Annotated in this window: 39 protein-coding genes; 28 read left to right on the plus strand and 11 right to left on the minus strand. The window is 40.1% G+C overall.

Translation table 11 applies throughout. The features are described from left to right. Positions 1-466: 466 nt before the first annotated feature. Together ACTXGH_RS13135 and ACTXGH_RS13140 are read left to right on the plus strand one after the other, a co-directional pair. Positions 467-691, plus strand: coding sequence for a helix-turn-helix domain-containing protein (locus ACTXGH_RS13135; protein WP_025652654.1), 225 nt, complete (start codon positions 467-469; stop codon positions 689-691). A gap of 156 nt (positions 692-847) precedes the next feature. Continuing rightward, on the plus strand, positions 848-1123 hold the full coding sequence (locus ACTXGH_RS13140; protein ID WP_439297166.1) for a hypothetical protein: 276 nt from the start codon (positions 848-850) through the stop codon (positions 1121-1123). 320 nt (positions 1124-1443) lie between these two features. Here ACTXGH_RS13140 and ACTXGH_RS13145 read toward each other — a convergent pair whose 3' ends face one another. After that, complete coding sequence (locus ACTXGH_RS13145) at positions 1444-2400, minus strand: hypothetical protein (RefSeq protein ID WP_439297165.1); 957 nt, start codon at positions 2398-2400, stop codon at positions 1444-1446. A 25-nt stretch (positions 2401-2425) separates the two neighbouring features. Continuing rightward, the gene (locus tag ACTXGH_RS13150) at positions 2426-5077 is read right to left on the minus strand and encodes a MobA/MobL family protein (protein ID WP_439297164.1); all 2652 of its coding nucleotides are present in this window, start codon (positions 5075-5077) and stop codon (positions 2426-2428) included. A gap of 262 nt (positions 5078-5339) precedes the next feature. Between ACTXGH_RS13150 and ACTXGH_RS13155 the strand changes: the two genes are divergently transcribed. From ACTXGH_RS13155 to ACTXGH_RS13195, 9 genes are all read left to right on the plus strand, one after another. Continuing rightward, a complete protein-coding gene (locus tag ACTXGH_RS13155) occupies positions 5340-5681 on the plus strand; it encodes a hypothetical protein (RefSeq protein WP_218690611.1) in 342 nt (113 codons plus the stop codon). Between the two features lie 198 nt (positions 5682-5879). Beyond that, on the plus strand, positions 5880-6050 hold the full coding sequence (locus ACTXGH_RS13160; RefSeq protein ID WP_157292455.1) for a hypothetical protein: 171 nt from the start codon (positions 5880-5882) through the stop codon (positions 6048-6050). A gap of 329 nt (positions 6051-6379) precedes the next feature. Further along, positions 6380-7333 carry a replication initiation protein gene (locus ACTXGH_RS13165; RefSeq protein WP_045448300.1) on the plus strand — a complete coding sequence of 318 codons (954 nt, stop codon included), beginning with the start codon at positions 6380-6382 and terminating at the stop codon, positions 7331-7333. An 80-nt stretch (positions 7334-7413) separates the two neighbouring features. Next, positions 7414-7647 (plus strand): type II toxin-antitoxin system RelB/DinJ family antitoxin, encoded by a 234-nt coding sequence (locus tag ACTXGH_RS13170; RefSeq protein WP_025652648.1) that lies wholly within the window; start codon positions 7414-7416, stop codon positions 7645-7647. 93 nt (positions 7648-7740) lie between these two features. Continuing rightward, positions 7741-8031: a type II toxin-antitoxin system Phd/YefM family antitoxin gene (locus tag ACTXGH_RS13175; protein ID WP_025652647.1), complete on the plus strand. Its 291-nt coding sequence runs from the start codon at positions 7741-7743 to the stop codon at positions 8029-8031. After that, positions 8028-8282 carry a Txe/YoeB family addiction module toxin gene (locus tag ACTXGH_RS13180; RefSeq protein WP_025652646.1) on the plus strand — a complete coding sequence of 85 codons (255 nt, stop codon included), beginning with the start codon at positions 8028-8030 and terminating at the stop codon, positions 8280-8282. The genes ACTXGH_RS13175 and ACTXGH_RS13180 overlap by 4 nt, the downstream gene beginning before the upstream one ends. Before the next feature lie 536 nt (positions 8283-8818). Next, entirely contained in the window at positions 8819-10069 is a 1251-nt protein-coding gene (locus ACTXGH_RS13185; RefSeq protein WP_218690612.1) for a replication initiation protein, read from the plus strand. Positions 10070-10343: 274 nt separating this feature from the next. Beyond that, complete coding sequence (locus ACTXGH_RS13190) at positions 10344-10472, plus strand: BrnA antitoxin family protein (RefSeq protein ID WP_143007432.1); 129 nt, start codon at positions 10344-10346, stop codon at positions 10470-10472. 128 nt (positions 10473-10600) lie between these two features. Continuing rightward, the gene (locus ACTXGH_RS13195; RefSeq protein WP_025652670.1) at positions 10601-11569 is read left to right on the plus strand and encodes a DNA-binding protein; all 969 of its coding nucleotides are present in this window, start codon (positions 10601-10603) and stop codon (positions 11567-11569) included. Between the two features lie 1151 nt (positions 11570-12720). Here the strand turns inward: ACTXGH_RS13195 and ACTXGH_RS13200 are convergent. Next, the gene (locus ACTXGH_RS13200) at positions 12721-13110 is read right to left on the minus strand and encodes a DUF6122 family protein (RefSeq protein ID WP_025652669.1); all 390 of its coding nucleotides are present in this window, start codon (positions 13108-13110) and stop codon (positions 12721-12723) included. Between the two features lie 240 nt (positions 13111-13350). Here ACTXGH_RS13200 and ACTXGH_RS13205 point away from each other — a divergent pair, with 240 nt between their 5' ends. Beyond that, the gene (locus ACTXGH_RS13205) at positions 13351-14277 is read left to right on the plus strand and encodes a cation diffusion facilitator family transporter (protein WP_181718484.1); all 927 of its coding nucleotides are present in this window, start codon (positions 13351-13353) and stop codon (positions 14275-14277) included. A 186-nt stretch (positions 14278-14463) separates the two neighbouring features. On the opposite strand, the gene lnt is transcribed toward ACTXGH_RS13205, so the two are convergent. After that, positions 14464-16032: an apolipoprotein N-acyltransferase gene (gene lnt / locus ACTXGH_RS13210; protein WP_181718485.1), complete on the minus strand. Its 1569-nt coding sequence runs from the start codon at positions 16030-16032 to the stop codon at positions 14464-14466. A 239-nt stretch (positions 16033-16271) separates the two neighbouring features. Between lnt and ACTXGH_RS13215 the strand changes: the two genes are divergently transcribed. Together ACTXGH_RS13215 and ACTXGH_RS13220 are read left to right on the plus strand one after the other, a co-directional pair. Further along, positions 16272-16922 (plus strand): DUF411 domain-containing protein, encoded by a 651-nt coding sequence (locus ACTXGH_RS13215; protein ID WP_102092551.1) that lies wholly within the window; start codon positions 16272-16274, stop codon positions 16920-16922. Between the two features lie 799 nt (positions 16923-17721). Next, entirely contained in the window at positions 17722-18444 is a 723-nt protein-coding gene (locus tag ACTXGH_RS13220) for a CHAP domain-containing protein (protein ID WP_011513678.1), read from the plus strand. A gap of 148 nt (positions 18445-18592) precedes the next feature. Here ACTXGH_RS13220 and cadR read toward each other — a convergent pair whose 3' ends face one another. Next, positions 18593-19003 carry a Cd(II)/Pb(II)-responsive transcriptional regulator gene (cadR, locus tag ACTXGH_RS13225; RefSeq protein ID WP_011513679.1) on the minus strand — a complete coding sequence of 137 codons (411 nt, stop codon included), beginning with the start codon at positions 19001-19003 and terminating at the stop codon, positions 18593-18595. Between the two features lie 142 nt (positions 19004-19145). Here cadR and ACTXGH_RS13230 point away from each other — a divergent pair, with 142 nt between their 5' ends. The 7 genes from ACTXGH_RS13230 (at position 19146) to ACTXGH_RS13260 (ending at position 27583) form a co-directional block, all read left to right on the plus strand. After that, positions 19146-21362 (plus strand): heavy metal translocating P-type ATPase, encoded by a 2217-nt coding sequence (locus ACTXGH_RS13230; RefSeq protein ID WP_439297131.1) that lies wholly within the window; start codon positions 19146-19148, stop codon positions 21360-21362. A gap of 121 nt (positions 21363-21483) precedes the next feature. Beyond that, a complete protein-coding gene (locus ACTXGH_RS13235; RefSeq protein ID WP_439297130.1) occupies positions 21484-23532 on the plus strand; it encodes a heme lyase CcmF/NrfE family subunit in 2049 nt (682 codons plus the stop codon). Beyond that, positions 23533-24195 carry a DsbE family thiol:disulfide interchange protein gene (locus ACTXGH_RS13240; RefSeq protein ID WP_011513682.1) on the plus strand — a complete coding sequence of 221 codons (663 nt, stop codon included), beginning with the start codon at positions 23533-23535 and terminating at the stop codon, positions 24193-24195. An 83-nt stretch (positions 24196-24278) separates the two neighbouring features. Further along, complete coding sequence (locus ACTXGH_RS13245) at positions 24279-24761, plus strand: cytochrome c-type biogenesis protein (protein ID WP_020443538.1); 483 nt, start codon at positions 24279-24281, stop codon at positions 24759-24761. Then, positions 24758-26038 carry a c-type cytochrome biogenesis protein CcmI gene (ccmI, locus tag ACTXGH_RS13250; RefSeq protein ID WP_101211261.1) on the plus strand — a complete coding sequence of 427 codons (1281 nt, stop codon included), beginning with the start codon at positions 24758-24760 and terminating at the stop codon, positions 26036-26038. The genes ACTXGH_RS13245 and ccmI overlap by 4 nt, the downstream gene beginning before the upstream one ends. A 141-nt stretch (positions 26039-26179) precedes the next feature. Next, entirely contained in the window at positions 26180-26887 is a 708-nt protein-coding gene (lspA, locus tag ACTXGH_RS13255; RefSeq protein ID WP_037026031.1) for a signal peptidase II, read from the plus strand. A gap of 333 nt (positions 26888-27220) precedes the next feature. Then, entirely contained in the window at positions 27221-27583 is a 363-nt protein-coding gene (locus ACTXGH_RS13260) for a DUF3817 domain-containing protein (protein WP_439297129.1), read from the plus strand. Between the two features lie 660 nt (positions 27584-28243). Here ACTXGH_RS13260 and ACTXGH_RS13265 read toward each other — a convergent pair. Beyond that, a complete protein-coding gene (locus tag ACTXGH_RS13265; RefSeq protein ID WP_025643766.1) occupies positions 28244-28834 on the minus strand; it encodes a recombinase family protein in 591 nt (196 codons plus the stop codon). A 378-nt stretch (positions 28835-29212) separates the two neighbouring features. Here ACTXGH_RS13265 and ACTXGH_RS13270 point away from each other — a divergent pair, with 378 nt between their 5' ends. The 7 genes from ACTXGH_RS13270 to ACTXGH_RS13300 all read left to right on the plus strand — a co-directional run bounded on the left by ACTXGH_RS13270 (position 29213) and on the right by ACTXGH_RS13300 (position 33018). Beyond that, a complete protein-coding gene (locus ACTXGH_RS13270) occupies positions 29213-29467 on the plus strand; it encodes a hypothetical protein (RefSeq protein ID WP_439297128.1) in 255 nt (84 codons plus the stop codon). Between the two features lie 55 nt (positions 29468-29522). Next, positions 29523-29708: a hypothetical protein gene (locus tag ACTXGH_RS13275; protein ID WP_413521114.1), complete on the plus strand. Its 186-nt coding sequence runs from the start codon at positions 29523-29525 to the stop codon at positions 29706-29708. 88 nt (positions 29709-29796) lie between these two features. Continuing rightward, on the plus strand, positions 29797-30258 hold the full coding sequence (locus tag ACTXGH_RS13280; RefSeq protein ID WP_439297127.1) for a hypothetical protein: 462 nt from the start codon (positions 29797-29799) through the stop codon (positions 30256-30258). 55 nt (positions 30259-30313) lie between these two features. Continuing rightward, entirely contained in the window at positions 30314-30691 is a 378-nt protein-coding gene (locus ACTXGH_RS13285) for a hypothetical protein (protein WP_413521112.1), read from the plus strand. Positions 30692-30764: 73 nt separating this feature from the next. After that, positions 30765-31295 carry an HAD hydrolase-like protein gene (locus ACTXGH_RS13290; protein ID WP_439297126.1) on the plus strand — a complete coding sequence of 177 codons (531 nt, stop codon included), beginning with the start codon at positions 30765-30767 and terminating at the stop codon, positions 31293-31295. A 14-nt stretch (positions 31296-31309) separates the two neighbouring features. After that, complete coding sequence (locus ACTXGH_RS13295) at positions 31310-31954, plus strand: amidophosphoribosyltransferase (RefSeq protein ID WP_413521110.1); 645 nt, start codon at positions 31310-31312, stop codon at positions 31952-31954. A 71-nt stretch (positions 31955-32025) separates the two neighbouring features. Further along, positions 32026-33018, plus strand: coding sequence for a DNA-processing protein DprA (locus tag ACTXGH_RS13300; RefSeq protein WP_439297125.1), 993 nt, complete (start codon positions 32026-32028; stop codon positions 33016-33018). A gap of 156 nt (positions 33019-33174) precedes the next feature. Here the strand turns inward: ACTXGH_RS13300 and ACTXGH_RS13305 are convergent, their stop codons facing one another. The 5 genes from ACTXGH_RS13305 to parA all read right to left on the minus strand — a co-directional run bounded on the left by ACTXGH_RS13305 (position 33175) and on the right by parA (position 41642). Next, positions 33175-35859, minus strand: coding sequence for a DEAD/DEAH box helicase (locus ACTXGH_RS13305; protein ID WP_439297124.1), 2685 nt, complete (start codon positions 35857-35859; stop codon positions 33175-33177). Next, positions 35852-37639, minus strand: coding sequence for a site-specific DNA-methyltransferase (locus tag ACTXGH_RS13310; protein ID WP_439297123.1), 1788 nt, complete (start codon positions 37637-37639; stop codon positions 35852-35854). Before ACTXGH_RS13310 ends, ACTXGH_RS13305 begins: the two co-directional genes overlap by 8 nt. Positions 37640-37676: 37 nt before the next feature. After that, positions 37677-40547 (minus strand): ATP-dependent helicase, encoded by a 2871-nt coding sequence (locus ACTXGH_RS13315; RefSeq protein ID WP_439297122.1) that lies wholly within the window; start codon positions 40545-40547, stop codon positions 37677-37679. A 243-nt stretch (positions 40548-40790) separates the two neighbouring features. Beyond that, positions 40791-41000, minus strand: coding sequence for a plasmid partition protein ParG (locus tag ACTXGH_RS13320; RefSeq protein ID WP_439297121.1), 210 nt, complete (start codon positions 40998-41000; stop codon positions 40791-40793). A 3-nt stretch (positions 41001-41003) separates the two neighbouring features. Continuing rightward, entirely contained in the window at positions 41004-41642 is a 639-nt protein-coding gene (gene parA, locus ACTXGH_RS13325; protein ID WP_439297120.1) for a ParA family partition ATPase, read from the minus strand. Positions 41643-41882 lie beyond the last annotated feature (240 nt).

Below are 41882 nucleotides of genomic sequence, written 5' to 3' on the forward strand. Positions count from 1 at the left end.
AGTATATAAGTATATAAGTATATAAGTATATAAGTATATAAGTATATAAGTATATAAGTATATAAGTATATAAGTATATAAGTATATAAGTATATAAGTATATAAGTATATAAGTATATAAGTATATAAGTATATAAGTATATAAGTATATAAGTATATAAGTATATAAGTATATAAGTATATAAGTATATAAGTATATAAGTATATAAGTATAACTAAAAATGTACGTCACATCATTACTAATAGCAATATGTCACAGCAAAAATAGCATCGCCTTTTTTAACTAGCGTATATCCATCATGATAGACGTCCTATATCAAAGACAGCATAATAAAATGCCTACTACTAGGTAAATTACCGCTATTGGATACCAATTTGAGCTACTAAAAGGAATACTTGAGCCGCTCATATTCGTTATAATCCGCTCACCAATCAAAAACCACTAATCGTTAATGAGGAAACCACTATGGTGAAGTGTCACTTATCAACCATCATGGGCGAAAGACGTCTTAAAATTGCCGATGTCGCAAGAGATACTGGTATCAATCGTGGCACCATTACTCGCATGTACCATGAAGAAGCCACCCGAGTTGATCTAGATGTCATCGAGTCTTTATGCACGTATCTTAGAATCAATGTTGGCGATTTATATGAAATCATAAATGAGGACAGCAGTGAGTCTCCTGAGTGAACACCCTCACTCATAAGATATTATTACCTTTAAACGTATAAAAAGACCTTCAGAAGGTCATTTTCTCTTGTAATAGATTAAAATATAGGTATAATTTGACCTGTAGTAAGTCATTTTATCCATTATTAACACACAATAATCTACAGGAGAATACCAATGAATAACAATCTATCGCGGCTCAACAGCTGCACATGGTTTAGTGAACAGGCTAAAGCCTTAGCTTCTCAGCTGTTATCAAGCTTACAAATACAGCAAGGTGTACAATTGGCATCATTACTGGGTGTTGACGCTATTCTTTATAATGATGAAGCGGTTTATGTCTGGGTACAACGACAGCTGGATGATGGTCTTATCGTTGACGACTACACTTTAAGCATCCTTGAAACCGCCTTTATGGAGTTGGTCACAGCTCATACTGACCAAGCAGCATAATTATTTTAGCTGATATTCGCAGATATCTTGTTCGACAAGAAACAATAATCTTTAAAGCCAGATAAAGTTTCATTATCTGGCTTTTTTCTAATATGGCCATAAAAATTTAACAGACGCCATACTAATGGCTTTTTAATATAGACAAAGATAACGGCAGTCAAACAAACCTTTTTTCATTGATATATGTTTTAGAAGACTCATTTTTGACCAAGGCTATCTGCTACCAGTATCTAGCCTAAAAATGCCCGTACAATTATCTACGCTACCCCAACCCTATAAAGGCCTCTTTGAGGAGTATGGTTCACTATTACCATAAACCTTTACTCAGTAGGTTTCGCGCGAGTCGACCCAGATATTTTATAATAAACAAAGCCTTTTTCATCTCTCAAAAAGCTTTTACTGTCTGCTCTGACACACCAGCTGATCACATCAGGCTGATCTTTATTAACATCACAAGCCAAAATAAACTGCGCACTTTGAGCATTATTAAAGGCCTGTTTCCAACCCGTTTCAAGCTCATCGATGCCGCGCTGTAGCTCTGCTTGCTGCTGTCTCATCTCTGCAATCTTATCAAAGCTTGGTACATACCAAAATATCAGGGCCATAAGGCTCATTACCACTGCTGCCGTACACGCAGCGGCTACTGCTGCTATCCTTTTAATACTCATGAACTCAATAGACTTGTAAATCTTACCCAAGTCTTCATCAGCATCCTCTTTTACTTCTCCAATCCGCTTTTTTGTAGCGGTCTCAAAATCCTTGATATCTTGAACAATCTGCTCATGACCGGCTTGATACTGACTGGTGAATAGCGCAAGACTGTCCGCACTAGCGCCAAGCTTATCAGCCACCGCTTGCATGGCATTCACTTTCGCCTCTATGCTGTCGTTTTTAGCAGTGATGACCGCCTGTACAGCCGTATCAATCTGCTGTTTCATATTGGTGATGATGTCCGCTATTTTGTCATCATAACGGCTCGGCATCTCAGTGTCAGTAAAGGTAGTCACTGCCGCTTGTAGCTGTTCTAACACCAGATTCTGATACTGACTCAATGCTTCTGAGGCACTGTTTGCGCTACCATCCAGCTTTTGAGTAACGGCAGTCATCTCCTCTATCTTGGCATCAATATGGCCAAGCGATTGATCAAGGCGCGTTGCCACCGCATCATCGGCTTGTCCAATCAATGCTCGCAGCGCTTCGATCACAGGTTTGAGTCTGGTCACGAGATTAATAAGCTCGTCGTGAATGTCGTACTCATTGCTATTGTCTTTATTCATGGGATGCTCATTATCATAATGCCGCCTAAAATGGACGTGGTGATGGGTAGCGGCGTGTTTGTGCTTGTTCATGCGCTTGGATAGCGCTCTTCGTTTTTTGCAAATGATCTGTCACGGTTTGCGTGAGCGTTGCCGCATCTATGGTGATAGCAGGAACGTGCTCAAAGCGCTCATTGATCTGGGTTAATACCTCGACCTTATCTTGATTGTCAGGCAAGCGCTCAAGCTGTTGCCACAGCGATGTTGCTGCCTTCTGCACCTGCGTTGCAATTTTTTTGGCATCGGTGTCTCGTAAACTCTTTTGTAGTGTCGTAAAGCTGTCAGCGCGTTTTAGAGTGGTGAATATAAATGCTTGTGCGGCAACCGCCTCAGCCGCGTTGATCACTTCGATCGGTGCATCAACGGCCTTAAAATCAAGGGTATCAACGCGGTCACGCACCCGTACCACTAAATTGTCAAATCGATCTCGATATGCTTTGGTCTCATTGATTCGCTGACGCTTAAGAGATGCCTGCTGCCGTCTCTGTTGTAAAGCTACTCGCCGCCTGGTTAAAGCCTCCTCTCGTGCGCGCTCAGCCTCTTCCTTAAGCTTTGCTTGCTCATGTGCTTTATTGAGCTGGTGGTGAAGCACCATCGTACGGTTGCGCCAGTCATCAAGCCGATCTGCGTTCAATTGAGTGGTCTTGGTACGGGTAATCTCATCGTATAGGTCATCATCTTGCACAATCACAGCTTCACTTTGATCCAGTAAGGCGATACGCTGCTCATAAAACGGCGACAGGCGCTGATAGGTTTTCTGACTGGTATTAATTTGCTGCTTTAACTGTTTGATGTCTTCATTATTTGTGGTCTTAAACGCTTTAACATCAGCGGTCAATGCCGTTAAACGAGTGTAAGCATCCGCGTCTACCTCTACTGCTTTTAACGTACTGAGCGCCTCACGCTCTTTTTCAAGGTATTTAAAGCGCTCAACATCCAGATCTGCAAATGCGGCAAACTTATGATAAGTGTCCATGTTATTGGTGACGTCTATATCTTGTAGATCAGCAAACGCTTGATCCCACTGTAAGGATAAGTCGGATTTTTCAATATCAATCTCATCAAGTGCTTTAAAGCCAGTCGCCAGTTTATTCAGCTTTGCGGCAAATGGTTTTAGGGTGGCCTTTAACCCTTTGTAGTCAGCAACGACTTCATTATTAAGCGGGATCAGCTTTTTTAGCACCGCTTTATTGTTCAGCACTATTTTATCAATCTGTGACAGTTGCTTCTCAAGACTGGTAACGGCACGGCCCGTTTGTAGGGTGTCGTCTTGTCTAAACTGCTCAACCAACGCTAAAGCCTCATTTAGAGCCTCGCTTTTCTCTTTTGTGTTTATTTGCTTGGTAAGCTCAATCATTTTTTGGCGGGACGTGCTGTAATCCTGTCCCACCTCTTCGGTGAACCTCGGTGTGCTTTTAATATTTTTGTCAATAGTGATGGTCTGTTTAGACTGGTGTGCTAACTCTTCATGCAGCCTATCAATGGTTGAGAATAAGGCGCTGCGTACCATCTTTTTTTGCTGCTCAAAATCGTCTGAGATCACTAAAAGCTCATCAAGTACGTCATCATTGGCCGCATCACTATGAGTCTGACTGTCCTTTTTAAGGGTAGCGGGTGTCAGTTCAGCGGCGGGATCCACCAAGCGAATGTTACTAAGCTCAAGTCGCGCAAAGGGTTTACGCTTTTTATAATGCACTGTAACGCCATTAACCTCTTGTGCGTTGCTCTCAAGATCAATGCGACCCTTGTCGTCATACTCAATTACCAGACCATTTTTTTCGATGTAGGCATTGATCTCATCAATTGTCTCGTTGTATTCATGAATCACTGAGCGCTTACCTTTTAAGACATCCTTATACAATGACTTGCCCAGTTTCATTTTTGGTAAACGATTAATGCCCTGCTCACGGTACGATTTCTCATTGATCGCTTTATTCTCAGGCAATAGCTCGTTAGCCATATCCGCCCAAAGGGTGCGTTGATATTTAAGCTCATCACCGCGCCCATTTAGTCCTTTGGATAGCCGCTCACCGGTTGACCACTGTGTCCAATTCTTACGCTTCGATAAGACATAACCTTTATCCGCATCCGCTAATACTTCACGGCTTGAGAGTAAAATATGGGCATGAAAGTTACTACTGGTCAGCTCAACCACTTCACCTTTCCCCACATGTTTCTCATGACTGTGGGGTCGATGGATGGCCACATCGACAAGCACATTATAGCGATCAGATAAGGTTTGAGCGTAGCGCTCGACCAGCACCATGCGCTGATCAGCCGTGATCCCCTCAGGAAACATCATGTCAATCTCAGTACCCAATTGCGCGTTTTTACGAGTCTCAATACGTTCGATATCATTCCAAAACCCCTCACGCGTTACCGCCAAATCCCCAGCAAGAGTTGGCGTTATCAACGCCGTATGCATCACATTTTTCTCAATAACTTGCGTGTATTTAGTACCATCACTGTCCACTAAATTTAAGATTTTGTCTTTAGCTTTACTGGTGTAATCGTGGACGACTCCTGACTGCTCATCAACCAGTTTTGAGCCAGAATTATAAGCCGACTTTGCCACCACGCTATGATTTTTCGCCTTACTAACGGCGCTAACCGACAGATGGAACCCTTTATTATTCATAGCAAAAAAACCCAATATTGAGAGATGATTTTTTGGGGGTTGTAGGGGGTTCGCCCCCTGCCGAACGACGGAGTTTATGTAAAAAAATAGCGCCCCTTGTGGGCCTTTTTTACATAAACTCCTAAGTTCGCTCTTAACAGAGTGTTAAAATACTACTGCGCCCACGAAACGATGTGGTCTTGTGTATTTTACTACCTTGCATACCTGTGTATGTACTGCTAGGATCAACTCTATCATAGTTGGCTAAAAAAAGGATGAGGTAATGTCAGTAATATCAGATGATTTATTTGCAAATAAGATTAAGCAATTACAGGCTCTTAAGAAAGAGATTGATCAGGACAGGCTTGAAGCACATAAAATATTGGGGGAGTGGTTGGCCAACGCATTAGACGATGATGACAATCATGAACTGCAAGCTATTTTTTTAGACGCACACGATAATGAAAAATATGTCCGTTTGAAAAAGCACCGTGAATTTTTAAAATCAATCGCTCATAAGATGCAAAGTGAAGCTAAGGAAACACCAAGCAGCTTTACACCACCTAAAAACAGTCAGGACAGTGACTACGGTTCATTGCTTGATATTTATTCATCATCACAGTAGCTACTCGAAATCGCCTAATTGAAGGTACAGCTGGATCGTCTACTAATTAGCGAAAGGTTAGGAGACGGTTATCGGCTGTTTTAAGCGTTTTAGAATAGCTTTAGCTACCATCGTATCGGACAGAGCGTAAAACGTATATAAGAGTGGTTTCTAGGCTTTTTAGCAACGGTTTGATAAGTGTTTACAGATGTGTCGATAATGGCTACTGAAAATGAAGACAAACTATCTACAAAAAATGAGACTGATATTGAGAATGTGAAAACAGGGTTGTCCAGAATGACAGACGAAGATATTCAAAATATCTTTGACCATGCTTTTGAAGATCTTCAAAGATCTAAGCTTGATCCGAACCATGCGAACGTGGAATAACATTAAGTAAATGGACAATTGCATTCTGAGCTACTGATCAGTTTTACAAGTGATTGGTCGATCAAATTATCATCTTAAATCCGTCGGTTTTTTGGTTTTTTCCTTATTATTTAAAATAAAAATATATTTTTTACTTTTAAAAACTTTTAAAGACTTTTAGACAGTCTGTAAGCTTTGCTATTAAAGGGTTACGCACTCTATTATGCTACTTTTATCCCGCATTATGCTACTTTTATCCCGCATTATGCTACTTTTATCCCGTTTAAATGCTACTTTTATCCCGCATTATGCTAGTATCTTAAAGTAACTAGCATAATGAGGTTGTCATAATGAATGATGTCGAGCTATACGAAAAAAAATATCCTGAAAAATGGATTGTTATGCAGAATAAAATTACTCAAGCTTTTAGAGAGATGTCTATTGATGAGAAGCGCATCATTATTCTAGCGAGCCCATTGGTTAGGGTTAATAATGCTACTGAAAAAACACCGATAGAGGTTGCGTCTTCTGAATTTGCTAAGCTTAGCGGAATAGATAGAAACTCGGCTTATAAGCAAATGAAATCAGCTAGCAAAAAATTAATGAAGCGTACATTCATTTATGAGGATAAGGATGGTGATGATACAGAGGTTCAATGGCTAATCAGGTCGAAATATGCAGATGGCTATATATCGATGCATTTTACAGATGAGGTAATATACTTACTTCAGGTTTTTGATAAGCTCAACCCTTACACTAAATATTTAAAAGAAGATATCTTAAACCTCAAATTGACTTACTCGTTAGACCTTTACCATCTAGCAAAAAAGTCTGAGGGGAAGGGTGGTTTTTCTATGACTTTAGATCAATATAGGCAAGAACTTGGCACGCCTAAGTCGTATGAGCGCATCAACAATTTGAAAGAGAATGCAGTTGATGGGCCCATAAAAGAAATTAATCAGAAAACCGACATCAAAATCACCTATGAAAACATCAAACGTGGACGCACAGTTACAGGTTTGACATTCACCGTCAAGGCCAAGCCAACTAAGAAAAAAGGACAGGAGGGCCTAAATCAGAATAATGAGGATAGAGATATCCCACCTCTAACCGTTAAGCAAATTGATCGTTTTGCCCCTTTGTTGGCTAACTACTCACCGTTTGGTAGTTACGCACCATCAGGTAAAAGCACTCAAGAAGTTATTAGTTGGTTACACACTCAATTAAGAGATGAGGCTTTTTTAAAGACCCACAAAAAGCACTTACTGGCGATAGGCTATACGTTCCCTAAGCAGAAATCATAATATGAAAAAAGCATGCTTAGTAGTTTTGGCATTACAAATGGTTTATATTGTACGTACATATATAAGCCATTTGTAATGCCATGACGACAACCAATTATAATATCAGGCTCGATCAAGAGCTCAAGGATAGCGCCTTTGCCGTGTTTGAAAGCTATGGATTAACGCCGTCTCAAGCAATCAAATTGTTCTTAACTCAAGTGGCGCAAACCAATACCGTGCCGTTATCCTTTGATTATCAAAAACCCTCTAATCTTAATACGCCGCCACAAACTTCTGCGGGTGATTACGGATTGAGCGGCCAGCGCCATAAATAAATCAGTGTAAAAATAACTGTACAGATATAAGTACAGATATGGTATATAATATCAGTCATACAAATAAAGATGACCAAACACGGAGTAATCGTTATGGATGTTGTGAACTACACTGATTTTAGAAAGGGCCTAGCCAAATATATCGATAAGGTAGATACCGACAAATCGCCGATCGTGATTACTAGACAAAACGCCAAACCTGCGGTACTCATGAGTTTAGAAGAGTTTAATTCATATGAGGAAACGCTTCATCTGCTAAAAAGCCCCACTAATGCCAAGCGCCTCAGACGCTCTATAGCCGATGCTAAGGCGGGTCGTTTAATCGAGCATGACATCAATACGGATGACGCATTATTGACTTGTGATGATGAGGTGGACGCTTGATCTTATCTTGGACACAGGATGCGTGGGAGGACTACGAATACTGGCAAAAAACCAGCAAAGAGAAGGTCAAGCAAATAAGTAAGCTGATTAAAGCCATCAAACGTGATCCATTTGAGGGTATTGGTAAACCTGAACCACTCAAACACGATCTGGCAGGCTATTGGTCGCGTCGCATTGATCAAGAGCATAGACTGGTTTATGAGGTTCAAGATGATGCCATTATCATCGTTCAGTGCCGATATCATTATTAAGTAAACAGTGTTAGTTCACAAAAGTGCTTGATCCTAAGAATCAGGCACTTTTTTATTTTCCATTCTGGCTATGTGTCCTAAAACGAACGAGAAAGCTCTGTAGAGACGTCTAAATATATTGGTTAGTACTTCGACCTAAACATTCGACAACAAACCTTATGTGGTCATACGACGCCATATAATTGCTAATGGTGACTATACCTCTGATCACGTTACCACAGAATAAAATAGTTGCTGTTTTATTCTTACCTAAAAATACACGTATATTATTTTGTATTTATATATACAGATTTAACAGATTTATACGTTTTTCGCCAATCCTCTGTAGCGCTTCATTTATAAGTATTACAGGGGATTTTTTTTATTTAAATGACGACGTTAACCTTGTTATAGGTAGACAAATACCTTGTTGTTTTAGTGTATAGGTAGACATTTAGCTTGTTTTAGGTAGACAAATACCTTGTATATGACGAAAAATTATAAAATTTTTCGTCATATATGTTATATTAGTTAAAACCAAACAAATAGGTCAGGATATGACACCTGAAGAAATGCAGGGTTTTCAAGACAAGCTTAGGCAAGACTTTGGCCATACAATCAGGGTACGCGTTGAAAAACCGCTGACACCAGAGGAGCGTGAGGCTTTAATCAATCATATTAGATACACAAGAAATGATTTCAACGCCTCTATTGAGATTATTGAGCCCATTCCTATTGACTTTGATTTTGAGGTATTGCCTTTTGAAGAAGAGATTCAAAAGCCTATACAAGCCCCTCAAAATGCAAGTTCAGATGCCAGTAGTACAGCATCCGATAAAAAAGACCATAGCAACTGGGTTTATGGGCCGAATTGGATTGTGCTACAAAACAGATTATTAAACGCGATTACAGATTTGACGCATAACGAGAGACGACTGATCATGCTTTTATCGCCAAAGGTTCGAGCTGCCGTTGATAAAAATGCTAATCAGCGGACGTTTATGTTGACAGCTTCAGAGTTTGCCAAAGAATATGGGCTCGAAAAAGATGGTACATACCAGCTGCTAAGTGAGTTATCGGATAGTTTGCTACAAAAAGCGTTTTGGTTTTATGATTTCAAAGCAGATGAGGTCGTCAATAGAAAAGGTAGCAGTTGGGTTGCTGAGTGTGAGTATCTAAAGGGTCAAGGGCGAATAGCGGTGACGTTGACAGATACAGTGACTGAGATGTTAACTGTATTTGATAAGTCAAACACGTTCACGAAGTACGAGAGGCACTATATCGTGGAGCTGGGCTCTTACGGTATTTTAATGTTCGAGCTTGTCAGTAGCTGTTTGCACTTGCAGAGTGGTAAAAAAGCGTACTCAGTTGCGTATCTGCGCCAAAAATTCAACTGCACAGACAAGTATGAGAAAATCACAGACTTTAAAACTAAGGTCTTAGGTAAAGCCATAGCAGAGGTTGAGAAGCACACACCGCTGAAGGTTAGCTATACAGAAAACAAAATCGGCCGAGAAATCAGTGAAATCGTGTTTTGTATTCGGGACACCAGCAGTACAAGCCTTGAAGATATTGTCAAAGTGTTTAGTCCAGCTGAGATTAAAAAATATGGTTGGAAACTTAAAGACAAGCATGAGGTAGTTAGTAATTTTCCTCAATCGATTAAAACGCCGGTTGAGACACAAAAAGAGATCGAGGCGCGTATGGCAAAACCTGAATACTACGCAGAGTATGTGCGCTACTTAAAAAAATTAACCGACTTTGATGAAAAGCTACATATAAAAAATATGCTCAAAAGAGCCAATTAACAGCGCTTTAACCTCACTTGTGACGCACACATCAAAGGGAGTCGATGATAGTGAACTCGTGCGGTCTCTTATGCAAGGCATATTATAGGATTTAGTAGGGAGTATTATGAGCAAGGTTAGCTATAAAATAGACGAATTACCGCCACTAACTGCTAAGTAGTAAGCAGATTCAGAGCATCTAGCCACGCTTAGCGATGACGACATTGATTTATCGGACATTCCAGAAGTCACCGACTGGTCAGGCGCGATCCGTGGCAGTATCAAATTTCAAGCGTTGTCTACGGAAACCAGTGTCATTAGCCCAAGTATCCTTGCCAAATTCAAGGACAGAGCTAAGCAAACAGGCGGTAACTATCAAGACATGATCAACGATGCCCTAGAAGAATACCTAACCGATCACTAGGCATTAAATAACAAGCACATGACCTCAAGATTACTTGGGGTTTTTTTACATTCTATATTGTAGTATGTTGTATATTGTAGTATATTATATACAACATACTACAATATACTATTAAGGGATACAAAATCATGGCACTCACGATACAAGATATTCATGCAGCAGCAGACCAATTACAAGAGCAAGGGGTTAAGCCGACACTGGCAGAGGTGCGTAAGGCGCTAGGCGGTGGATCATTCACGACTATCAGTGATGCGATGCAAAGCTGGAAGCGAGAACAGCAAGAAGAGCAAGAGCTACAGCAAGTAGACTTACCTAGTGGTATCACAGAACGCTTGCACACGCTTGGGGCTGATATGTGGCAGACGGCTATTGATATGGCTAATGATAGATTGTCTAAAGAGCGTGAAGCTTTAGAGGTGGTTAAGATCAAGGCACAAGCAGAGATGGACGAAGCGCAAGAAGCGGTTAAGACCTTGGAGGGGGAACAAGCGGATTTACTACAGCAACTGGACGAGGTGACCGGCACTGCGGAAACAGCAACTAAAAGCGCACAGCAAGCCACAGCTGACCATGACGCTACCAAACAGACGCTATTAGATACTAGGCATGAATTAGAGCTTGAACGCACTAAGGCTAAGACCGCGCAATCACAGCTTGCAGAGGTGAGTAATGCATTAGATAAGCAATCTATAGAGCTGACTAGCAGTCTTGGTGAGGTAGCCACGCTTAAAGCCACAGCTGATAGTGATAAGGCAGAGATTGCACGTTTAAAGATTGAACTTAAAAATACTAAGTCAGAGCTAAAGGCAGTCACCACTGAGCGGAATGATATACAAACGGCTACCGCAGAGATCAAAGGAGAGTTAAAGGCAGTCACCGCTGAACGTGACAAGCTATCAGGACTTAATAATCAGCTGACTCAAACTCAGGCTAAGCTTGAAGCCGAGCATAGCGTATTGAATAAACAATATAGCGAGCTATCAAGCCGTCATTTATCAAAGCAGGAACAAGTGACTCTGTTACAAGATCAACTTAAGAAAGCACAAGATGCTCTAATACTTATTCAAAACAAAGATAATACTTTGGATGCTGACTAAATAAAAGTATTCGAGGTTTCAGTTTAATTAGGATTTCAAGATAAAGAACAGTTATGAGTGTGAAAGATACTTTGCCCAAGACATAGATCTCGTTCTATTCACACTAAGCTTATGAATCAACCATGACAATATCGACTCACTGAATAAGTGATTGTTGTATATTAACTATTCTAAATTTTTCTCTGGACTCTTATAGTATATAGCCTAGTGGGCTATATACTACTTAAATTAGCCTAAGTGAGTTTATGCTGATTTTGGAGCCTTGAGCAGATTTCAAGGAACACTCACCCTAAAGCAGTTATGAGTATAATAAAAACACTCACAAACACTTTAGTGCATTCCTTGGATTTGATGTGATTAGTCATGCCGACTTCATCGCCCATCGCGTCATCAAGACCGTATCACTGTATCAAGCTACGGCTGTTATGATTACGGCTGATAGCACCGCCTAGACACGCTCATAACCGCTACTGTGCTGTCATACGCTAGCAAGGGCGTTCGCCCAATATACCGCTACGATATGCACAAGTAACCACTCATTGCGTTGCTCTGATCCTTTGTCTAGTCACCCCTGTAGGGAGCTCACCCTTATGTCAAACGCAGTCGTCACCGAGGCCTGCCACCCATTTGACGGGTAACAATTACAGAGAGAGCTGCACGAGGATGTAACGAGCGAATAAGTATACGGTAGGTATATTGATATTGAGCAGACTTTAAGATAAAATGCACTTATACGGGCATTTAATGCTGTTCAAATAACGCACTTCACATGCTTATTTGTTCGTTACAGCGTGTTGACGCACACTGTAACCGTTAATTACATTAAAAACTAAATGCCTCTAGGAGTCAACTCCCAGAGGCATTTTTTTGTTTGACATATAGACTAGGTTTTTAATATCTAGTTCTGCATTAAATTGCTTAGGCTTTTTTTATCATCATTTAGCGTAAGTATTTCAATTATTTTGAAGTTAGCATTTAGTACATACTCACAAGACGTTAAATTTCCAACCATACTAGGGTGGTTTAAGTAGGAGTATAACTTGAAAATTATCTTTACCATTCCTCCACTATCCACTGTACTGATAGCTGGCTGTGCCACAAACTCTGTTTAGACTATATCCTCTGAACAAAGGAATGTAGTCACAACCGTATTAAAACTTAATAGCTCTGCCTAACCACGCTACCAACTCACGGGCAGGAGCCTGACTCAAACACTGTGGACAATTAATATAGGTCATTATACAGTCATTTAAATCAGTCAACATATGCAGTAATAACCCTAAACCAATTATCTTATAGGGCTTTGGTAAAAACAACATGCCCGCATATACTGCCATCGCATAATAAGTATGTAGCGGATGGAAATTAATACTACAACGATTGGGCGAAAAGATAGGTGTCGCTAGAAGATGATCTAAATCAACTAGCATGGTTGCTATTAGGATCAAATAAACTCGCTTATAGTCACTACGAAAAAACATATAGGCGATAATCAACGGCATGCCAAAATGTAGAAAATAATGGATAACGGTTTGACTCATCGATTTTTCCGATTCAAGATAGTTTGTAGTGGCACATCAATCTCAGATAAAACATAAGATATTTTTGTCTTTCGACTGCATGTGAAATATATACATCATACACTCACCTTCTCATTATTATACCTGTCCAAAAAATCACTGGTTGAGATGAGATATAGACTTATTACCATAATAGCTATTTAATAGACTTTATATATTTTTCTTCAAATTAAAATGCAGCAATCTAAATACGGATGAATCATGAGTAATCCAGATAACCACAGTCATCAAGCTCCAAACCCTAAAAATATGAATAAGGCTTTTTATATTGGAATTGGTCTAAATTCTGCATTTACGCTGATTGAGTTCATAGTGGGCTACTCAATCAATTCATTAGCTTTAATCGCAGACGCTAGCCACAACTTAAGTGATGTTGCCAGTTTAATAATCTCGTTAATTGGAATGAAATTAGCACAGAAAGCATCTACTACGCTTTATACCTATGGCTACAAAAAAGCTTCTATAATGGCGTCTCTTATTAACGCCATATTGTTAGTTACAATCGTTATAGGTATTGCGTATGAGGCCTTGGGTCGATTTGATACCATACCGGAAGTTGCAGGAAAAGTTATTATTATTACAGCTCTAATAGGTGTATTTATAAATACTGTTTCTGCTTTTGCATTCTACAAAGGTCAAAAAGACGATATTAATGTCAAAGGTGCTTTCTTGCATCTAATGGTAGATGCATTGGTCTCTGTAGGTGTCGTTATCTCGGGCATTATTATTTACTATACAAGTTGGAATATCGTTGATCCTCTAGTTAGCTTGATTATTTCAGTCGTTATACTGTTATCGACTTGGGGTCTACTAAAAGAGAGTATCAAGCTTGCTATCGACGGAGTACCTCAAAATGTTGATCTCAGTAAAATAACTGCTATCTTAGAGAGCTATAATTTTATTCAAAACTTTCATCATTTACATATCTGGGCTTTGAGTACCACTGAGAATGCTCTTACAGTTCATATTGTACCGAAGACCGATATAACGTTTGAAGAGACTATTACTATGAAAGAAAACATCAAGGAAGATTTGGCGCATCAGAATATACAACATGCAACTATTGAATTTGGTACTAAGGCAGATGACAATCAAAAATCGCGTGCATTAAATGAAAGTATCAACTAAAAGATGATAGACCGTATATAGCTATCTCTTTTTAAGTATGAGGCGCGTGCCTTATGTCGACATAATTTTTTCAATCAGTTCTTATGTGATCAATAGTTTAAAACTTTTATATTTACGTGCGTTAGGACGTTACCTAGAAAAAATAAAAAACTTACGCTGATTAAATTATTATGATTAAGTTTACTATTACCCTCGTCTTCTAAGTGTGGTTAGACCTTGGCCAAAATAGCTTAGTAGTAATAACAGGGTTATTATTATCAAGATAGGATAATTTCCCATAAGCATAAAGGGAGTGTTACCAACCCGTGCCTGTATCTCACCACGTAGTACAGTACGCTCAAACTGCGGTGCGCGTTTTACAATACGACCTTTATGGTTAATGATAGCGGTAACACCAGTATTGGTCGCTCGAATAAACCAGCGCCCGTTCTCAAGCGCGCGCATTTGTACCATTTGCAAATGTTGCAATGGTCCTGCTGAAGTGCCAAACCAGGCATCGTTAGAGACGGTCAACAAAAAGTCAGTATCGATTGCATTTTTACGCGTGGTATCTGGATAAGCTACCTCATAACAGATAGCCGTCCCTATATTGTGTCCACGCACCTGTAGCGGTGACTGCTGATCACTACCACGACTATAGCTCTTAATATCCTGACTACCGGCCAAACTTGGGAAAATATCGAGCACGCCTTCAAATGGAATATACTCTCCAAAAGGCACCAGACGCTGCTTCTTGTATAGGCCTTCCGCTTCTACACCTCGAGCAATCACGCTATTGTAAAATGGGGGATACTTATCCGTATTGGCATTGAATGCCACTTTATCCTTATAAGGGATACCAGTTATCCATGTCGTATTGGTCGCATTAGCCATTTCTATCATTTCACTAATAAAGCCCGCAGCCTCATCCTGAAACATCGGAATAGATGATTCAGGCCACACCACAACATCACGTCCCCACTCAGTGCGCGTTAACTTCGCATAAATCTTTAGCGTTTCTACTTGATATTGAGTCAGCCACTTTATATCTTGTGAAATATTACCTTGAATCAATGACACTGACAGATCAGGTGTGCCCTTAGGTTTTGTCCATTGCGGATTGACCAGCCATAATGATGTGCTAATGGCTAATAACAGTACAGAAACGACGGCATAACTACTGCGCCGAAGCAGTAGCTCTACTAAACTTGCAGCCAATAGTATGGCAACAAAAGAGACGGCAAAAACACCAGCAACGGGTGCTAAGGACGATAACCAATACTCTTCAGTAAACGCATAACCAACAAACAGCCACGGAAAGCCTGTGAATAACCAAGTTTTTAACCATTCTTGTAGCACCCAAAGAGCAGCAAATGAAAAGGGTTGTTTGCCTACCATACGGTTAAAGGCTAGTGCTAAAAATCCATGAAACAGTCCCATACCGAGACCCATCAATCCAATCATAATCAATGCGAGCCACGTTGGAGTATCGCTATAATCATGGATAGCTGTATAGAGCCAAAAGCCGCCGACGCACCATAGCCCCATACCGTAAGCTTCACCGATAATAAAAGCGCGACGACCACTCATATTTGGCACCAACAGCGCATATAAAATCGCTGGTGACACTATTGCTAGCGGCCAGAACCCATAAGGCGATAATGCAAATAAAAAAATAGCCCCTGCAAGCCATGCTGCTACTAGCGTAAGCCATAGCGGTAATTGATTTAAGTGAGTACTCAAACGCTTTTGTAGACTAATAGTAGACAGGTGCATCGCAAATTATCCAAAATTATGAGCCTTGAATTTTTAATCAAAATCCAAAACTCAGATAGACCCGTTAATACTACAGGCAGCATTTCAAAATAAAAACTGCTTATGATACCAGTCCGCACTGCTCAATGTATAAATTTACGTACCCCGTTTGATGGGTTATTATGCTACATTACCAAACGATATGAAGTGTTACTTGACCTTCTATAGCTCACAATATTTACAGTACATGAGAGAGCACTATGACCCCCTTAAAAATAAAATCCAGTCTTATATTCAATCGTCATCTGTCTAAGGGGTTGCGTGGTACGCTGGTGTTACTTGCCGCCTCATCACTATTTGCTTGTAGCCAACCGAGTAGTGGCGTATCTGATGCAAACACAACATCAGTAACAACCGAAAATGCAACAGCTATCACTTTAAAGGAAGATGAACCAAACGCTAAAAGTGCTCACATGATGACAAGGTCAGTAAGTAAACCAGACTTACTAAAAAACGTCTCAGCCACTGTCTATAAAGATGCCAATTGCGGCTGCTGTAAAGAATGGATAAGTCATGCAGAAGATAATGGTCTAAGTGCAACCGCGCAAGATGTTGCGGACTTAGCCGTATTTAAAGAGCGCTACAGCGTTCCAAATGAAATGCGTTCTTGCCATACTGTAGTCACTACGGATGGTTACGTCTTTGAAGGTCATGTACCCGCTAAATATATGGCGCAGTTTTTAGAAAATCCGCCAGTACAAGCTATGGGTCTTGCCGTACCTGGCATGCCTATTGGTAGCCCAGGTATGGAGTATCAAAATAAATTCATGCCCTATCAGGTTATGCAGCTCAATAAAGACGGGACAACCCAAGTTTATGCTGATATTGAATCGGTAGAGCAGCAATTATAGTGTGTTAGCAGTTAAGAATACTTTGATTATAGTGTTAGCGTTAAAAGTAAATGAGGTAGGTATAAGACTGTTCTATTGCTTATAAAATGATTCTTCATCAAAAAATTCATTAGCTATTGCGACTTTAAAATTAAAAATAACTTTGAATTTGTAACTTTTGATGACAATGTAAGCGAATTTATCGGTTATTAACCCTTAAAATAGATAAATGACTAAGGGTTAATACAAGAATATACAGGATGTATCGAAACAATTACGTAATATTACATAAGCTAGTAGGGAATTAGCATCTATATTAATATTATAAATTAATTATATTATCTTAATAATTAGTTAGACCCTATATAGGGTAATTACTTCATCCAATAGAAAAACGTCTGAGGGTTAAATCTAAATTATAGATTTAACCCTCAGACGTTTTTTTTGCTTATAAAACAGTAGAAATTGTGGTCAATCTAGTCAGCTATATTCTGTACATGTTACACAAACTTACATTGTAAAATGTGGGATATTAGCAATTTTTTCAACATCAAAAAAGTATTTTTGGGGTTTTTAAGGGTGATGACAGGCTAAACAGCCTATGCTAAAGTCGGCTTTGTGTTTTGGCCAGCAGCTTGATTTGCAACAGCTTCGTAAGACTTCAATGATGCTGTGATCGCCAATAATCATTTTTTATATGAATAATATGCAGCAGAAGTATCAGTCACTATGACGTATATATACTTGAGTTGTTGAAATTTAATTGACTGCGCTGTTGTTGATAACAGACCATTTTGAATTAACCGTAGGTATTAGATTTATGAAACAGGCTTTATTGATTTTGTCAGTACTGGGTATGGGCATAGCACAAACGAGTGGTGCTGCTATCACAATCTCTCAAACAAATAATACCATCACCAATACTTCTGTGGCATCAAACTACGGTTCATCAAAAAACATCTATAGCACTAGCAGTGGTGCTTATGTTTCTAGTAATGACGAAATCAGTCAAGCTATTAGCAACCTAAGTGCGCAGGCTAAGCAAAAAGAGAGTCGGCTTTCATCATTAAACAGCCGCTTATACGCTGAAAAACAACAGCAGCAAGTCAATACAGTTCCTGATAGCAATTCAGCCCCCGCTATCGCTGCTGCTCGTGCTTCACGAGTGGCTCTATCTGGTAGCTCTGGATACTGTGCCCGTTACGTACGTAAAGCACTACAATCAGCAGGTTATGAGTTCACCCCCAATCCTTCAGCCTATCAGTACGCCACTCGTGGCACGCTTGATAAAGCAGGTTTTAGCAAAATCAGTAATGATATGCCAACCCAAGTAGGTGATGTTATTGTCTATGATCGCTCATCAAAGCGTCCACATGGCCATATCCAAATCTTTGATGGCGAAAACTGGATTTCTGATTTCCGTCAGAACAGCATCAGCCCATACAGTGGTGTCTATGCTTATACCACATGGCGTGATTCAAAATACGTGGATGACGCATCCGCATCAGATCGAAATATCTACCTTGCTATGAATGATAAATAAGACCTGATAAGTCAGCACAACATAGTTATTATTTCCTCCAACCCCAGTAGTGATCTTAATATCATTGCTGGGTTTTTTTGTGCTTAACATCAGGGTGTATTTAACCTTTCATGATTTGATCAGTCAGAAATGAACACTACTAATATCATTACTCATGACAAGAATTATCGGCAAGAGCCTTTAATATCCCACATGATACCGCTGGTGCACTACTTGCACATTTCTGGCGCAAAACAGTCAAGTGCTGCTTTAAGTGCATCAGTTCTTCCATTCGTATTTCTACAGCATAAATTTGCTTATCTAGTAAGGAGCTCACATCACCACAGTCTTTATCAGGTTCCTCCCAAAACTCAAGTAAGATTCGTACTTCGTCTAGAGCCATGTCAAGCGTACGGCAGTGTAGGATAAATTGTAGACGCTCAATGTGCTCTTCATTATATAAACGATAATTCCCTGCGCTGCGAGAAGGCTCAGGTAATAAGTGCTCCTTTTCGTAATAGCGAATGGTTTCCACTGTGGCACCTGTGCGTTTAGCGAGCTCACCAATTTTGATTGTCATAATAACCTCTATGATTTAAATAATTAAAGTGGCTGTAAAGACTGGCGCTAGAGAAATTAAATTTACAAAACTGTAGATAGACAACCTTGACTCTAAAGCCACTAGAGGGTTCATAATACCATTATTCAAAGGGTAAATTATTATGAAATATCATATTGAAGGTATGGACTGTGCCAGTTGCATCGGCAAGATTGAAACAGCTTTGAAACGTATGCCTGGGGTTTCTGATGTTGAGCTAAATTTTGCTACAGAAACGCTAGAGCTAAGCTTGGCCCCTGATGCGCCGACTCAGGCTAGTGATATTGAAAAAACCATCAAAAGCCTAGGGTTCGGTATATCTGCCAATACTGGTCAACAAACTGTATCGGCTATTGATATTGACAGCGACAATCAGATGGCTCCGCAGGATAAGCGGTGGTGGCAAACTCAAAAAGGCAAACAGGTTGTTGGTCTCGGTATTTTGATGGGCAGCGCTTATGCACTGTCACTACTGTTGCCCGCTTATGGGATATGGGTGTTTGCCATCGCTGTGATTGTAGGCGTTTTTCCATTTGCACGCAAAGCCTTAGCACTGGCTAAAACAGGTTCATTCTTTTCAATTGAAACGCTGATGTCCGTCGCCGTGCTTGGCGCACTTATCATTGGTGAAGCTGAAGAGGCCGCAGCGGTTGTCTTTTTGTTCTCAATCGGTGAACTGTTTGAGAGTATCGCTGCTGATCGCGCTCGCGCTGGCATCAGAGCCTTATCATCGCTGGTTCCGAAAAGTGCGATTTTACTTGATGCTCAAGGTGGGCAGCGTAACGTTCCAGCGACTTCACTACAAGTGAATGACCTTGTGCTGGTGCGTCCTGGAGATAGGGTATCTGCTGATGGTTCCATTGTTCAAGGTGCGTCCAGCCTTGATGATTCGCCCGTGACGGGAGAGTCTGTTCCTGTTGCCAAGACGATGGGTGACAATGTATTTGCAGGGTCAATTAACATCGATGGTGTGCTCCAAGTGCGCGTAGAAAAGACAGCCGCCGATAACACTATTTCGCGCATTATTGATTTGGTAGAGCAAGCGCAAGCTTCCAAAGCACCCACTGCCCGTTTTATTGAGAAATTCAGTCGTTACTATACACCGGCTGTGATGGCTATTGCCGCCCTAATTATCATCGTCCCACCGTTAACCATGGGCGGAGATTGGTCAACTTGGTTATATCGAGGTCTAGCCTTATTATTGATCGCTTGTCCTTGTGCTCTTGTGCTCTCAACACCAGCTGCTATCGCCTCTGGTCTAGCGGTCGGTGCGCGCCGCGGCTTGCTGATCAAGGGCGGTAGTGCTTTAGAAACCATCGGCCAAGTGAAGACAGTCGCTTTTGACAAGACAGGCACTTTAACTGAAGGCAAACCACGCGTGACCGATGTTGTTGACATTACACAAGAGTATTCAAGTGTTCAAGGTCAGGATTCTCAGGATCAGGGTTCTCAAGGTAAAGATAAGGTATTGGCGCTCTTTGCCAGTGTGGAGACAGGTTCTAGTCACCCGCTTGCTGAAGCTATTGTCAGTCATGCCAAAGCCGCCAAAGTTGTCATACCTGTGGCTTCTAAAGCTTCTGCTACTGCGGGTAAAGCGGTACACGCAACTATCGCTGGGCGCGCGCTAGCTATCGGTTCGCCTGTTTATGCCGCAGATGAGGCATCAATTTCAGCCGAGCAACAGGCACAAATCGAGGCGCTGCAAAATGAGGGCAAGACCGTCTCAGTTCTTTTCGATGAGCAAAGTCGAGAAGTGCTTGGATTGGTCGCACTAAGAGACGAGTTACGAGACGACGCTCATGAAGGTGTGGCTCAACTTAAAGCGATGGGTGTGCGCTCCGTCATGCTAACAGGCGACAACCGCTTAACCGCTCAAGCACTTGCCAGTAATTTAGACGTGGAATGGGAAGCTGAGCTGTTGCCTGAGGACAAACTGCGCTTGCTTAACGAGATGAAGAATAACAGAAAAATAGCGATGGTGGGTGATGGTATTAACGATGCGCCAGCACTAGCAACCGCTGATGTTGGCATCGCGATGGGTGGTGGTACCGATGTGGCCATTGAGACGGCCGATATCGCATTATTAAAAAGTCGTGTTACAGACATGGCCCATCTGATTGCACTTTCGCGTGCCACCATGCGCAACATTCATCAGAACGTCATTTTCGCTTTAGGTCTCAAAGGCGTCTTTCTGATCACGACCGTATTCGGCATTACTGGACTATGGATTGCGGTTCTAGCTGATGCTGGAGCAACAGTGCTCGTTACTCTCAATGCGTTACGTTTACTGCGCTTTAAAGGCGCGCCTCCACTGGTAACTCCGCCTAAAGTAGTTAAATAAAACCCTTCGAAATCAATTAAAAACTAGAGATAGCAGCAGATTTCGGGGGTGGGTTCTAATAATAAAAATTCCACCGCTACAGTAAACTGCAACCGCATTAGAGTAAATAAGGTTAGACCGTATGTTGATTACAGAATTGGGCTATTTTGCCTTGCTTACCGCTTTTGTATTGGCGTTATTGCAGGTAATTCTGCCAACTATTGGTGTTATTCGTAACCAAGTTGCTTGGCAACGACTAGCCCCTAGCTTAGCTTGGGCACAGTTTGCCGCCATGATAACGTCATTTGGCGCTTTGATAGCAGGTTTTTATTATAATGATTTTAGCCTCAGTTACGTCGCGCAGCATTCCAATACGCTGTTGCCTTGGTACTATAAGTTATCGGCGACATGGGGCGGACACGAGGGCTCTTTGCTGCTATGGATGACCATCATGGCCACATGGTGTGCACTGGTATCATACTTTAGTCGCGGCTTGCCGTTATCAATGCGTGCGCGGGTATTAGTTATTTTGGCCGGTGTACAGTTAATGATGCTAACAATGCTGATATTTACCTCGTCACCGTTTGAGCGTACCTTACCCAATCTAGCGGTCGATGGCGCTGATTTAAATCCTGTCCTACAAGATTTCGGTCTGATTATTCATCCGCCCATGTTATATATGGGCTATGTGGGTATGGTAGTGCCTTTTGCATTTTGTATGGCGGCATTGTGGGAAGGGCGTTTAGATGCTGCTTGGACACGCTGGTCACGTCCATGGGCGCTGGCGGCTTGGGGATTTTTGACCATTGGTATTGCACTGGGCTCGTGGTGGGCCTACTACGAGCTTGGCTGGGGCGGTTGGTGGTTTTGGGATCCGGTAGAGAACGCCTCGTTTATGCCTTGGCTTGTCGGCTTAGCATTGCTGCATTCATTAGCAGTCACTGAAAAGCGCGGGGTGTTTAAAGCATGGACCATCATGCTGGCTATTTTCGCCTTTGCCTTAAGCTTGCTTGGCACGTTCCTGGTACGCTCTGGAGTCCTTACCTCAGTGCATTCGTTTGCCGCTGATCCGACGCGTGGTTTGGTTATCTTAGCTATTCTTGGCATTATCATCGGTAGTGGTCTATTAATGTTTGCCGTTCGAGGTTGGCGTTTAACCGTTGAAAGTCAATATCAGCTGATTTCACGTGAGTCCTTTTTAGTGATCAACAACGCCATCATTTTGATTGCAACCTTAGTGGTGCTGCTCGGCACCCTTTACCCTATTATCGCTGATGCTTTTGGTTTAGGACAAGTGTCCGTTGGCCCTCCTTATTTTAATGCATTATTTGTACCTTTAACGTGGCTGTTATTAATAGCTATGGGTATGGGCTCAAATATTCGCTGGAAACAAGATAAGCGTCCGTTACTAGGGGTGGGTATCGCCATTGCCGCTAGTAGTATCGTATTGGCTGCTATTATCGCCTACTTTACCAGTCCATCTGCTATGTTCAATATTGGCGTGACTTTAGCGGTGAGCTTTTGGGTACTGCTATGGATGATCGTTGACTTTAGAGACAAAACCAAGAACGCCCCTAATTTCTTTAACGGTTTGCGGCAGTTGCGTCTGAGCTATTGGGGTCAACAGACTGCTCATATTGGCGTATTGGTTGCTGTCATTGGCATAGCCTTTACTAGTAGCCTGAGTATTGAGCGTGACGTAGCAATGGGTATTGGCGATACAGTCAATGTTCAAGGTTACGATTTTGAAGTAACTGAATTTTTTGAAATAAAGGGTAGTAACTTTGATGCAACGCAAGCGCAAGTGGTGGTATCCAAAGACGGTCGTGAAGTGGCGAAACTGACTCCAGAAAAGCGTACTTATATTATCAGCACGATGCCAACAACTGAAGCTGCTATTGACCCCAGTCTTATGCGCGATGTTTATGTCGCACTGGGCGAACCTATTGCCGATGGTAGTAACCAATGGGCATTAAGGATTTATGTAAAACCATTAATTCGCTGGATTTGGTTAGGGGCAATTATCATGGCTCTAGGTGGATTAATTAGCATGCTTGATAAACGATACCGCATCAAAAAAGTTAAAGCTCCATTGCTAGTTACTGGTGATCTGGCTACTGATGGAGTCAATGAGGTAGCTATTGAACAGGCAATCTCAGCATCGACGATGTCGACACTAAAGGAGAAATAAATGACTATGTCGAATAATACTCCTGAGCAAAAAGATAGCCAAAACAGTAAGCAGCGTAACCCAAAGACAATGAAAAAAAAGCAGACGAAGCTATGGTTCTTAATTCCGCTTATCCTCTTTTTTGGTTTGGTAGTTATATTGTACATGCGCTTAGGTAAACCAACAGACATTGTGACCAATACCGCTCTTGAGCGTCCGGTTCCTACCTTTGAGCTGCCGTTATTAGCAGATACTACCCGTACTATCACCAATGATAATTTGCCGGATAAGCCGTTTTTACTTAATGTTTGGGGCTCATGGTGCCCAACTTGCGTTATTGAGCATCCGTTTTTAATGCAACTAGAAGAGCGCGGCGTTGATATCGTTGGTGTGAATTATAAGGATGAGATTGGTAATGCGCTCAGTTACTTAAACCGAGGCGGTGATCCATTTTCTATGTCTATTCAGGATTCATTGGGTCAGTTTGCTCTAGACTTAGGCATAACTGGTGCGCCCGAAACCTTTGTTGTGGATGGAGATGGCATCATTCGTCAGCATATTGTTGGTGAGATTAATGAAGCCAATTGGCAACAGCGTGTTAAGCCGTGCCTGACAGTACTTAATAAGGCTAATAAGAACAACGATAGTCCTGATCTCATTCAGGTTGAGGAGATGTGCAAATGAACGTTACTCGAATAAGAGCTCCTCAACTAAAACCCAATATAGTTTTAAAACTAGCAAGCTTAATACTAGCGTGTCTGCTTAACATGACGGCAAACGCAGCTATTGACGTATACGATTTTGACTCACCACAGCAAGAAGCTCAGTATCGTGGATTAATAGAAGAGTTTCGCTGCCCAAAATGCCAAAATCAAAACCTTGCAGCCTCTGATGCACCGATTGCACAGGATCTAAAGCAAAAAGTCTATGATTTAATTAAAGATAGACGTAGTGATGCTGAAATACGCGTCTATATGCAAGAGCGCTACGGTGACTTTATTAGCTACAAGCCGCCTATGCGACCATCAACATGGATCCTATGGTTTTTTCCACCACTATTATTGCTCGTCTTAATTATTGGTTGGTTTTGGCAAAGTAAGCGTCGCCAAGTTGTTGCCCGTGGTCAAAGCGGCGTCACAGTGAACAGTACTGCTGCCTTGACCTCTACGGAAAAGGCTGAGCTTGATCGTCTATTATCGCAAGCTGAGAGTGTCGACCACGACATTACTAGCCTAGAGGACAAAAAATGACTCTATTTTCTACTTTTGGCTTATTTGTAACTCTAAGCTTGCTGATTGCCCTTATATTTGCGCTGATTGCTATTATGCCATGGCTACGAGCACCGCGTTTGCAGTCCAAACCAATAGACAATCAACTGCTAGATATTAATGTTGCAGTATTTCGCGAACGTTTAGCTGAGCTACAAACAGATAAAGACAGCGGTACTATTAATAATAGCCATTATCAAAATCAAAAGCTGGAACTGGAGCGTCAGCTATTAGATGCGCAGCGTCAGATAACACCTATGGTCACCCCTGATGTCAAAAGCCGTTTAATTGTCGCAGCTTGGATCCCAATATTGGCTGCAATGGCGTATTTACTAATAGGCAATCGTACGCCCGTGTTTGATTTGTGGACAGCTGAGGACAAAGTAGGACAAGTGGCTGACGACCTATTGACAGCTAAAATTGACAAGCCGCCATCATGGGCGTTTGAAGATGGTCGTCAACTGATTAGCGCCATGCAAACCAATGTTCATCGTAATGCTGATGATCCTAATCGCTGGATGCGCCTATCCGAGCTTTTCTTATCTATGGAGGCAACTGATTCTGCGCTGGAAGCCTTATCTCGTGCCTATCGTTTAGCTCCTGAAAATGAAGAAATCGCCACCACTTATGCTCAGACTAGCTTTTTCGTTAATGAAGGTCAGTTAGACGCCAATATTCGCCGTGTATTACAAGCTATATTAGCTAAGAATCCACAGCATGAACGGGCTCAAATGCTCATGGCAATGGGTGAGACTCGTAGTAGTAACTTTGCCCAAGCGCAAGGTTGGATTAAACGCTTACAAGGCAGCATTGTGGCCAAACCAGGTGATCATACTAAAGCTTTAGCAAGCTTAGATGAGTTAAGCAACTACGTTAGCACGCAAGAAAAGCAAGCGCTAGAAGGTATTGACGTGACAGTGAAAATTAACGCTAATTTATTACCGTTAGTGAAAGCTGATGATGTGTTGTTTGTTGCGATACGTGACGTTAAAGGAGGTCCACCGTTTGCCGCCAAACGTTTACCCATTAGTATTATCAAGCAAGGTGAGGCTAGTATCCGCTTAAGCAATCTTGATGCGATGATGCCAGATCGTACGTTAAATTCAGCTCGTAGTGACAAAACTCAGTTAGCAGTCGTTGCTCGTATTAGTCATAGCGGTAATGCCATAGCAGAGTCAGGCGACTTATCGGGTAATCCTATAGTGATTAGCGCTGAACAGACTCAGGTTAATGTTGAAATCAATCAACAGATTCCCTAATAAAAAATTATTACCGTAAGTTTCATAACACCAGAGCGGTAAGTGGAGCCGTTTATAAAAGTGGCGCGATTAATAGTCGTATACCAAAAACATATACGTTTAACATTGTTCATTGTATAAACACAGATAAAGAAAACAACTATGACTGAATCTACCGACAGATTAGATAGTACTAAATTGAATAGCGTTGAATCGGCTAGTACTAATATTGCTGACAATAAAGTACCTATAGCTGTGAGTAGTACTCATCAATCGATTGACTCTAAAACCATGAATCATACGCCTAAAGCTATGTACGTGACTTCAGGCAACTCGATAACACCTAAAGGTAAGTTGGATAAAATGCCAAAAATGGTTGCCAATGGCAGTCGCGCTTTTATCTGGTATTTGTTGGCGATAATGGTGTTAATACTTGATCAATGGACTAAGTGGTTGGCCCAAACCAAATTAGCGTTCAATGACCCCGTACCGGTCATTGAACCATTTCTCAACTGGACACTCGCTTATAACTATGGGGCAGCATTTAGCTTTTTAGCCGACGCTGGCGGTTGGCAGAAATGGTTTTTCTCAGGCTTAGCTTTTGTAATGGCTATCTTTTTAACGATTTATTTAATCAAAGCGCCACGTACAGCCAAGCTATTGTCTATGGGGTTGGCCTTAGTGCTTGGCGGTGCGATTGGCAACTTAATCGATCGTTTAAGAATTGGCAAAGTGGTTGACTTTATCCATGTGCATTATGCTGATGTCTGGAATTATCCTATTTTCAATGTTGCAGATATAGGTGTCTGTGTCGGTGTAGCGTTGATTATAATTGATATGATATTTTTGGAAAGTAAGCGTAATGAATAAACAAGTGAATATTGATCAGTACAAATAAAAAGAACTAGCGTCATAGCTGCTCTATACGGAAAGATACTTTTTATACTCAAGTGTGTTTATAAAAATGCGAACTGGAAGGTGATATATGATTAATACAAATACTCTCTCATTCTATATCCCAAAACCCAATGCATAATTGTATGCGAGTGAACGCAGGATGATTTTGAAGTGGCTAGACGAAGGCGTGACGTGCTAAGTGGTAGATGACAAAAACCAGTACTTCAAAGCTCTGGACAGGGCCATTATTATAAAGACATTGAATACCGCCTAAATTATTTATTGAAATAACAAAAGGATAATATAGTGTCACATGCTCCGCTAACTATCAAACAAATACATAATCTTAGAAAAAAACAAAGTGCCGCATTAAAAAGCCTTACCATTATAGGCTACCTAGAAGGCACCTCTTTCTTATTATTGCTCTGTATCGCCATGCCACTAAAATATATGCTGGACATTCCAGAAGGTGTGAAATACATCGGTATGGCACACGGTATATTGTTTATTACCTATATCATAATACTTATAGGCTCAGCTATCAAAATGAAAATGCCTCTTTGGGCAATACCTGCGGGCGTACTCGGCTCACTCTTACCTTTTGGCCCGTTTATATTCGATCATTTACTAAAAAAGAATTTACAGGAAAGTGTAAGTAAAGAAGCCTAGAACAAGCCCTGCTGCAAATGCTACAAACGTACCTTATTACTCAAGATTATTTTTCCTAACTAAATCACAAGCCGCCATCACTCATCATGGCGACAAATGAATAACATTGAGCAGAAATTAATCACAATAAAATTTTAATTCAGACCCAGTATGAATAATCTAACACTCTAGTCACTTTTCGAACTTATCTTACATACTATCGACAAACCCGTATTGTTTAAAAGCTAAACAGGTTTTGTCATCCGCGATGGATTTCCTATTATCCTAGGGTATACCCTAGCGGAACCGACTTAAAAGCCCCAAAACCCTATTAACAGACCACTCAAAACAGACTGCTATAATGGAACCACTTATATGTGCTAAAAATGAGCTTATAGCATTTGCTCAAAGCATGGGCATAAAGTCGCTGCATTCGATATATAAAATAAATCAGTTGCAACGCTAGTACGTACAAAGTTGATACAGCTGATTACTATCATAGCTAAAAAGGCAAAGTGATACTCAAATACTCAAATACTCAAATACTCAAATACTCAAATACTCAAATACAGGGTTTTTTTGAATCAAGATACATGATTAAAATCTATCAACTTAATGATTATATATTTGATAGCATCGCGTCTATAGAAACGTAAATTAATGTTTAAAATACTTCAGCTATTAACCCTGTTTTAAGACACGATAAACCGTAGCTACCCCAACACCAACCGCCTTAGCGATTTCCTCTTTTGTCATATTATTTTGACTGTCTAATTCTCTAATACGATTGTGTTTTGCTAGATTTGCTTTCTTACCAGTAGGTTTATATCCACTGTTTGCTAATCCCTGCTTGATACGTTCTCTACGCTTATCGTTATCAAGCTTTGCCATCGTTGCTAATAAGTCGATCAGCATATTGTTAATTACCCTAAGGATGTCGCCTGTCATACCCTCGCTAACCGTATGTGTAGTTGGTAGATCAGCCACTACCAATCGCAAACCTTTATCTTTGATGCGCTGCTTTAAGATAGCAAAATCATCCTGAGACAATCTACTCAATCTATCTACACTCTCAACAAGCAATATATCGCCTTGCTCAGCATCATTGAGTAACTTAGTGAGTGCTGGTCTATCTAACTTTGTACCACTGAAATGCTCTACGTACTCAACATGGTTATCATCATAGCTTTGGCTAAAGCTAATCAAGTCAGACAATGCTCTGGTCGCGTCTTGATCCTTAGTGCTGGCTCTCACATAAATACGAACAGTCATAACGCCACCTCTATTATTTAGACTTAATAATTAATGTTCATTGATAATAGCAAGATATTACTATCATTTAATAACATAAAAAAGTCTAATGATAGATAGGTTATCATTTAAAGGTTTTATGTTTTAGGTATAGGTTAATGATAGTGCGTTTGAAGTAGCTTTACTGCGTTAGTCTATTTTACCCAGTCTATTAATTGGTTTTTGGTACCTTTTAGGTAGTTTCGCTAGGGTGTACCCTATAGGTGTTTAAATCCATCTAATTTTATATATACTATTTTTATATTTAAATATTGACTATTGTAATAATACCATACATACTATGGGTCATATGGTGATCAATCAAAAGAGTCTCGGTACTTATAAAAAAAAGGACCTATTATGAATAGTAATGCGTTGAAATATACTAATAAAATCCTTGATGCAAGTGGATTAAGCCAAGATATACAAGGTATGACACCAAAAGAAAGCAAGGCGGCAATGAAGAAGCTAAAAAGACTTCTTAAAGATATTGAGTTTTTAAGAAGAACCGGTGGAATTACTTTGATAGTTGCAGAAGATAGTATTGTAACAACCTATCATAACAACTCTATGAATAGAAAGCTTAGTACGAGTAAAATAAATATTTTTTATTGACTATTATAAAAGTAATGATTTGAATAAATTTTAAAAACTACTAAGGAATATTATTATGAAAGCCACTAAACACTGCCAAGTCCGCCAGAAACAACGCAATATTTCTAGTCCAGTGGTTGCTCTAGCATTAAGCTGTGGAACTAATATAAAGAATTCAGACAAGATTGTTTTAAGGAAAGCCGAAGTAGATGGCCTATATAACAGTCTGCTCGATCTTATGAAGCGACTCGAAAGAGCTTAGCAACCAATGTAGCCACATAGAATATATACAAAACGGTAGTGGTTTCAAATATCTATAATCAATTGTCAGCAATATACAGGTAAAGTTTATGAGTTTAAAAATCGAATTTGATGAAGCGGCTTTTAATAAATTAGAAGACCCAACCACGGCTTTTGATAAGCCAGAATTTAGAAAGTTTAATATGAGATTTAACAATCTCGATTTGTTGATTATTGATGCGATTGCTAAACGCGACGGCGTATCACGTTCACAGATCATTAATGATTTTATTGAAGAGTCCCTGAAAGATTTTTTGAGTCAGTGCTCAAGTGAAGAGGCACTACTCATAACGGAATACGCTGAATTTCTAAGTAAAAATAGTACTAAATCTAATAAAAATTTCTCGTGGCAATTATGGAATATTAGTCGTAGGGGTGTTCATCCAGAGAGTTTGTTGGATAACCAAATGCATGTTTTAAATGAGCACTTTAAATCAGGACAAGCACCGCAGTCCTTGAACAACCTGAAAGAGTTACTTGATAAGAGTAAGGCAAAAATACAACAAAGCTGATTTGATTCGAAAATTAGTAATAAGTAAATATTATCTAAATAACCAGGAAATACTAATGACTTCACTATTTGAAAAATTTAATGAAGCACAAAAAGCCAGTAATGATGAGCACTATTCAACTATCTCAGTAAGAACGCCTTCTGAAATCGCTTCAATGGTAGAAACTGTCAGCACAGTGACCCAGGAAGCTGTCATAAATATGTTCACCAGTAGCTTATCTTCATATTTAGCGAGCTATCTGCTTGAAGATTCCAGAAACATGGACCTCATTAAGCAAGTATTAGACGAACAGTATGATAAGCATGATCATGAAGTAGAAAAGATGGTTTCAGGTAGTTGTATTGAAGTTTTAGAAGACGAAAATATTTTGAAGGTTAGTAATTATTTTGATTATGAGTCACTATTACTTAAATTCAAAGAGAATCCAGAATAGGCAAGTGCAGTTCACAGAATAGATATAGACCATATCCTAAGCTAGCCTGTACTTATTGATGAGGCACAATATATTGAATAATATTCAAGTAATATTAACCGATCTGGATGGCACCTTGATTGATACTGATCAGGCTAACAATTTAGCTTATAGAAAAGCAATTGATTCCTATATGCCATACATGGAAGTTCCTGTAGTAAAAAGAATCACTAAAGAGGTAATTGATAAGTACTGCACCAATGAGGTATTAGCCGAAAAAATCCAAAAAGAGAAGATTGGATATAACTCGCAATTTCTAGACTATACCTACCTTAATAAAGAGCTAATTAATTTCTTAATTAGTAATAAGAACACTACTAAGGTATGTTTAGTAACGAAAGCCTCTCCTGAAAGAGTTATTCAGCTTCTTGATCATCATAACTGCGCTAAATTATTCGATAGAATATTTTTTTGTAAGCATATAGACAATAAGTATCAACATGCACTTAATGAAATCAATATTTTCTCTAAAAAGGTTCTAGTTTTTGAGGATGATTTAAATGAGGTATTCCATGCAAATGAAGCTGGAATACCAGATAAAAATATAACTAAGATTAGCCTATAAGTGAGGATTAAGACGTGAATCAATATACCATCGTAAAAAACGAGTACTTGAGCAAAGATATAAAAGCATTTTATCGTTGTGTATACCAAGGCTACGGTAAGGTTGGTAATCCTGACTATATAAACTATCTGAAAAATACGTTTAATAACGCACCGAGATATAAAATAGAAGCTGCTAAAAATTCAGTTAAATCCAATCTTGCAGATGAATTGTTTAATGTTCTGTCTACAATATCAGATACTGAAGTCGCTATATGCGTAATACCTAGGTCAAAAGCTATCAACACTTATTCTACTCTACAGCTAGGATTTTCTGAATCTATTAAAGAGGTAGTTCCTCGAATACAAGGCTCAGGAAAAAATTTGATAGATGGAACTGGTTATATAGTGCGTCATACTGATACCTGTACCACTCACTTATCTCGTAGCTCAAAAGGTGGTGGAGGTGGTAGTATGCCTTATATCGGTATTACTAAAGATACTTGCACTATTTCAGAGAAAGTGAAAGGTAAACACATATTGTTAATTGACGATATTTATACTAAAAATATTAATGTAGATGAAGATGCTATTCAGTGCCTACTTGACCATGGTGCTAAGGATGTAACTTTCTTTAGTATAGCTCGTACAGCTCATCGGTCGTTTTACAACGGCCGCTAATAATTAAATATCCTTTGCTAAGATTTTTAGCAAATTATTGGTTTAAATGAATATATTAAAGTAGGTTTTTAATGAAAATAACAGATCATGCTCTAAATGTTTTAACAGCTCGCACCTTCAAAGGTATAGGGGAGGCATGGTTAAATAATAATCTTACAACTAGAATTCCTTATGAAGCTATCGTTGAGCTCATTGCGGTAAAGGATGCCAGTGTAACAGAGCAGTCTTTTTTAGAAATGAAAGCTAGGCTTGAACGTTTGGTTGAAAAATTAGGCGATAGTTGTGATGGAGTAGTGGCAATAGGCGATGATAATTACCCCATTCTTCGTCGCGACTTAAAGAAAAAAGGTGATATTCCAAGTTTCCTATTCTATAAAGGCGATTTGCAGTTATTATCCCCTGATAATTATAATATTGCTGTTATTGGTGTGCTCAATCCAGATAAAGAAACTGAGGCTGATGAAAACCAAGTAGTTGAGCAGTTTATTAAAAAACATGATGCGACAATCGTCAGTGGTCTAGCAAATGGTTGTGATAGCATCTCGCATAGAAAGGCACTGGCATTAAATGCTCGAACCGTCGCTATTTTGCCCAGCCCTTTAAATAATATCTTACCGGCTCAGAATATAGGTTTAGCTCGTGAAATTGTTGAAAACCAAGGTCTGCTAATTACTGAATATTTAACGTCACCATCACCTGCTAATTTTAGAGAACAAGCAGGTAGATATGTGAAAAGAGATCGCTTGCAAGCACTTTTTAGTGATTTGGTGGTATTGAGTGCGAGTTATAGTAAAACAAGCCTTGATCCCAATAATCCTAAACCAGACAGTGGTTCCCGTCATGCTATGGAGAAAGCTAAAGAATATGATATTAAGCGGGCTGTAATATATAACGAAGACTATCAGAACAATCCTAAGTACGATTTAAATCGACAAATCATAAAGGAAGATGGTCCACAAGCCATAGTAATTAATCCAAAGGATATAGAGAATTCTTTACCTAGCAACCTGAAAGAATCAAATGGAAGGCTTTCAACACCTGAGCAAGTAGGTCTAGGCTTCTAGTTATTGTCCATATAGGTTGTAATCAACTTATATGGACACTTCTCTCTATTGATCAACGTTCTAATTGACGCATTATGAACACCAATTAAAAATCCCGCACGATTGAATTTTACTATAAAAGAGTTAAGAAACTGGTTTACAGCCCCAAAATCTAAATTAGTTCAGAAAACCTCGATCATAGCTTCCAGAGTATGCGGATTTACCCGCAATTATCTCGTAGCCAATACCTGATGCTACGCCCATAAGTTCTGCGGCGTCTTTCTTATCTTTTACGTTTTGAGTATCAATCCTGTCCTCACCTTTGACTTCCACCATTACATAAGAGCCATCTTGTTTCTTAATCAAGAAGTCAGGGTAATAACTACGTACGCGCTGCGTTTCTGTGTCCACGTAACGAATTACAAAATCACTTTGACCATGCGTTAACATCCCAGTAAACCAAATCTTATCAACTTTTTTATCGTGTAACATATCCCAGAAGAACTGGCGCTCTGGATTTGAATCGAAACAGTAGTTGTCTAGATGGAAACTTTTCCCAGTTAGTTCTGCAATTTCTGAAGATGATTTTCTAATAATCTTATCTTTAGAGGCTGTTACCGGATAATACCCAGGGTCTATAGGTGGCTCTTTCACTAATTCAACTTCAACCTCCTCATCATCACTCTTCCATGTTATATCGTACATCGCTTTGAAAAGTCGCGGAATTACTTGGTCGTACAGTATTTCATTAAACTGATTTACCAACTCTAAGATACCATCAAAGCCTTCTTCTGTAGCTGCGATAATTTTTTCAACTGCCAAACAAGGCTTATTAATATATCGAGCGATATCAGCAACTAATGATAGTTTGGTAAAAGTACGCTGCTCTTTTAGGAAAGAAAGATCTTGTCTAGGACGCTTTTTCACAGTTCCAATATCATCAGGCATCAATAGCCCTTGCTGAGTTTCATGGATAAGTCGATAGTCATCAAGAACAACCTCATCAAGCCCTAGTTTATAGCCATTTTCTAAATCTTCTTTTTCAATCAACTTAAATTGACGACGCTCTCGTTTGATAAGCACTTTGATACTTGGTTGCTCAACTCTTACATGTACCGTTTCTTTGCTTGGATCAGGCTCTTTGAGCTCATCTGTTGAGATACGGAAGTTCGCTTGAAGCTCCTTGTCCAAAAGTGCCATGTTCTCTTTAGTAAGATAAATATGGCCAATATGCTGTCTGTCACCTATGGCACGTAAACAACGCATAGTCGCTTGAAGTATGAACACCTTAGATTTTGGCTCACGATAAAGCGCAACTGAAAACAGAGAACGACAGTTCCAACCTTCTCGGCCTTTATTCACGAGTAAGATGAACTGTTTTTCTGAGTTCGGGCTATCTAAGCGGTTAAATTCGCGGATATCGTCGTCGGTGGTATATTTTGGATCACCGACGTTAATCAAAATACGGTCAGAAGAGATACCGTGCTTCGCTAGTACTTTCTCTACAGCTGGCCGAATTTCAGTCGTCAGCTCCTCAATAGTCGTACCAAAAATTGCCATCTTTGGCAGTATATTCTCAGGGCGTCCAATCTCATCAGCATTTGCTAAGAAATCATTGATGGCTATCTCTAAGAACTCCTCGTGGCGCGTATTGCTATAGCCATTAAGCTTAACTTGCTTCAAGTAATTGTTATCAATCGCCTTGCGCAGCCCATAGGCATAAACCACTTCTGGTAAAACATCTTTACCTACATAAGGTGTACCGGTGTAGTTATAACAACCCACCACTCGAGTTCCAGCTTGTTTCAAATTTAGCGCCAGCTCATCAATGGTTTTACGCAATGAGTTCGCCGTATTATCGGCTTTTATACCCATATCTTTGGCAAGTTTTGCACCAAATGCGTGGTGGGCTTCGTCAACAAAGATACCTAATTGAGGAAGCCGCTTAATTTTCTCGAAACGCTGGTTAGTCACAAGGTCTGCTTCATCTTGAGGCGCGGCAGCGATAGAATCGTCGTCTAGACCAAGCATAGCCATCGCTTCATCTTCTACATCGCCCAGGCCTTGATACATGGCTTTGCTGGAGCTGAAGAGCTTATCAGCCGTCGATTTACCTTTGCTATCGCGACGTAAGATGATTTTCTGGCTATTCGATACGATAATATTGAACTTAGAGCCGTCCATGGTGTTGAGCGAGACGCCAGCATCTTCAAGATAGTGGAACTTGAATTCCGCGACAATTGGCATGTACTCCGGCGGCACAACTTTAGAATGATCGAAGGATTCAATTTCTCGCAAAGACTGCAATACCGTTTTATCTGGAGCGAAAATCAGTGCGTTTTGAATAAAACGCTCATCTTTACCTTTTTTGTTACCGGCTAAGAAATCATAGAAGATACAAGTGGCCATGAGGATGGTTTTTCCGGTACCCATGGTCAGGGCGAAAATATAGTTAGGGTAAAGGCGGCCGCCGTTGCTGGCTTTCATCTTTCTGAAAATGCCTTTGTAGTCTTTTTCAGACATCTCCCAGAACATATCCCCTTGCATGATCTGGCCATCTATAGTGCTGATACCAGATACGCGCTCTGCAAATTTACCTTGGTTGGTATACCAATCTTCAAACAGTTGGAAGACGGGTTTGTTATCTAAAAACTCCTTTAGGAATACATAGATTTCTAGAGCTTCAAACTGAGGCACACGTAAAAAGCTACCTGGGCGCGATGGCTCGTTGAAGTCTAAGAAGGCTTTACTTAGGCGAGTGTAATTTTTACGTATGGTGCCACGATGAATTTTATAGAATTCATGCAAGTGTACGTAAAACGAGTTATTTAACTCGAAGTTGTCTTGGGCATTCTTAGCCATGAACGATCACCTCTTCGTAAGACTCTGAAAGTAAGTCAGTGATTTTCACTTTGATGTTGCTAGCCCCTTCTGGGATATCATATTCACCAACGACGAACTCATCTTTAGATGGGATATCGATTACTACGGGCTCCATCACCGCGCCATCGAAGTTCCAGTCGATCATTATGGACTCGACCATCTCACGCCACTCTTCCACATCGTCTTTTTGTTGGCTAAGTTTTTGAAGCAAGTTACGTGGATAGAAGGCTTCAATGATCAATTTATTGTCTTCAATCTTAATGGCTGCTTCTGAATCGTATTTGAACATCAGGTCAGATTTGTCGCGAAGAATATCGACTACTTTTACCTTAAGTTTATAGCCCGATTCATTCTCTAGCGTGGCACCTAAGCTTGGTTCATGCCCCATACATACCAGCATGATTTCTTCTACTGGTTGATTCGGGTTGGCTTCTTTACGCGATTCAAATTGCTTGTAAGGAAAGTTTGCGATTAACTCATTCAAATCTTCTTTAGTCGCAATGCGGTTAACCGGCATTATTTTGACTTTATAGCCGTCTTTTTCACCGTCGTAGACTGAAGTTGCATCGAGCTTTTGAATTTCTAATGCTTCGATTAGTAACTCTTTTGCCTCAACTGGATTTCGGAAAACTTCATAATTATTGACGTTATATACTTCAAAATTTGCATTTGTGCTTGCTAAACGCTTTGTCGTTGTTTGAATTGCACCTAGATTGATATCAGCACCAATAAAACGACGATTCAATTTGTTAGCTACTGCTTGTGTCGTTCCTGACCCCATAAAGCAGTCAAATACAATATCTCCTTTTTCAGTTGTCATTGAAATAATTCGTTCCAGAAGTGCACTTGGTTTCTGGGTTGGATACCCTGTTAAATCTTTTGATTGTGAGTTTTCACCATAAATATCTGTCCAAATATCATCTACTATCATTCCTTTAGCTTCATCAAGATAGTGTTTAACACGAAAACCGCCAGTACTTGTAATATAGATCCGACCTTCTGTCCTCCATCTATCAATAGTCTCTTGAGGGGTGGCTGAACCTACTTTTTCATCCTTAAATTTACGACCATTCTCATCAACTTTGCTAAATCTTTCTTTAATATATTCATCTGAGTATGGTTTATAGATAGGAAAATATTTATAGTTCTCTGACTTAGAAAAATATAAAATATCAGCATGGCTTTTTCCTAGACTTGTTTTGCCTTTAAATCCACTTGCTGTCATGCTTCGCCAACAAATATTAGCTCTAAAACTATCTACACCAAATATCTCATCCATCATCAATCGCAAGTGACTAGACTTTCTATAGTCGCAATGAAGGAAAATACTTCCGTTTGGAGACAGTAACTCTTTCATCAAAGTTAATCTCTCATACATGAACTGTAAAAACTCATCATTTGACCATATATCTGTATATTGTTTTTCTTCAAAAGATCCCGAGTCGTTTTTAACAGATTTAGATTTTACTTTTACTGTCTTTTTATAGTCTGCCTTCGAATCAAACGGGGGGTCGATGTAAATCAAATCTACTTTGCCACGAAATTCTTTCAACAAATGACTCATCACCTGAAGATTATCACCCCAGAAAATTTTATTAATCCAACCTGAGTCATCTTCTTGGCCATAGACTTCTTTGAGCTGAGCGGGGAAGTATTGCGTTGAACGGAAAGGGCGTTTGCCTTGCCATCTAAGTTCTGGGTAGCCTTTAATTGGCTCTTCAAATTCGTAGTGTTCTACATTGATCTGATCGTTTGACATGATTTATTCTCTTAATTTTCGTATTACTTAGCTAAAGCTAAGCACAAAATGTCCAATTCTTACGGTCGCAATAGGCGCGCGCGCTGCAATCCACACATGTTTTATCTGGTCGCGCTTTCAGCGAAAAGTCTTTGCTTTCAATTCTATCAACAATACTATCAAACTGTTGAATAGTATGACCGATTGCTGAGGTGCTGTTATTAAAGCTAATGGTCGGCAAGCCTGTTGTTTCACCAGTAAAATATAAGTGCATCTTACTGACTTTGTAATCGCTGTTTGCTTCCACCAAATGCGCATAAATTTCTAACTGACGCTGATGATGTAAGATGCGCTCCCTGTCTTTTTCAATATCTGGCTTACGCTCTGATTTGAAATCAACGATCTCAACGCTATTGCCTTCCCCTTTAATCAAATCTACGTTACCCCTTAACACATAACGTTCTTTGACTAACGAGATATCAAATTCGGTTTCTTGTATATCTGACCAATCATTACCCTTTCGCTCAACATAACGCATCACATGTTTTAGTGCCGCGCCTAATGTCGACTCCCCTAAATACATACGTTCACGATTGGCTAAGTTCTGGTAGTTACTTAAAAGCCAGCTTTCAATATTATCTCTCGTTAGCAGCTCAGTTTCGCCACGAATTACCGACTTATGGACATCTTCTAGAGTCTCATGGATTAAAGTACCAAATAGCATCGGGCTTGCTTTTACGGGTTGGAATTCGAGCTCTTTGAATAATCGATATTGCTCTGCGCAGGTCTCGAATAAGGTAATGTGAGAGGTAAAGGCATACTCATGCTTGATGTTCACATCTTTTACTTGCTCAAATTCTATTTCAGCAAGCGTGTGCTTTACATCACGCCAATAAGGAAGCTTGGTGGTGTAGTCGGTGAAATGCTTGGAAGGCGTTCTGCCATGTCCTGATTTTTCTTGCCCAGTTAGAACTAACAAGTTTTGTGGCCTTGAAAAAGCGGTATAGAACAAACGCCAAAAATCGAAATACTTAGTGTCATCTAATGGCTCAAAAGGGGGCTTGGCCATGTATTGATGTTCAATAATTTCATCAAGATCGGTGTATTGTTTACGCGGAACACCCTCAAGTGAACCAACAAAAACTATCGGAAACTCTAACCCTTTGGACTGGTGAATAGTTAAAAAGGACACGCACCCTGATGGTGCATATTCGGACATATCTTCGTATTCGTCTATCCCACCTTCAAATAAAAACTTTAAGAAATTATCAAATAAAGAAGTTAGGTTAGAAAGTAAATACTTAGGGTTCAGAATACTTATTCGATGCAAATATTCAAACTTACCAAGCATTCGACTGAGTTGAGCGAGGTTACGCTGAGCGCGTTCGTTACCGTTGTGCTGCTCAAGATAATTTGAGAATAACGGAAACTGCAATAACTCATAAAATAGACTGAGAAAAGCTGAATCAGTATTCTTGGTTAGCCCTATGTGTGCTTTCGCTTTCTGCTGACACCATTTAAGTAAGTCTGCTTGTTCTGGTTCTTTTAGCTTCGCCATAAACGGTGCTAAGCAATGATTGGTATAGTAGTCCCATATCGGAAGCCTACGTCCATCTGCTATTTTTTTCTTGCGCTCAACCATCACCATAGGAAAAATAAAATTAAACACACCTAACATGTAACGGATTTCTTCACGCTCGAAAAACAGATTAGCACGCGGAGAGTAAACTGGAATGCCTTTTTCTTCTAAGGACTGAGCAAGCGCTCGAACCTTATCTGATTTAACAGAACGAAATAGAAATGCCGCTTGGTTCCAGTCCGTCAGTTTACCGTTTTGTTTTAGATGAATGAGCATTTGATAGACATCTTCATGCCAATCATCACCTTCTGGTGTAATCGCGCTGACGACCGTAGGCCCTGTCTTAAATTCACCCTCACGCGGGCGTATTGTTTTAGCATAACGATAATTCACACCTTCACGTATCCAAGGTTTATCTCCCATATAGGAGTCATAAAACCTAACAATATCAGGGTGCGAACGATAATTAACCGATAGCTTTACTTGTTGACACTCATTTGGAGCAAACTGAGCAGGAAATTCTAGGATATTACGCACACTTGCACCGCGGAAGCGGTAGAGAGCCTGGTCGTCATCTCCAACTACACATAAATTACGCTTGGAGCCCATTAATAGCTGCAGTAAGTGCTCTTGAATGGTGTTAGTATCTTGATATTCATCGACCATCAAATAAGTAATCTTGTTGGTCAATTCTTCTAGAATATACGGATGCTGCTGCAGAAGCACGAGTGTTTCAAGTTGAATACAAGAAAAATCTAAAGCATTCTCGCTCAATAAAAGTCCATGATAAACCTTGTAGGCCTCGCCAAGCGCAGAGATCGCTTCATCTGGTGAAGCAACCAGTTTGTCGATATCAAGAACCTCTTCTGACGCCTTATTCAACCACCCAAGTAGATTTTCAGACTTTGCCCACGCAGGGATCTTGTGTTCGCCTTGAATATGCTCTATGCCATCAATATCTTTAAAATCGCGTAGTCTTTGATATAAAAAATACTGTTGGTCGAACTGATCCATAAGCACGAAACTGCGCTTGAGTCGCGTGAAATCGCGATACTCTTCGAGAATGCGCAAGCATATCGAATGAAATGTCCCCAAATACATCTCGTTCACATTGAACAAAGACCCTAGTTCTAACAAGCGATTAGAAATACGCGTCTTCAGCTCTTGCGCCGCTTTTTCTGTGAAGGTAACAACAAGCAACTCTTCTGGTTTTGCACTATGTACATGAATAAGGTTCATGATGCGCTCAACTAGTGTATAAGTTTTTCCAGATCCTGGACCTGCAATTATTAGTAGCGGCCCTTGGTGATGCTCAACGGCTTTTTTCTGTGATGAATGAACGTTAAACATTTCCACCTTCAGCTATATAATTAAGCCAACGCATTAATAATCAGCACGCTGGCGTATGGTTAGGCCAATTTTTTAGGCAAATAAGGCGCTAGATACGTATAGGTTAACAGTAACAGACCAACGATAAAAATACTCATCACTAGTCTGTCAATATGAAAAAATACTGGCTGAATAGATGTTGTAAAAAAATCAGCCCTACAATCCTATAACTGACAACTGATATAGCTTTTCCATGTCTAATTTTTATCGCTCAACCAACTTTTCCTCAATCATTTCAGTCAACAGCTCAGTAACCGTTTTTCGGCTTTCAAGCGCGTACCGTTTGAGCGCAATGTGTTTATCTTCATCTAGATTAAAATTTACGCGTACCGTCTTTTTGGGACTGTCCGTCACATCCGACAGAACTAACTGATCCTTAACATTCTTACTAGGGCGACCTGCTGATAAACTCATGACTTACTCCTCATCAAAAAATGTTTGAATCTCACTGACCAATGCGGTTATCTCTTGTATCGCATTGCTATTAGGCGATTCAGTATCAAATACTGTCTTACCAAGGGCAGCACTATTAGGATAAGCAACTCGCTGTATCACTCTGGTTTCTAATACTGGAAGATTATAATCAAGCAGCGCGGTTGCAACCTCTTTACCAATATTGGTATTTTGAATGGCGCGTGAGACGACAAAGGCTGCCTTTAGTTGGCCATCCATCATCTCAATACGCTGCTGCACTAAATCAACCAAATCGCTGGTCGCCCAGATATCATAGGGGCTCGGCTGCACCGGAATCAATATAAAATCAGCCGCTTTTATAGCAGAAATAGCCAGACTAGTAGCTTGCGGCGATCCATCGATCACCACATAATCCTTATCAGAGACGCTTTTTAAATCTTTATCAAGTGTTGGTCTATCAAGCCCGATCACTGGTACCGGATTGTCTTCATCAACCGCTCTCCAGTCACGCGCACTGCCCTGCTGATCGCTATCTACTAGCAGAACACTATGGCCTTTCAGCTGTAAGCCACGAGCCAGATGCGTTGCGATGGTAGTCTTGCCGCTGCCACCCTTTTGATTTAATACCGCGATTACCTTCATAAATACAGATCCCTGTAGCATGCATTGAGTATATAAGTATATAAGTATATAAGTATATAAGTATATAAGTATATAAGTATATAAGTATATAAGTATATAAGTATATAAGTATATAAGTATATAAGTATATAAGTATATAAGTATATAAGTATATAAGTATATAAGTATATAAGTATATAAGTATATAAGTATATAAGTATATAAGTATATAAGTATATAAGTATATAAGTATATAAGTAT

It is taken from the genome of Psychrobacter sp. 1Y10, from assembly GCF_052259005.1.
GTDB lineage: Bacteria > Pseudomonadota > Gammaproteobacteria > Pseudomonadales > Moraxellaceae > Psychrobacter > Psychrobacter saeujeotis.

What these genes read in the sequence shown, in the direction of transcription:
- ACTXGH_RS13155 (WP_218690611.1), top strand. Translation starts at nt 5,340, where the DNA reads ATGTCAGTAATATCAGATGATTTATTTGCAAATAAGATTAAGCAATTA.
- ACTXGH_RS13200 (WP_025652669.1), bottom strand. Translation starts at nt 13,110, where the DNA reads ATGAGTCAAACCGTTATCCATTATTTTCTACATTTTGGCATGCCGTTG.
- ACTXGH_RS13280 (WP_439297127.1), top strand. Translation starts at nt 29,797, where the DNA reads ATGAGTTTAAAAATCGAATTTGATGAAGCGGCTTTTAATAAATTAGAA.
- ACTXGH_RS13230 (WP_439297131.1), top strand. Translation starts at nt 19,146, where the DNA reads ATGAAATATCATATTGAAGGTATGGACTGTGCCAGTTGCATCGGCAAG.
- lnt (WP_181718485.1), bottom strand. Translation starts at nt 16,032, where the DNA reads ATGCACCTGTCTACTATTAGTCTACAAAAGCGTTTGAGTACTCACTTA.
- ACTXGH_RS13150 (WP_439297164.1), bottom strand. Translation starts at nt 5,077, where the DNA reads ATGAATAATAAAGGGTTCCATCTGTCGGTTAGCGCCGTTAGTAAGGCG.
- ccmI (WP_101211261.1), top strand. Translation starts at nt 24,758, where the DNA reads ATGACTCTATTTTCTACTTTTGGCTTATTTGTAACTCTAAGCTTGCTG.
- ACTXGH_RS13135 (WP_025652654.1), top strand. Translation starts at nt 467, where the DNA reads ATGGTGAAGTGTCACTTATCAACCATCATGGGCGAAAGACGTCTTAAA.
- ACTXGH_RS13305 (WP_439297124.1), bottom strand. Translation starts at nt 35,859, where the DNA reads ATGGCTAAGAATGCCCAAGACAACTTCGAGTTAAATAACTCGTTTTAC.
- ACTXGH_RS13185 (WP_218690612.1), top strand. Translation starts at nt 8,819, where the DNA reads ATGACACCTGAAGAAATGCAGGGTTTTCAAGACAAGCTTAGGCAAGAC.
- ACTXGH_RS13240 (WP_011513682.1), top strand. Translation starts at nt 23,533, where the DNA reads ATGACTATGTCGAATAATACTCCTGAGCAAAAAGATAGCCAAAACAGT.
- ACTXGH_RS13300 (WP_439297125.1), top strand. Translation starts at nt 32,026, where the DNA reads ATGAAAATAACAGATCATGCTCTAAATGTTTTAACAGCTCGCACCTTC.
- ACTXGH_RS13160 (WP_157292455.1), top strand. Translation starts at nt 5,880, where the DNA reads ATGGCTACTGAAAATGAAGACAAACTATCTACAAAAAATGAGACTGAT.
- ACTXGH_RS13205 (WP_181718484.1), top strand. Translation starts at nt 13,351, where the DNA reads ATGAGTAATCCAGATAACCACAGTCATCAAGCTCCAAACCCTAAAAAT.
- ACTXGH_RS13165 (WP_045448300.1), top strand. Translation starts at nt 6,380, where the DNA reads ATGAATGATGTCGAGCTATACGAAAAAAAATATCCTGAAAAATGGATT.
- lspA (WP_037026031.1), top strand. Translation starts at nt 26,180, where the DNA reads ATGACTGAATCTACCGACAGATTAGATAGTACTAAATTGAATAGCGTT.
- ACTXGH_RS13220 (WP_011513678.1), top strand. Translation starts at nt 17,722, where the DNA reads ATGAAACAGGCTTTATTGATTTTGTCAGTACTGGGTATGGGCATAGCA.
- ACTXGH_RS13270 (WP_439297128.1), top strand. Translation starts at nt 29,213, where the DNA reads ATGAATAGTAATGCGTTGAAATATACTAATAAAATCCTTGATGCAAGT.
- ACTXGH_RS13275 (WP_413521114.1), top strand. Translation starts at nt 29,523, where the DNA reads ATGAAAGCCACTAAACACTGCCAAGTCCGCCAGAAACAACGCAATATT.
- ACTXGH_RS13215 (WP_102092551.1), top strand. Translation starts at nt 16,272, where the DNA reads ATGACCCCCTTAAAAATAAAATCCAGTCTTATATTCAATCGTCATCTG.
- ACTXGH_RS13265 (WP_025643766.1), bottom strand. Translation starts at nt 28,834, where the DNA reads ATGACTGTTCGTATTTATGTGAGAGCCAGCACTAAGGATCAAGACGCG.
- ACTXGH_RS13140 (WP_439297166.1), top strand. Translation starts at nt 848, where the DNA reads ATGAATAACAATCTATCGCGGCTCAACAGCTGCACATGGTTTAGTGAA.
- ACTXGH_RS13145 (WP_439297165.1), bottom strand. Translation starts at nt 2,400, where the DNA reads ATGAATAAAGACAATAGCAATGAGTACGACATTCACGACGAGCTTATT.
- ACTXGH_RS13245 (WP_020443538.1), top strand. Translation starts at nt 24,279, where the DNA reads ATGACGGCAAACGCAGCTATTGACGTATACGATTTTGACTCACCACAG.
- ACTXGH_RS13315 (WP_439297122.1), bottom strand. Translation starts at nt 40,547, where the DNA reads ATGTTTAACGTTCATTCATCACAGAAAAAAGCCGTTGAGCATCACCAA.
- ACTXGH_RS13310 (WP_439297123.1), bottom strand. Translation starts at nt 37,639, where the DNA reads ATGTCAAACGATCAGATCAATGTAGAACACTACGAATTTGAAGAGCCA.
- ACTXGH_RS13235 (WP_439297130.1), top strand. Translation starts at nt 21,484, where the DNA reads ATGTTGATTACAGAATTGGGCTATTTTGCCTTGCTTACCGCTTTTGTA.
- ACTXGH_RS13285 (WP_413521112.1), top strand. Translation starts at nt 30,314, where the DNA reads ATGACTTCACTATTTGAAAAATTTAATGAAGCACAAAAAGCCAGTAAT.
- ACTXGH_RS13170 (WP_025652648.1), top strand. Translation starts at nt 7,414, where the DNA reads ATGACGACAACCAATTATAATATCAGGCTCGATCAAGAGCTCAAGGAT.
- cadR (WP_011513679.1), bottom strand. Translation starts at nt 19,003, where the DNA reads ATGACAATCAAAATTGGTGAGCTCGCTAAACGCACAGGTGCCACAGTG.
- ACTXGH_RS13320 (WP_439297121.1), bottom strand. Translation starts at nt 41,000, where the DNA reads ATGAGTTTATCAGCAGGTCGCCCTAGTAAGAATGTTAAGGATCAGTTA.
- ACTXGH_RS13175 (WP_025652647.1), top strand. Translation starts at nt 7,741, where the DNA reads ATGGATGTTGTGAACTACACTGATTTTAGAAAGGGCCTAGCCAAATAT.
- ACTXGH_RS13195 (WP_025652670.1), top strand. Translation starts at nt 10,601, where the DNA reads ATGGCACTCACGATACAAGATATTCATGCAGCAGCAGACCAATTACAA.
- parA (WP_439297120.1), bottom strand. Translation starts at nt 41,642, where the DNA reads ATGAAGGTAATCGCGGTATTAAATCAAAAGGGTGGCAGCGGCAAGACT.